Source organism: Oscillibacter acetigenes (assembly GCF_025567605.1).
In the GTDB taxonomy this organism is placed as follows: domain Bacteria; phylum Bacillota; class Clostridia; order Oscillospirales; family Oscillospiraceae; genus Oscillibacter; species Oscillibacter welbionis.
Genome location: NZ_JAOQKG010000004.1, coordinates 245,176 through 302,846, shown reverse-complemented (window position 1 = coordinate 302,846; position 57,671 = coordinate 245,176). Strand labels below are relative to the sequence as shown.

Sequence of the window (57,671 nt, the reverse complement as noted above, 5' to 3'; positions counted from 1 at the left end):
CCGCACGGGCAAGTTTTCTTCGTATGGTTTACGCTTCCAAACCGGATGCTGTTTATCTGCATTATGGAGATCTGGATCCATACGGTCTTTTGATACTGGAAAACCTGAAACAAAAAACCGGAATTCCATTTGCCGCTTCAGGAATGGATCTTGCTACCCTGCAAGCTTGTTTCCAGGCAGGACATTACCGTCCGCTGACCGCAGAAGATCGGAAAGTCATGCAGTCACCTATGCTCTGTGCCTACCGGGAAATATTTGCCTTCATGCAGGCACATAACTGTAAAGCGGAGCAGGAATCTCTCTCTGCAATGAAATTATAACTGCCGCCCTGGTATCCATAGGTCGGAGGCAACTTGCAAGGCAGACCGTTCTCTCTTGTTGTACGGTTTATTCTGATACTATTATTTTTTTCTAATCGCTTTTAATGAGTTCTAGTCCCAAAGAGGTTTCCGGAATTTTTTATAGGCGTTTATATTGCTTTATAGTCATTTCCGCTTCAAATCAGTTACTTTCCATCGCTCTTGTTTCCGCTGTTTCCGTGTATTCCAGCTCTGTCTGTGGTCTTACATGTGGTCAGCGGAAAAGTTTCGGCCAGAATCCATGACCCACGGTGATACTCTAGGCGGTACAGTTTACCTCAAAGTTTGAAAAAATGGTACCTCTGTCTTGAAAAACATACAAGAGATCTGGACGCACATAAAGTTCCACCCGAAGAGACAAATTACAGCGTCATTGCCAAGGGGCCAAGGTGACCCGGCATACGGTATCCAAACCCTATGAGATGATTCAAAAGATGCCGGGAATCCAGGAAACCGCTTTCCCTTACTTTGCTGAATTGCCAGGCAGAACCGCGTATGATATGATGGCAACAGAAAGCGAGGAGGTGCTGTCATGCCCGTATGGATGTCACTCAAATGCCCTTTGCAAAGCTCTATCCTCTGCTGGTGGCAAAAGCGGAGCGGAAAGGCCGCACGCGAGAAGAGGTGGACCAGGTCACAACCTGGCTCACCGGCTACACCGCCGGAGACATCGCCCGTCTGGAACAGTCCACGGTCAGTTACGGTGACTTCTTTCTGAACGCTCCGGTTCTAAAACCCAATCGCACAATTCAACATCCGGTCAATGGTGGAGGTGCTCCTCTCCGTTTTTCCGGTGACCGTCTTGATGCCGTGAGATTCCAGATACTTTTTATCTTCCGGACGCCGTTTCCCTGGATGTAGAGGTCAAAAATCTTTCGGATGATCTCGGCCTCCTCCAGTACGATCTGCAGCACTCCATTCGGCCCCTTAGTATAGCTCAGAAACTGTATGTAATTCAAAATGGTTTTCCCGCTCCGCATGCGATTCTGAATGCCAAACTTAATGTTCTCGCTGCGAGTTTGGCTCTCCACTTGTGCAGAGGCAGCATACAGATCGATCACGCTGTCTGGCGGCTTCATGGTAAAGATACCTCCTAACTCAATGTAAATTCCTACGTTCATTTATTTCAGCTTTCTGATTGTGCTAATAGCTTCCCGGGCATCTCTTCCAAAGCGGCTGAGCGATTTGACAAGGATCAAATGGATCTTCCCTCTCCGGCAGCCTCTCAGGATCTTCCGATAGCCTGAGCGGTTTTTCGTGTGCAATCTCGACGCTTGGTCCGCGCAAACAGCCACGAATCGCCACAAGGGATTACTCTGAATGAAAGCTGTATAATACGCGATCTGGTTTTCCAGGCTTGAATTTTGTTCCTCCTGATTCGTGCTGGTACGGCAATAGGTTGCCCCCCGCAACTGCTGATTCCAAATAGGGTGGTCCTCCTGCGTCTGCGGGATCTCAATCACATGTTGAAACATAAGAACCCCTCCATGATACATACTGTCGATCAGTTTATCATGGAGGGGTAGAAAATGAAAAAGCTACATTTCAGTTCAAGGAACTAAAATATAGCTTTTAACATGTATTGTGCGACTATTATAGATGTCGCTTGAGAGCCTTTATTCATTAGATCTAAAAAAATAGATCTAAAAAGTATAATGGTAGCATTAGTTATTATTTATTTCATAGAGTTCTATCTCTTGTTCCTTTACATATACCCCAATATACTGAAGCCAGTTGGATGAGCTACCTCCGATGACCAACAAAATTGGTTCTGGACATCCTAGGTCTTCGTCTTTAGATAAATTGACCATTGTTTTCAAATCTAGTGCAGATGGCTTAGGAGAAGCATTGGGATGATAATGCCACTCCCCTAAATAATATTGCTGCTTTTGCCACGCTCTTTTTAGCTTCGTAATAATGCCCCGCGTACTCCGTACGAATGAACACAAAGTTTGCTTGGATTCTGCTGGAGCTCCTGTTATAGTGGTTATTTCTGCCCATTTCAAATCATCAGAGTATCTGCCGATGAGGATTCCGCCTGTCTCATAAGGATATGAATTCATACATAAACTATGAATATACTCTAGCTCCTGATCCGGCAACTTAACACCATAGCTTCCATTAAAGCTCTCGTAATATTTAAAGGTCTCAATTTTCTCGATATTCATATTGTTTCTCAATCAATCGCAGGCCATTAAAAAGTCCATCTTCAGTCTGTGTTTCATAGATTAATGAGATCCCTTTTTCTGTTGAATTTTGTACAAAAGCTTCTAATGCCTTGACTGTGGTACAAGCGGCAAACCACATATCATCTGCCCTGGCAGGAAATAATGGATGCCAGCAGCCAATGCCATCCCGAGGAAGCGCATCTAGATTAAAATCATTGGAATCTTTTTGAAAATATGGTTCGACTAAATTAAGAAAATTTTCAAAGTGAGGCAGTTTTGTCCTTTGAATATTAATATACAGTCGTTTTGCACCAAGTCCAACAGAACTTGAGCAGAATACAATTTTTCGCTTCCACTCTGTTGCAGATAATAACGCCAATACTTGATCCTCGCCAGTGGAATCAATGATAATATCAAAACTGCTCAAGTCTGGTACTAATGCCCCAGTTTCATCTATATCTAAATACCTTTCTGCATAAGTAGTGTGAATGTTAGGGTCAATATTCGTTAACCTTTTAGCTACAAGTTTACTTTTGGACTGATAAAGATCTGTCATACATAAAGTATGACGGCAAAGATTTCCCATTTCTAAAGCATTTCCATCGATACAGGTGAGTTGTGTTGCCCCAGCACGAGTCAACAGTTCTGCAATAGAAGCGCCCAAGCTACCGAGCCCAATCATAACTATACGCTGATTCGCAAGCCTATTTGCAAGCTTTCCACGCCCCTTAATCGTGCGTGCGCTCCAGTTTTCGCTGCGAATCCATGATAGTTCCATACTATCCAGGAATATCTTTGCTTTGTCATTCATCCACCAGCCCGCTTCACTCGGGCGGTAGCCTTTTCTTGCTCCGTAAGTCTGAGGAATGCTAAGTCGCTTGCCAGAATGAAAAACTCTATTTGTATATTTTCCGCAGGATAGAGCAGGAAGCTCTATAGCCTGCCAAGTCATCTCGTGGGAATCTTCACCGATATGTGCTGGGATTGGAAAACCAACCAAAAGCAGATGCCGCCTCCCATCTCTGGCTTTGGGGGCAAATGATTTCAAAATGGCCAGCAAATCAATGCCCTGATTAGTGCATATCTGCTTCAACTGACATAGGTTAGTGGGAACTTGCCAGTTATTAATAACTGGTACTTCTTTTAATCTGATCCAAAGTGCATTTTCATAGTTTTTTTCCCTTATTGCCGTTCCCCAAACCGGTTGATAGATTACCTTCTGAGAATCAATGGAGCGAAAGCTCCGAATCATTGCTATGGATTGCTCTGATGAAAGTTGCCTACGAACGATTCTTGCAATTCCACAACGCTCATCCGTACTTTCCCAGATCATCATGGAAACACAATCCTCTTGAAAAGCAAAGACTGTCTGTATATGAGAGACTGGAAAATCTGGTAACTCAAAGGCATCCCCATTTTTTATTAATCTCTCTTCTGCAGCCGCACGGAGCCACAAAACAGCTCTTTGCATATTCCAAAAGAGCCGTTCATCAACTGTGAACGGCTCTTTTTCAGGAACGCGGATGCCAAGAGTCTGATCAATAAGATCAACACAGAGTTTTCCTTTACGCCACAAATGGTTTTCTTCCTCAAAAGCATTGATCGATTGATGTGGAAATGTATTTGTTATACTATTTTTGCAGCTCGGATATATAGCAATAGTTCCAAAGGGATAAACAGTTTCCGCAGTAACAAACCATTCTGTTACTCTGGGAATATCTTTGCCATCATGGTCCAAACAAACCCTAATGTGAAGATAAAAACGTTTTGTAACTACATCCCAAGTCCAATCTTTCAGCAAAATTATTTCTGGTATTTCTTCAATCCGGCGCCGCCCGCGTCGCAAATTCTCAGTTGGATTCTGACTCATCCAAACCTCCCAACAGGAACGCCCTTACTTTCCTGTACTCTCGGAGTAAATCCTCCGTTTTTTCTATAATAGGATGGAAATTCATCGCAATCTTTGAAGAAAGATTTCCAAAGGTTAACACTCTCTTCTATATCAGCGCTATCATAAGCTGCTCTAGCAAGTCTTGCACCGCCGCAAACCGCCTTATAGAAAGTGTCATAATCCTCATCTGAGAGCATCTCAAATACGTCATGCTCAGGAACCCCCCGGTCTGGGAGGAATGGCTTTTTAGGATAACATTCCGCAATGCACTCCAAGGTTCCGACGATGCCCTCTGCAACACTTGTGATTCCATCTGGACAACACTCTCCCACAAAATGTTCCAACGGATAGCTTTTCGGATGCTTGAGGCTAGGTAGTTCCAATCGTCGCCACCATTTGATCGCTTTAACTACATTTACATAATTACCTTTGCAAATTTGATTTTTTCTCTTGGTCCAACGGATCTGCTCTAAAGGATGCGTTCGATACCATTGATTTTCGACATTATCTGGAATCAGTAAAGGCTCCGCCCTCCATTGTTGGCCAGTAGAATCACTTTCGAAAAATCTTTCCAGTGAATCTAAGCGGTAATTTTCCAAAAGTGACTGCTGATAGCCCGAGAGATCATCGACTGTGAATGCGGATGAAAGGCCAGCACATTCAATGGCCCTTTTCACCTCTTCGCTGGGAGCTGCGGTAATTACTAGATCCATATCTACTTCGGGCAAAGAAATACCGATCGAACGCTTTTGCTGTTCGTAGTTCTGATAGTACTTCTTTACAAAGGGTGTAATTATGGCAAATGCTTCTTGGGCAGAAACGGTATCATGATCAATATTAGTAACTACAATTACATCTACATCCACCTTTTTTCCTGGTGCTGGTTTAATACAAGTTGACCTAGCATAGCTACCCTGTAAAAAACTTTCAACGAGTAAATCTTTTGTAAGGTCATCAGATTTGAGTTGTTCTCGAAGCTCGGTGTGTGCGGAGATCAACGCTTTTTTCAAACTGTCAGGTAGCCGAATATTAGTCAAGAAATCCTGAAAATAAGTTTGTATTGCGCTCATTCAAGTCCTCCTTTCCCGTCAAACTGAATGGACGGTATGTAAGAGCAGTTGCCTCGTTGTTCAAAATCATATTCGTACAGAATACACTTTCCAAATGGACGGGATACTTGCCCAAGATGAAACATAAACGCATTAGGCGCGGCAGCAAAAATATGGAGATATGCTCGCCTTTCAACGGTGCTTCGTCCTGCCAATGCGGCATAAACTTCCATTGCCAGTTTTGAGGAGTGGGTGCCATTTTGAATAGAAAAGCCAGTGCTACCTGTGTCCTCTGGTGAGAAATTAATAATCCGTCCAACGTGAACCCCCTGTTCTTTCAGGTATCGCTCCACATCAGAGCAAATATTGTGCCTCACGTTGAGGATAAGCGCGGTGTCAAATGTATCTTCATCTCTTGCTATATGTTCTACCTTCCAATTCTGATATTGGGTTCGATCGCATTTGTCAAATTCCCATATTTCTGGTCCCAAAATTGTTTTTTGAACAGGACAAATATCCACACCGGATTTAGTATCAAAAACACGACCTGCAGCAAAAGCGATGGAACCATGGGCTTCCAGCATAATTTGGTAAGCTTGCTGCACCTCTGTATTTTCTCTCAAAAAATCTTGAACAGGCTTACCGATATCAACCGTCCAGTCAAAATCCGGTTTCAAAAATCTACCTTCAAATTTGTCTTGTAAATCTAACAGAATTGACGTCTCTTGGGTAAGTCTTTCAGAACCTCTTGAAAAACACAAAATTCCAATTGCTTTTCGTACCTTGGTGTACTTCTTGATAATTAATTCGATTCGCTTGTTCAACTCCAGGCTGAAAATTGTTCGATCGGTATAGCCATCTTTTGTTGATTGAAGAAGTTCCTCCTCAACCATTGCGTCCACAAGTAAAGATACTTGGGGATGCTCCAAGGAATGTCCACTATCATATGCATATTTCCAAAGAGCCTCTCGAACAAGGCTCTTCAAACTATCTGGATCGAATGGCAACACTTTAAAATCCACATTAATATCTTTTAGTAATTGAGTTTCAAATTTTTCTAACTGTTTTTTACCTGTTGCATCCAACTTACCCGTTTGAAACTTGGTAATAGCGTTCATAAAATCCACAGCTGATACCGCACAATTTCCGATTAAAACCAAGCAATACCGCTGGCAGGGATAATCAGTGATGATATCTTTTAACCACTTAGAAATATCGCCCTTTGAAAAAGAGTTGACCGTCGATTTAACTTGGATCGCATCTGTAATTGTATCTGCGCTCTTTAAAGCAATATCTACCTTGTCACCTTCTGTTGGAAATTCAATGTAAATCCTATCCCAATCATTTCGCCTTAATGCTTCTAGAACAGCAACAATCCCTTGATATAGATAACCTCTGCCGCCTTCTTTTCCGCCCATAATACGCCTTTCTATTTATTGAAAGAGTACAACCAACTGATTACAATATATTGTACGAAGAGGTGGTAATAAAGTCAACATATCAAGGAATTATTTACCAATTATTAATAGTTTAAATAGAATGTGCTATACAACACATCATTCAATTATCAACTGCATGACTTTTACTTAATGTAAAAAATTACATTAGCCCGGGCGGTTTTGGGTGTGCTGTCCCGATGCCTGGCCGGCGTAAACAGCTGCAAACCGCCACTTGGGATTACTCTGAATGAAAGCTGTATAATACGCAATCTGTTTTTCCAGGCTTGAATTTTGTTTCTCCTGATTCGTGCTGGTACGGCAATAGGCTGCAACCCGCAGCTGCTGGTCTCAAATAGGATGGTCCTTCTGCGTATACGGGATCTTGATCACATGTTGAAACATAAGAAGCCCTCCATGATACATACTGTCGACCAGTTTGTCATGAAGGGCGGGAAAATGAAAAAGCTGCATTTCGGTTCAAAGAACCAAAATGCAGCTTTTAACATAGTCTGAATGTCATTAAAGGATCTGTGGAAATCCAGTAATATCAATGGTTTGTAAGCAGTCGGCAAAAGGCTTCATCTTAAATTGTACGCTCCCACACTTTCACTTGCGTGATTACATCACGCAGACGATCACCACCAACCATATACTCCAGAATTTCGTCGGCGGTATCACACCATTTCTCAGTACGAGTGTTTACTTCCACAGAGCCAGCCTGACAAATCACCATTTTAGGCGCTGCATCTGCCGCAGGAGAAATACAGCCAAAGCAACAGTACAGCACGCCATTCCACTCGAACTGGACTTCGCCGCCGCGCCGCATACACTGTTTGAAATCACTGATTGTTTTAAACCTATTATCTTCAAGGCTGTTTGTGCCGACCCATGTTGCCATGTTCGTGTTCCTCCCGTATAAAAAGCTCTTGGTAGTCTGTTCTTTGCCGAAGTGAAAGCCTGACTGATCCCATATGATGCTATGTTGGTGTGGAACTTCATGATACTTGGGGAAACCATGGTTTGTATGGTGAATTTCCAAATATGCTTTTCCGTCAGGACCAATCAGCGTTTCAATAAGCTCTCCTTTTGCCGTATAGGTATATTTTGTTTCGCCCGGCTCACCCCAGAATCGCTCATCCTCTGGTTTTGACGGTTTGATTTCTCCGCCGTAGGCGCTTCCTCCGCCTTTTCCAATTAGGTACGGCTCTATTGTATCACGATTATTACTGGATGTGCCGCCAATTTTAAAGGCATCCAAATCTTCACGATGGAAACTTCGTTCATAGTTCATATACCGCCAAGAACTGCGTTCGTAATCCACATGGATAATGTTGCCCTGCATTTCGGGAAACGGTGTATTATAACAGATAATTTTTTCCGGATCAATGCGCCGCAGCATCTCGTTGTATCCTGCCATGAACCATTCTTTCTGGTCGCAGCGGTTGTCATGCTCTGAGGCCATATAAGTGGAGACAGCAACAACGCTTCCTTTTTCAATCCCTTCAAAGCAGAAATCAAACGTGGATTCATCTCCCCAGTTGACAGTTGGAATGACCCGGAGCCCTTTGGATGCCCAGTAAGCGCCGCACCAGCGATTACGAAATACATTGTAAAGTTGCATAACAGGCGCCATCTCCAGGTACATACTGAAATCCGGCGACAGCACCGCGCGGTAGCGGGAGAGTTTTTCAATGTCATTGTCCGGGTTCTTCCAGACCCTCTCAAAGCGATAGTCATATAGGAAGAAGTGTACCATGCGGTCTAGGTGATTCTGGTCCTCCAAATGGGTTTTGTCAAAACCGATCAACAAAAGATCATCGAAGTCTCCGGGACTTTCTTGGAACTTAGGAATGATGGGGATTTTTAACTTTCCTTTGCCGGGAAACTGGTTGCGAAGCAGTTTCTGACTGGTTCGGTAGTTGTAATTTTCTTCGGTCATAGATAGCCCTCCTGTATGTAGTAAGGAACAAGTCCTTCTGCATACAGGTTCCCAAACAAAAAAAGTTGCACATTCCTGTGCAACAACATGAGAAAATTTACAAATTGGCAGTAAAAAATCGGAGTACCCCAAAGGATACTCCGATGGTCCGAGTGGCGGGATTTGAACCCACGGCCTCTTGGTCCCGAACCAAGCGCGCTACCAACTGCGCTACACCCGGATAGCTGCCTCTCTTCCAGGGCACCAAGGCCCCGCAAAGCAACGTAGTTTATTATACGGAATTTTTTGGCCGTTGTCAAGTGTGGAAGTTGTTTCGATCCCTATCTCTCAGGACTGCGGCCCCAAGGCCGGGGGCACGGTATGCGTGCCCCCGGTTTGATTGCCTCGTTGGTTCAATGCTTTTTTCAGTCTCTCTTCCTGCCCTTCCGGCCCAGAATCACGATGGCTGCTGCGCCAGCCAGAGAGGCCGCCAGCAGTGCCAGATACAGCGCCAGCTGGGCAGTGTCTCCCGTGGGAACAGAGTCATCCGGTTCATCAGGGTGCCCCGGTTCGTCCGGCGTATCCGGCATATCAGGATCCGGGCTTTCGTCCGGGTCAGGGGTCGGATGCGGATCTGGATCCGGCATGGGATCGGGACCCGGGTCTGGATCCGGCTTGGGGTCTGGATCTGGATCCGGGTCCGGCGGCGGAGTCGTGTCGTCATAATTGATGATTAGCACTTCCGCCGTGTCTCCGAACGGGACCATCCCGGGGTTGTGCCCCTCGACGCGGGTCCCATAGCCGTCCACACGCGCCTCTGCCACTGTGTAGCCGACGCCGGAGGGCAGGCCCTTGGCTGTCTTGCTCTCCCCGTCTTTCAGGGTAAATGCTGCCACGCCGTCCTGGAACGTCATATCCCCGCAGATGCCGTTGATGGACTTGTCGTCAAGCGTGACGGTGAAGGAGAAGTCCCTCTGCCGGTCACCGCTGTACACTTGCTTTTTGACGGTCAGGTTCCCCTTTCCGTTGATGACGTTCCATCCGTCCACCCGGGTGCCGTAGCCATCCACCGGCTCCTCCTGCACAGTGTAGGTGTACGCCCGGCCACTGTCGTCGTAGGCGGGCCAGCTGCCGAAATCATAGGTCCAGCTGCCGTCGGCGTTCGGGGTGACTTCCCGCTCGGCAACTTTGGTGCCGTTCTGCAGGAGGCTCAGCGTGATGGAGTTCGGACGGTCGTCCGCTCCATCACCCACCCAGGTCTTCCGCCCCTGGATGGCAATTTCCGTCTCCTTGCCGCCCAGTGTGTTGGTCAGAGCCAGCGTACCGCTCCCTGTCACAGTGTACGACTCCAGGTGTTCTTCCTCCACCCAGTAGGTATAGGGATTACCGCTGCCGTCCGTATCCGGCAGATGCTCAAAGGTGTATGTCCAGACATCGGCGTTTCCGTCCTGGGCATTTTTCGCGGACAGCGTCACTTCGCCTGCTACTTCGCCCTGGGCTGCCGGATCCGTTCTGCGGTAGAGGGTCAGCTTCAGCGTCTCCGGGCGAAGGCCCTGCGCGTCACTGTCATCCCGCCAGGTTTTGGAGACCGGGATGTCCGTATAGCCCCTGTTGGTGATGGCAGTGGTGAACGCCACCGTAGTTTCCGTCGGTTCTCCATGATCGTAGATCACTTCCATGTCCTCGTCCGGGGTTCCCTGTTCAATGGCGTAATAATAGTATTTCTGGTTCTGGCTGTTTACTTTGTCCAGCTCTCCGAAAATATGGCGCCAGTTATTGGCCGCAGACAGCTCTGCGGTCATGCCGGCGACCTGCTCCACTCCATCCACGCCGGTCTTCCCCATCAGGTTCTTGTCCGTGGTCCGCCAGAGTTCCATTGTGATCGGATGTTTCTTGGTATCCGCGGTGTGCCATTTCTTTTCCACTGTCAGGGATGTCACAGCTTTATTGGTGAATTGGAATTCAGGGTAGGTCCCATCCACATCGGTCTTGTTTTCCTTTTTCGTATCTCCCACCTGGACGTAGCTGCCGCTGACCGCTTCGGTCACGCGGTATTCTGTCTCGGAGTCGGAGTCCGGCAGATAGCTGCCCGGCATTCGGGCTGGGAGGTTCTCCCAGACGGCTTTCCACTCTGCGTACTCGTAATAGGGTTTGTCCAGATCAGGATCCGTAGTTCCATCCAGCGTGACGGATACAGCCGTCAGGGTCTTCCACGTATACGCCGGGCCCTCTGCCGGATTCTCCAGCGGAACCGCATATTGCAGGTGCAGGGTGACCTGGGCGCCCTCCTCGCCGGCAGGCATCCACGTCTTGCCGGCAAAGACCTTGGTGGTCTGCATGTCGTTGGCCGCTGTGGTGAGGAAGCCGTCGTCAGACTGCCCGCCATAGGTGTAGGCCGCCGTGTACGCCTCGTTGTAGGAATCTCTGAGCAGGACATAGCTGCTCAAATCGACTGCTCCGTTCGTCATTTGATATCCTGGCTCAAGCTCCACGGCGCGATAGGTGTACTCCCCTTCCGCATTCTGTTTCGGCAGGCCGGAAATCGTCATCCCTACCGGCGATTCAACCGTGCCCTCTGTATCCGTTCCGGTGAGGGTCACTACCAGATCCTGCTTTTGACCGTTTTCGCCGGTCACCTGGACGGCTTCCCATGCTGCCGCTTCCCAGCCAACAGATAGATCCGTGGTCCGCTGAATCAGGAAACTGGTCTCCCAGGTCTTGCCGGCTTCGTCTGTATCCGGACGGGTGCCATAGACGTTGTTCCGGTCGTTCGTCCAAATCTTCTGCACCTGCAGCGAGGTCGTCGCCAGCTTGTTGGTGATGGTGGTCGAATTTCCGGATTCCGTGTAGGTGTCTTCAATTCCCGTGAAAAGGCCGCCGCTGTCTGCAACAGTGTATGCGAACTCTTCACCGCAGGTATCGACAGTAATCGTCGCGGCTCCGCCTTGATAAGCGATTTCCGTCTCCACCACGCGATAGGACAGCTCCGAAATCCCGCTGTCTTTTTTTACTACACGCGGCAGGTTCTCACAAGCTCCACTCCAGGAATCATAGATATGCCGGTTTTCCAATGTGATCGAAAAACCATTGAGTATTCCGGCATCCTTCAGTTTCTCGTACGCGTCTTCTCCCAGGTTCTCCTGCGTGAAATAGTCCGCTGCCCTCTGCCAACCTCCGCTCTTTCCCTCCTTGACATACAGCTCAAAGGTGACGGACATCTCGCCAAGGTCCATGTAATCGGCAGTGATGGGCTCGCCATCGCTGCCCACCCACCGCTTGGTGAAGGGGGCTCTGGTCTCCAGAGAGTTTTTCAGCTCCTTCATGTGGATGGTGTCGCCGTCTGCGGAGTCCTCACCCGCTGTCCCATTGCCGGTGAAGTAATATTGGTACCGCTCATACAACGCTTCCTTCAGATCGGAGTTCAGCTCTTCCTTCACGGTGTACACCCACCGGGCGCCGTTGGGGGCCCACTTTTCCAGCTCCGTCTGGGGCTGCGCGGCGGGAGGCGTCTCTTCGGAGGGATCCTGGGAATCGGGGTCTCCGATCTGGTCCGGATCTTCCGCAGGTTCTGTCGGTGTGACCGGGACGCTGCCGGCGCCGCCATGTTCCCCATCCGCCGGATCGCTGTGCAGGCTGGCGGCACTGAGGGTCTCCTCCTGCGGGGCGGACTGGCCGTCCCCGTCTCCCGCCTGGGAGTCCGGGTTCTGGTCTTCTTCCCCATCTGCCGGAGGTTCCGGACTCTGTGTATCCCCTTCGTCCGTGGGAGGATCGGCGGGCTGGTTTCCCTCCTCCGGGGGCATTTCTGTGGGCGGCGTTGTCTCCTCTCCCTGGCCGGGGCCCGGTTCGGCGGGCTCTTCCGCGGAGATGCCGGGCTCTTCTGCATCCGGATCGTCCGCACCCCAGATCTGATAAGTCCACTTTCCGGTTTCTGCATCCTGGGTCCACTTGACGGTGTAGTCCTCGCCCTCTGTCAGCTTCTCCTCGATGTGCGGGTCGCCCTGCCCCTCCTGGGCAGCGGCGCGGCGGGTCACAGTGAGCCGGATAACGGGGACCAATGTACCATCTTTCCCCTCTTCATAGGGGGCATCCGGACGCAGACCGAAGGCGTCGTAAAAGTCCTCCCAGGCTTTTTGGCCCGTGAGGGTGACGAACTCTGTCTGCACAGCCTTCCGGCTGTTCAGGAACGTGGCGTCGGCCTCTTCCCGCTCTTCATGGGGCAGCAGACCGCCGACAGTATATCCGTCCCCTGTGACGTCTTGGGCCTCCAGGTCGCCCGGGCCGCACCAGGTATCGTAGCCGCCCAGGAAGCTCTTGTCCTCCTCCACATGATAGAGGTACAGCGAGCCGTTGGGCGCATACTGCTCCAGGCCTGTAAAGGAAAGAACCGTTTCAACAGTTGTGCTGTCTCCTCGCTGCTGGTAAGCCGCCTCGACCTCCTCCGAGGACCAAGTGGCCGTCCGCACCAGCTCCTGCGCGGAGGGCTGGCCGTTGTTCTGGATGTAGACCCGGTACAGATGGAAGCGCACGGCGGGGTAGGCGATGGGCAAGTCATCTCCGCCCAAAGGCAGTTCCAGGATTTTTTTCACCGACAGACTGCCAGTCGGGCTGTGGAACACGTTCTCCACCTGGAAGGTGTTGGAGATCTCCTGTATATCAAACAGATCCAGCGATTCCTGGGGTCCCTCGCCGGTACCGTCCAGGGGCAGCCCGTTGGCGCCGGTGATGCCTTCCTCCCGGAGAACATATTCGTACAGCTTGCCTTCCTCCGTGTATTTGGGCAGCCTTGGCTGGTCTTCAGATTCCGGCCGGACGGTTCCGGCTCCGTCATCGATGATATTTTTCCCCTCATAAAGGAGCCGGAACGTATAGTTCTTCAGGCCGGACCAGTCCTGAACAGTCAGGGTCGCGATGGGGGCTCCGCCAAAGTCAAACGCCTCCCCGCTGCCCTGCACCCGCCGGTACAGTGCGAAGGTGACGTTGGGCAGGTCCACCGCCGGATAGCCAGCGGGCAGGTTGGTCCACAGCTTCCGTCCCTCAATGGCGACCGGCTTATTCAGGCGGTTGACGAAGGTACCATTTGCGTTCAGGGCATATTTGGCGTAAGAACTGCTGGCATCCTGAGACACTGGTGGGTTGACGCCGTCCAGGTTCGTGGTCTGCGCTTCGTAAGCCGCCTCCATCCCCGGGTCAGCTTCGTCACGCGTGCCCAGACAAGTTTCACCCGTCCAGTACTCCGCAATGGCGTAGTCAAAGTCGGAGGCGTTTACACTGGTGCGCTCCACCGCGGAGTAAGTGATCTTGTAACCCCAGTCGTCATACTTGGGCAAGTTCTCCAGCTCGGCCCGCCAGAAATACTGCCGGTCCGCAGATCCGTTATCCCCGGAGGCGGTGCCGGGCTCCTCACCCGCGGGATCGCCTGCTCCCTCGGACGGCACCTCTGTCTCCGGCGGGAGCAGGCCCTCGTTTGTCCAGCGGTAGCTGGGATAGATCAGTTCGGTTTCGATCCCGTCCTCAGCAGCAGAGGTATGCACAGTCCGGTAAATGTCCAGATAGATGTCCGGACGACTGCCGGAGCCATACATATAGATGTCGTACCACTGCTTGTACCAGACAGCATCCGTTACGCCGGTGCGTTTGTTGGTGAGGGTGATCTTCTGCTCGTCATTCTTGTTTTCACCGTCATTTACCGTATAGGATTTTTCCTTTACAGAGCTTGTGTATGTAGTCCACAGGGCATAGACCTCCGGAGAAATGGTCCGCAGCTGATCCAGCGTGATCTCATTGCCGCCGTCCAGCCAGACCTCCTCTACGGTATAGCGCACCACTGTGCCGTTGGTGTCGTACTTGGGAAGGTTCCAGAAGTCAAGGGAGTTGGACTTCGTATCTGCCGTGAGAATCGGCTGAATAGAGGAAACCCGTCTTTCTCTTCTGTCTTGAATCTGTACATCCCCGCCGCCCAGGTTCACATAGCCAAATCCATCTTTCTGATAGATTTTAAATTGTCCTTCCGTATCATCGCTGGCGGCGATCTTCAGCTTCACGGCCAGAGTGAGGCCGGGGGTGTTCTCCAGGGCTGCCTGGAGTTCCCCCACGCCGTCTCCGCCGCCGTCCCGCCAGTCCTTGGTGACGGTCAGGTCCACATTGCCCAGCCGGCGGTTGGTGACGGTGCAGACCGTCTCACCCGCGATCTTCTCGCGGTCGTATGTAGCTTCATAGGCATGGTTTCTGCCGGGGACAGTGTCGCGGGTGATTCCGGGAGCGTTGATCTCTCCCTCGGTCGGGGCGCCTTCGGTTCCAAGAACCGCAATCGCTCCGATTTTGGTCTCCCGGATGTAGACCTGGTCCGGCGTAAGTTCTCCAATGCCGGCCCATGCGTACCAGATGGGATCTCCGTCCTCCTGGGATTCGCCCAGCGTGACGGAGACAATTACCTCGTCTCCATTTCTGCTATACACCGTCACTTCCACTGGCTCCCGGTGGGCGGCGTCGCTGTCGTCCACCCAGTTCTTCTGGACCAGGATCCGATGGCTTCCTCCCGGGCCGTTGGTGACGATGGTCGTATAGTCTCCGGTGCTGCTGTCGATGGAGGTTTCATAGGTGGGGTTCCCGTTCTCCTCCAGGATCAGGTATTCATACCGGCGCCCCTCTTCGTCATACTCCGGGAGGTTCTGGAGCAGGGCTTTCCAGGCCTCAGAAAACTGAATGGAAATTTCACCGTCGATCGCATCTATGAATGCGTTTTCCTTCGTGAAATCAACATTGACGGTCCCACCTGCATCCATTGTAAAGGTAAGAACCTTGCATGTTTCTGTCAGAGACTGTTCGCCGATGGTACGGTACAGGGCGAAGGTCACCGGCCCCTCCTGGGCGCCGCTTTTCCACTTCTTTTCCACCGTATAATCTATCTGGTTGCTGACGGCATTGGTGATCTCGGTGGTGTTGCCGTTCTCCACATCGGTCACACGGTACTTTGCATCTCCCCGGCTGCCGCCGCCGGACAGGGTAAACGAGTTGTTGTCCAGAAGATTTGTTTTATTCTCGCCCTGGTAAACCACCGACTCCACCCAGCGGTACTCCAGCTCCCGGCCCTGGTTGTCGTATTTGGGCGCGCTGGCGCTGACGGACAGGCCGCCCAGGTTCTCCGCCGTAAATTTTCCCGTTTCCTCCGTCCCCAGCGTCTCGGTGATCTCCGTGTCTTCCCAGGGGTCCTCACTGCCCACCGGCCGGGCCTGGAGCGTCAGCTCCACCCGGACATCCTCCAGCGCCGACTGGAAAGCCGCCGCTTTCCAGATCTTGGTCGCATTAACCGTCACCGTGCCGGAGAGCTTGTTGGAAAGGGTTCCCCCGTTGTAGAGGTATGTATTGTTCGTCTCCCGTGCAAAGTCTGCATCCTCGCTGGTCAGTTTTTTCAGCGTACCGGAATCCTCGTCCAGCGCCCAGATGATGTCCGTCACGCCGCCGTCTTCCCCCACCGCGCCGAATACCTGGGTGTAGTCCCCCGCATGCTCACCAGTGAGATACTCTCGGACCACATAGATATACTCGTAGCCCTCCGAGTCGTACTTGGGCAGCTCTGCAAACTGAATGTCCTGTTTCTCCTGCCCGTTGAGCGGGACCGTCAGAATGCTGCCCCCATCATCCCGGACGGGCGCGGCCGTTGTGTAGCTCTGCCCGGCTCGGTAACGCCACAGCTGGAGTTCACCTGCCGGGCGGTGATCCGGATCCGCCGCGTCCTCCCAGACTTTGGATGCCTGATAATCCTTCACGCCCGTGAGCGTCAGGTACAGGCTGCCGCCGTCATAGAGCTTCCCCACCTCTGTGCCCACGTTGGGCGTGCTGGAGTTGTCGTAGGAGATCTGGAAGTAGTCGCCCTCGGGCAGGGCACCCGCCGCGATGCCGTCGGCGGCGTCCAGCCGGCCGTCGCCTTTTCCGTCTCCCTCCCTGGTCTCCTCTACCGAGTAGTTGATCCGGCTGCCGTCCAGGTTGTACTTCCACAGACCGCTGACGGTGACGGTGCCGCTGGTGGGGTTGTCCGGGTCTCCATCAGGGTCCTCTTCTATCTTCATCTGATCCTTCATCTCTGCCAGCAGCCGGCGGAGGGAGCTTGCCGTATAGTTGGTGTCCACCACGAAGTCAAAGCTGTTGTAAATGGCTTCTGCGATGCCTTCCGCGCCGCCCAGATTACCCCAGCGGAGCTGAACGCGGAAGTTGAATTCGTCCTCCAGCACATAGTACCAGCCGTAGTTGTCCCCGGCGGAGGGATATTCCGACACATTGCCGTTGTTGACCTCTACCGGGCTGTAGCCGTCAACCCCTTCGGACGGTCCCATGATCCACTCTACACGGGATTCTGTTGAGGTCTCCCCGCCGTAGCCATCGGATGTTGTGGTTTCGATCGCTTCCGGCAACACGCCGGTCGGGACGGAGACCGTATAGGTGTTGTTCCCGTTGTCGGCCACCGTCATTTTCGGCATAGCGGACAGGCCCACCCCGGAGAGCGTCGAGTCCTCCCCGCCTTTCAGCTCAATCCATTCCCCGTTGTCGATCCGGAACCACAGCGACGGCTGATACGTATTCGCCCCGGGACGCACTCCGTCCTCATTGTTGTTATCCACCCAGTAGAGCGTGTTCTCTTCAAATGCCCCGGCGGCATACCAGCTTGTCACCGTCACCACCGTATCTGCGTAAATCACAGGCACCAGGGTCAGACACAGTACCAGTGCCAGCAGCCCGCTGACCAGCCGCCGGCCTCCCTTCTTCGGAAACTTTCCCTTTGGGAGCCGCCCCCGCTCCCGGACTCTCTTGCCTCGATACAGCATAACCCCTCACCTCATTGAAAAATTGTTCACACACATATCCAGTGCGTCCCTATCGTCCACGCCCCTGCTGCGTCGGCTGGGCAGGACTCAGCTGCCCTGCTCCCAGCCCACAGTCAGCTGCTCCTCTTCCAGCATCCGCTCGTGGGCCTGCTCGGCCAGTATCTGTACACTGTCCCGAATGCGTTCCTGCGTGACCTGATACAGCCTGCGCAGACAGCGGGGGTTGCTCTTGTCCCCATCCACCCGGGCATCCCTGCACAGAGTCCGGATCTCTCCGCTCACCTGGGTCCTCCGCATGGGGCGGCCGCTTCGGGTGACGAATACCGGCCCCGCAGTGATCCCCACCCGCCGGAGATAGACTGCCAACTCCTTCTGCAGACAGGCAGGAATCAGGACGTACTGCGCTCTGCCGTCACAGGCGGTCAGAACACGTCCCTCCTCCACCGCCCGGACCATCACCCGGTTCAGCTCACTTACGCGGATCCCTGTCAGGGCAAAGACCTTCACCATCAGATACGTACGCTCCCGGCCCAGATTCCGGGCTGTGGCCAGCAGGCGCAGATACTCAGTCCGGCTCAACTCCGGCTGGATCTCCTCTTCGGTGTCCAGCTGGCCGATCAGCTGCAGATCCCGCCGCCCCAGATAGGCCAGCAGCCCATTGGCGGCGGACACATGGGTGTTGGCTGTACCGGGCGAGTAGCCTTCCCGCAGCAAGGCGGCGCGCCAGAGCTCCAGTGTGTCTGCAGCCACCCGCTTGTCCTCCGGAAGAAAGTGGTAAAACGCCTCCAGCTTGGGGCGGTAGACCTGGATCGTCTCCCGCCGGCGGCCCCGGGCCGCCAAGCTGTCCAGATACCGGCAGACTTCTTCCCAGGTAACTGTCAGCTCCGCCGGCGCCGCGGTCCTGTCCTGTAGTGCCGTTTCCATCGCCTCACGCATTGGGCATTCTCTCCTCTCCAAAGCCGCTTTCACTGTCTGAATGCTTTCCAAATATCTCCTCCGTATCCATCTCTTTCCGATTTACAACAGAACAATGATTCTGTTGTAAACCTGTCATCAGCTGGAAATACGGTGCCAGAGCACGAAGAGTCGGTTTTGGCCGAAACGGCACCTTTCCCTTTTGGGCCGCAAAATTGGAATCCTCAAAAAATCCAAACCGCAAAAAAAGGACGTTGCTTTTGTAGTTTTTTTGTTTTATACTAACTATATTCCAATGTATGTAGTGGAGAGAGCTTTGTCGATTTACAACAGAATCATTGTTTTGTTGTTAAACGATCAGCCGCATTTTTTCCAGAATCTGTTCATGGGCCCTGGCGCTCACTGCCACATAAATCCGGGTTGTCTCAATGGAGGAATGGCCCAGAAGGTCCGCCAGATGCGCCAGATCCTTCTCCTGTTCATAAAAGCACTTGGCGAACAGGTGCCGCAGATTGTGCGGGAATACCTTTTCCGGCATCACGCCGGCCTCCCGGCAGAGGGTTTTCATTTCATGCCAGATGTTGCTGCGGTCCAGGGGCCGCCCGGTGCGGGTGCGGAACAGGGGCCCCTCCTGGATATCCTGCGCCCTGGCATACCGCCGCAGGCGTTCCGCCAGTTCCTGCGGCAGCAGGACGGTCCGGCACTTTCCCTTCAGCCGGATCTCCGTCCGGCCAGCACGCAGGGCCTCCGCCGTGATGAAGCGCAGTTCGCTCACCCGGATACCGGTGGCGCAGATCGTCAGCATCACGTGGTACAGCCGCTGGTTCTTGCGCCCCTTGGCAATAGAGAGCAGCCGGCGGTACTCCGACTCCGTCAGGTCCCGCTGCTCCTCCCGAAACGCCCGCCGCTGAACCTTCAGCAACTTCACCTCGCAGTGCTCCGCTCCACAGAACCGCAGATACGCGTTCACAGCAGAGAGCTTGTTGTTGACCGTCAGAGCCCTGTACTGCTGCTGCAGGCGCTCCCGGTATGCCAGAACACCCGCCTTGGTCACCGGGGCGCCGCACAGAGCCAGTCGCAGCTGTTCCGCCTCCTGCACGTATTTTTCCACTGTGGCACGGGCTTTCTCGTTTTCCACCAGAAATTCCCGGAACGCGGAGATAGACTGTCCTGTGAGCGTGATTTCTTCCATCTTGACTCCTCCCAAATCCGCCCGCACAGACGCGGGTATTTTTTGTAAGCATACCCAAAATGGCGTCGGATATGTTCCGCCTATGGAGATGCTTTCCAAAAAAGTTCCGAATTGCGCAAAAAGGCAGCCCGCGGAGAATCCCTCCGCGGGCTGCCTTACAGTATGCTGTTGTTTTTTATCGGCCTCCCCAGACCCGGTAGAGCTCGCTTCCCCGTTCCCGCAGGCGCTCGTTCAGCCAGGAGCGCAGGGATGCCATGCCCTCCTCTGTCCAGGGGAAGGTCTCCGTCTCAATGTGCTGGGCCTTTTCAAAGCAGATGTTCTCATAGACCCAGGCCTGGACGGTGCCATCGTTCACCTTTCCCGTCCGCTGGAAGCGGTAGCGGAAGGTGCCGAGGGAGCCGGGAAAAATCTCCGACTTCTTCAGAAAGTTCAGGGTCAAAAATGCGAATGGATCTTCCATCGGGCAGTTTCTCTCCTCCATCAGGCCGCCTCCGTCTCCCGGCGGCAGACCTTGATCCCCGCGATGGTCAGCGCGAACACGAACCAGAAAATGCACATCACCCGGGGATAGTTCCACAGGTAATCCGCCAGACCGCACACCATGGCGCCGCACAGAGCCGCCGCTCCGGCACAGGTGATGGTGCGGGCGGCAGAGGGGGCGCAGTGCCGGACCGTGCGGGCCGCCTTTTTGATGTTCCACAGCATGGAGCCCACAAAGCCCAGAAACCCCAGCAGTCCCGCCTCGATCCATACCTGCAGGTAGAAGTTGTGGGCGTGAACGAAGGGCGCTTCTGCGTGGTAGAGGTTGAAGTCGCTGATGTAGTCCTGCACGGCGGCGGTGCCCAGACCCGCGCCGGAGACGGGAGACGTCCGGATGACCTCCAGTGCCGCCTGATACAAGGGGATGCGGCTGGCAGTGGAGGTATCCGCCGGATTGAAGATCGTCAGGACCCGGTGCCAGATGGTGTCCGGCAGGAAAGGGACCATCACCACGCACAGCACCGCGAAGGCGGGGATCAGCTTGGGCTTCCACAAAAACACCAGCACCACCATGGCACAGGCCATGCCAACCCAGCTGGCCCGGGAGTAGGTCATGCCCAGAGCCAGCACACCCACGGCAAACACGCCGCAGGCCGTCACGCGGGAGATGCCCCGCTTGGAGCAGAGGATCAGCGCCAGTACCAGGGGCAGCAGGAGGATCAGCACCTCTGCAAAGGTGTTGGGGTTGTCGAAATAGGACTCCACCCGGCCGGGCATACCGGCGTTGACCTCCAGGTCCACATAGGACTCGTTGACCTCCACGCCCTGGATCCGTTGGTACACACCGTACAGCGAGGACACCAGCACACAGACCCCACCGCCGGCGGCCAGCCGCTTCAAATCCTCTGTGCCCCGGACAGCGCTGACCGTCACCAGCACGCACAGCGCTGCGGAGATATGGTAGAGCAGGAAGCGGAAGGAGGCGGAGGGCTCATAGGAGAACAGCACCGCCAGGAACATGGCTCCGAACAGCACCACCGGATAGAACCCGATGTGCTTCACGTCCAGCCGGAAGTCCCGCCGGGACATGGCCCCGGCATAGAACAGCACCAGCAGGGCGGCAAAGCCCAGCATACTATATGCGTTGTTCCAATGCGAGAAGGGAATCACCCACAATAGCATGATGAGCCAGGATTGGGCGACGGCGGTCTCATGTCCCATCTCAAAGGCCAGACGGGAGAAAACGCTGTCATCAAACGTAGCCCGCAGGGCAAGGTACAGCTTGTGGAGCAGCCAGGCAGGCAGGTTGATGAGGCCCGTCAGCAGCCGGCAGAGGATGCTCTCCTCCCAGGCCCGGGCCGCAACGCCCTCCCGGCACAAGACCCGGAGAACACGGCTCTCGTCGATCTGGCGGTTGCACCAGGCGCCCATGCGCACCAGGCAGCGGTGGACGGCGCTGTCATAGTAGACGGTGCACAGCACCGCCCATAGGTGATACAGATAGCTTTCGCGGAGAATGCTCATGCAGGGAAACCTCGTTTCTTCAGATGCGGTTTTTGATCCGGTACAGCTGGGAGAGCAGCCAGAAGCGGCCCCCCCGCACCAGCTTTGCTGCCAACTGCTTGTTGCGGCTCATGCCGGCGGGCGACAGCGTCCGGATGGCGTGGGCCATATCCGGCCGCGCACACAGGGCCTGGATGGTCTCCTGCCGCTGCCGGAGGGTCTTGGGATTGCCCGGGGCGTACTCGTTGCCGATGGCGATCAACAGCCCGGCCCAGTTGGAGTTCTCCCGCCACTGGGGGCGGCCGGGCGTCAGGCCGTACCGGGCGGCCAAGTCCTCCTTCCGCTCCATGAAGCGGCCGAAGACCTGCTGGAAGTCCTTCATATACTTGTGGGTGGCGGAGGCCGGATTCTGGAGATAGCGGTACAGGGGCGTCTCCGTCACCGCCAGGCGCCGGGCGTTGCAGAAATACTCCATCAGGAACAGCTCGTCTTCCAGATAGGCGCCCTCATAGCGGAGATGGAGTCTGTCAAAAATCTCTGCGGAGAACAGATAGCGCCAGATGAATCCATTGAACACCGGCTGGGCCAGCCGGTCCCCCAGCAGGGGATTGACGATTTTCTCCCGGATAGCGTCGGCGTCGTAGATCCCGGCGGGCAGCACCGGCTCCGGCGTCTCGCTGCCATCAGGCCACAGGTTCAGGTGCGCACAGGCGGCGGTATCCGCCCCGGCCCGCTCCCGCAGGTTCCACAGCGTCTCCAGGCACTGGGGCTCGTACTGATCGTCGGAGTCCAGAAAGGCGATATAGGTCCCCCGGACATGGTCAAGGCCCACATTCCGGGTCTCGCTGACGCCGCTGTTGCGCTCCTTGTGGAACACCCGGATGCGGTCATCCTCCCGGGCCAGCTCATCGCAGAGAGCCGGGGAGCCGTCGGTGCAGCCGTCATCCACCAGCAGCAGCTCCCAGTCGGAAAAGGTCTGCCGCCGCACGCTCTCCACGCAGTCTCTGAGAAATTTCTCCGCCTGATAGACAGGCACAATGACGGAAATGCTGGGCATAGACAGCCTCCTTGCGCCCTCCGGCGCCTCTCTTCAGTCTGCGGCGCGGAAACTCCGGCGCCCTCCCCCCAGAATCTGGGGCTCTTACACGGAGCTATTGTACCCGATTTCCCTGGGAAGGTCAACGTCTTTTCCCGGAAAAGCCGGGCATACTAGGAGCGAGGTGATCCAATATGAACGATATCGAGCTGCTCCAATACGTCCATGAGACGGCGGAGATGGGCATTGAGGGGCTAAACAGCCTGGACGGGCAGGTCCGGGATGACAGCCTGCGGCGGGTTCTGAGCCAGCAGGGCGCCGAGTACCGCCAGATCGCGGATCAGGCGGAGCGCCTGCTCCGGTCTCTGGGAGAGGAGCCCAGGGACCCAGGCCTTCTGGCCAAGGTGTCCGCAGAGGTCATGTCCACTTTCAAAACGCTGGCAGACCCCTCTGCATCCAACATCGCGGAGATGGTCATTCAGGGAAACACCATGGGGGCCACCAAAAGTACCCGGCATCTGGGGGACTACGCCGGTGGAAACCGTGAGATCCGAAATCTCGCGGAGCGGCTGCTGCACACCGAGGAAGCCAACGCCGCCCAGATGAAGCAGTTCCTGTAACACACCCGGCGCAAAGCAGAGGAGGAGCCTCCTACGGGAGGCTCCTCCTCTGTTCAAAGGACCGGCAGCAGATCTTCCCCATTCAGAAAACGCTCCTCCGCCTCCTGGATAGGGATCTGCCGCTGATTCAGTCTGCGCACCAGCTGCTCTACCTCTGCCTGTTCCCTTCCCGGCAGCAGGACCACCAGATGTCGCTCCGGTTCCCAGGATTCGCCGCTGAATCCGAATCGCCGGGGGTGCCGGGTCTCCAGAACCTGATAGCGCACCTGCGGCCGCACCGCCTTGCGCCGGCGCCAGATCGACAAGGCCAGCACCCGGACCAGATCCTTCGGCGTGGGCTTTTCCCGCAGCACGCGTTGAAAGAGCTTCTGCAGCTCCGCCCGGTCTCCGCAGTCCCAGATGTCCTCCGCCGCCCGGGAGAGGGCCTTTGCCAGGGTGTCCTTTTCCTTTTCACTGTATCTCTGCGCCTCCGGATACAGCGTCTCCATGGAGAAGGTGCCCGGCATACGGGGGATGGCAGCCTTGACCAGGCAGCACAGGTCGTAATAGCAGTCCCGGCTCAGTTTCCCACTGATTTTTTCCACTGTCCGCAGGATATCTTCATCCATCCGAAACCGTCTCCTCTCCTCTTCAATTCATACATAGCATATCAAAAATCGCAGGTTTTTGAAATAGATTCGACACATTCGGACTCTTTTAGACAAATTACGGCACCCCGGACTTGACAATCCGGAGGAAATGTGCTCTTCTACCCGTATCAGAGACAGGGAGGCGCAGGCATGGATATTCGCAGAATCGAGTCGGGCAAGCGGGACTTTCTCCCCCTCCTGCTGCTGGGAGACGAACAGGAGGACATGATCGACCGCTATCTGGACCGCGGAACGCTGTTGGCGCTGTACGATGGCGGACTTCGCGCCGTATGCGTGGTGACCAAGGAGGCGCCGGGCGTGTTCGAGATCAAAAATCTGGCCGTGGAGCCGGCCTTTCAGCGCCAGGGCTACGGCCGGGCCATGGTTCGGCATGTGGCCGGCGCCTGCCGGACCGCCGGAGGGACATGCCTCCTGGTGGGCACCGGGGACAGTGCCCTCACCCTCCCCTTCTACCGGGCCTGCGGGTTCCGGGAAAGCCACCGGGTCCCCAATTTCTTCCTTCAATTTTACGACCACCCCATATACGAAGGGGGGCGGCTTTTGTCGGACATGGTATATTTGTCCATGGAGCTTTGAGCGGAAAAGGCGGCGCTGCTGAAAATCAGCGGCGCCGCCTGTATCATACCGTTTGATTCAGTTTTGGAAAAGGCTTCACGCCTCTGCGGCGGCCTTCAGAGCCTCCGTGCGGTCAGTTTTCTCCCAGGTCACGCCCAGGTCCTCCCGGCCCATGTGGCCGTAGGCCGCCAGCTTGCGGTAGATGGGCTTGCGCAGGTCCAGGTCCCGGATGATGGCCGTGGGCCGCAGGTCAAACACCTTGCGGACGGCAGTCTCCAGCCTGTCGTCTCCCACCGTACCGGTGCCGAAAGTGTCCACCAGCACACTCACCGGCTGGGCCACGCCGATGGCGTAGGCCAACTGCACCTGGCAGCGGCGGGCAAGGCCCGCGGCCACGATGTTCTTGGCCACGTACCGGGCGGCGTAGGCCGCGGAGCGGTCCACCTTGGTGGGATCCTTGCCGGAAAAGCAGCCGCCGCCGTGGGGGGCGCTGCCGCCGTAGGTATCCACGATGATCTTCCGGCCGGTGAGGCCGGAATCCGCCGCCGGGCCGCCCTTGACGAAACGGCCGGTGGGGTTCACGTAATACTTTGTGTTCTCGTCCAGCATGTCCGCGGGGATCACGGCCTTGGCCACCTGCTCGATCATGTCCTTCCGGATCTGCTCCAGGGAGACATCGGGGTCGTGCTGGGTGGAGATGACCACTGTATCCACCCGGACAGGGCGGTTGTGCTCGTCATACTCCACGGTGACCTGACTCTTGCCGTCGGGCCGCATATAGGGCACCTGGCCGCTCTTGCGGACCTCCGCCATGCGCTTGCACAGCTTCTGTGCCAGGGACAGGGGCAGGGGCATCAGTTCCGGCGTCTCGTCGCAGGCGTAGCCGAACATCATGCCCTGGTCACCGGCGCCGTTGCTCAGCTCGCTGTCGGTGCCCTCCTTGTTCTCCAAGGATTTGTCCACGCCCATGGCGATGTCGGCGGACTGCTCGTCGATAGAGGTAACCACGGCACAGGTGTCGCAGTCAAAGCCGTACTTGCCCCGGTCATAGCCAATGTCCCGGACCACCTCCCGGGCGATGTGGGCGATGTCCACATAGCAGCTGGTGGTGATCTCGCCCATCACGTGGATCAATCCGGTGCAGGCCGTGGTCTCGCAGGCCACGCGGCCGTTGGGGTCCTGCTCCAGAATGGCGTCCAGGACGGCGTCGGAGATCTGGTCGCAGACCTTGTCGGGGTGGCCCTCCGTTACGGACTCGGAGGTGAAGAGATAGTGTCTTGCCATAGTACAGGTTCCTTTCTGAGCACTGACCTCATCAAGGGGCGAAAAAAATGTGCGTTTCGACGGCGAAACGCACAAACGGATTTGGTTGCTTGCTCCTCATCTGTCGATCACCGCCGGATTTGGCACCTTGTCATAAGCAGGTTGCCGTGGGTTCATCGGGCCGTTCCCTCCGCCACTCTTGATAAGGGTAATAAAATTGTCCCTATTATCTTATCAGGTTTTTCCCGTTTGTCAATACGGTTTTTCCGGTTTTGCGGAGAAATCCGTCGCCCCGTCGGAAAACTGCGCAGATGTTCCGCCTGTTCAAAAATTATACATGACTTTTTTCCTCTGATCGGGTATAATGGATATCGCTTGTATATTTGAAATGTTCTGGAGGGCTTCACCGTGAGAAAACTCTGCGACAGCGTGGACCGCTTTTGCCTGCAGCATCCCCGCTTCGGCATTCCGAACCTGATGAAGTTTCTGGTGGGGATCATGGCCGTGGTATTTGTGCTGGACCTGTTCTCCAATGGCTATGCCAGCTATATGCTGTACTTCAACGCAGAGCTCGTTCTGCAGGGAGAGCTGTGGCGGCTGGTCACCTGGATGTTCCTGCCCACCAACGGCTCTCTGTTCTGGATCTTCATCAGCCTGTCCTTCTACTACTTCATCGGCACCTCCATTGAGGAGTACTGGGGCACCGCCAAGTTCACCCTGTTCTATCTGGCCTGCGCCGTGCTGATGGTGGTATTCGGCATGATCAGCATACTGTGGTCCCCGCTTCCCGTTGTCAGCAGCGGCAATCTCAACCAGATCCTGTTCCTGGCCTTTGCTACCCTGTACCCTGACGCGCTGATCCGCGTCTATCTGATCCTGCCAGTCAAGGCCAAGTGGCTGGCGGCGTTGTATGTGCTGCTGACCCTGTATGACCTGCTCCGTTCCGGTATGTGGGCGGCGCTGTTCACACTGCCCCAGCTGCTGGCCGTCTGGCTGGTGTATCTGGTGTTCTTCTGGGACAGGATCGGGGACCTTCTGCGGGAGTTCGGCTTTGCCGTCCGCCATCAGAACTCCCACCAGACCATCCAGTTCAAGTCCGCAGTGAAGCAGCAGCGGAAGAAGGCCCAGCAGCAGGGCTACCGCCACAAGTGCGAGGTCTGCGGCCGCACAGATACGGACTTTCCGGACCTGCAGTTCCGCTATTGCTCCAAGTGCGCGGGCTACCACTGCTTCTGTGAGGACCACATCTTCAACCACACACATTTTACGCAGTGAGCGTTTCCGCGGTCTCCGCCCATCGGGGCGGGGACCGCTTTTTTGACACGGCCCCTGAGATTTCTCTTCCTTCCGGCCCACAAATGCGGTATACTGAAAAAAACGACACCAGAGGAAAAGGGAGACGATACCCATGGAACGACAACTGGGAAAGCCCCTGCATATTCAGGCGGCGGAGGCCTTTGAATCGCCCGCGTTTCTTCAGAAGCTGGGAATGGCCCGCGCCGACGCGGAGCGTATCTTCGGCGGCGCCGACTGGCACCAGCTGCTCCGGGATCTAGTGCCCATCCGGGGCCGGATCTCCTGCGCCGACGCCCTGGCGGCCTTCCGCCCCCTGCTGGACCAGGTGGCGCCGGATCCCGCTGAGGGATGGCTGTCCTACGCCTACCAGGTGGCCCGGGCGCTGCTGTATCCGGCGTCGGACCCCGGACATACCTCCGCCCAGTGGGATGGAGCGCTGTGCTTTCTGCAGCTGCTCCAGGTCCTGTTTGACGCGGAGCGGACCTGCCTGCCCTTTGACTTCTGGCTGGACTTTGAATTCTGCACGGAGGAGGAACTCTCCCACAGCGGTGTGGCGGAGGAGTACCGCCGCTTCTGCTACCGGTTCCGGGAGGAATACATCTATGAGATGCTCCGCCTGAGCCGGGAGGTCACATCCTTCCGCACCCTGGAGCACATCGCCGGCGTCCACTATGTGTCCATGCGGGTGGCCCGGGCCTTCTGCGCCTCCGGCGGACTCATCGACCTGGGGCTGATCTCCGGAGCCGCCCTGGGCCACGACCTGGGCAAATTCGGCTGCAAGCCCGGGGAACGGGTGCCCTACCTGCACTATTACTACACCGACCAGTGGTTCACCCGCCGGGGACTAACGGCCCTGGGCCACATCGCGGCCAACCACTCCGTCTGGGATTTGGAGATCGAGAACCTGTCCTCGGAGTCCCTGACGCTGGTGTACGCGGACTTCCGGGTGAAGCAGACCTATGGGGAAGACCGCCGGGAGATCCCCTGCCTCTACTCCCTGCAGGAGGCCTTTGACGTCATCCTCAGCAAGCTGGACAATGTGGACGATGCCAAGCGCCTGCGCTACCGCTATGTCTACGCCAAGCTGCGGGACTTTGAGGACTATCTCATCTCCTTTGGGGTGGACACCACCCTCCGCACCGCCGGCGGCCCCGCCCGCCCGGCCAAAAATGCTGCCCTGCTGAACACGGACGAGGTGGTGACCGCTCTGCGGCGTACCGCCGTGGACCACAATATCCGCCTGATGCACCGGCTGGGCCATGAGCAGCTCTTCGGCAACACTCTGGAGGCCGCCCGGGGCGAAAAGAACCCCGCCCGGCTCCAGGCATACGTCTCCATTTTTGAGGAGTATTTCACCTACTGGAACGCCTCTCAGAAGCAGCAGACCCTGGACTTTCTGTATGAGCTGCTGCTGATCCCGGACGGAGACATCCGCCGCCGGGCCGCCGCCCTCATCGGACGCATCCTGGCCGCCTTCCGCCTGGGCTATCAGAAGGAGCCCCCGGCCGACGCCCCGCCGGACCCGGAGGAAGACCTGCCCTTCCAGCTGTGGGCGGAGTACCTGGAAAAGCTCATCGACCCGGACCGGCGGCTGACGCCCCGGCAGATCAGCATGATCCGCTATCAGGCCAAGACTGCGGCGGACGCGCTGCTGATGAACTGCTCCGACGCCGACGCCCCCCGCTTTGCCGGGGAGCTGTTCCGCCACTACCGCCGCCCGGAACTGGTGGACGCCGATGCGGCCTTTGCCCTGCTGGACACGGTGCTGAGCCTGCCGCTGGACCGGGTATCCGCCGAGGATCTGCACGTGCTGACCGGCTTTTCCGTCTGGTGGCTGGAACGGGGCGGCCTGCCCCAGAAGGCCGCCGCCCTGCGGCTGTTCCACCACCTGCTGACGGCCCTGGACCCCAATGGCCGGGACGCCGCGGCCATCACTGCCGCCGTGGAGGCAGCGGATTGCCAGGGAAGCACGCCGCTGCTGTTTCTCCAGGCCCGCCTGGGAGAGCGGCTGGGCCTGGATGTCTCCATCCAGCGGTCCCTGTTGGACCGGCAGGACGTTGTGAGCAATGTGTTTCTGGACAACCTGAAGACTGCGACCCACTGGGTTCTGAAGGCCGTGGGCGTGGAGTACCTGCTGGGTCAGGTGGAACAGGGAGACCGCGCCAACGTGCTCCACATCGCCACCCACTTCTCCAACCTGATGAAGGTCAGTGAGAATATCGTGGTCCGCCGGCTGGCGGGCGCTTCCCTGCTGGCCATTGCTCCGGCCCTGACGCCGGACCGCCGGAACGAGGTGGCCGTGGAGCTTTCCAAGGTGCTGGAGACCGGGCAGACGGAGATCTCCCAGTACATCCCCCAGTACCTGGGCCAGTTTGCCCTGTGGCTGACGCCCAGGGAACTGGACGAGATCGTGGATCAGATGCAGATCCTCCTCTCCTCCGCCAACACCGTGGTGGTGGCCGCCGCCCTGGCCACTGTGGGCGCCATGCTGGAGCATTATGCCATATACGCCCAGCGGTTCCACGAGTCCCGGGAGGTACTGGAACGCCGCTGGCGGCGGCTGGCAGGCCTGCTGTTGAAGGGCCTGGCCTCTTATCGTCAGAGCGTGCGGCAGGAGGCGCTGCAGATCCTGGGCGAGCGGCTCTTCGCCTCACAGACCCTCTCCTACGAGGGGAAGGCTGCCCTCTTCACCCTGATGGCCAAGAAGATCCTCTTCCTGCTGGGAGAGCAGCCGGAACAGGAGCTGAGCTTCTTCTACACCGCCGCCGCCCTCTCCCACATCTACCGCTTCATCGTCTCCTATCAGATTGAAAGCGGAGACTTCCCATTCTACATGCCGGGAAGGGCCGCCTTCTTTCCCGGCACCTTCGACCCCTTCTCCCTGAGCCATAAGGGCATCGTCCAGGAGATCCGGGACCTGGGGATGGAGGTGTATCTGGCCATCGACGAGTTCTCCTGGTCCAAGAAGGCGCAGCCCTCCCTGGTGCGGAGGCAGATCGTCAGCATGTCCGTGGCGGACGAGTTCGACGTGTACCTCTTCCCCCACGACATCCCAGTGAACCTGGCCACGCCGGAGGACCTGGACCGGCTGCGGGAGGTCTTTTCCGGCCGGGAGCTGTACCTGGCGGTGGGCTCGGACGTGGTAGCCAACGCCTCCTCCTACAAGGCGGCACCGGTGCCGGGGTCCGTCCACTCCATGAACCACATCGTCTTCCGCCGCTCCAGCGACGCGGAGGGACGGGAGATCGACGCAGATCTGGGCTGCATCTCCGGCCGCATCATCCAGCTGCAGCTGCCCACCCATCTGGAAGACATCAGCTCCACCCGCATCCGGGAGAACATCGACCTGGGACGGGACATCTCCACCCTCATTGACCCGGTGGTACAGGACTTCATCTACCGCAACAGCCTCTATCTCCGGGAGCCCCAGTACAAGCGGATCCTCCGGGCGGGGGATCTGGAGTTCTCCCACATCTCCCAGCCGGACCGGCACCTGTGGGAGGAGTTGACGGAGGTACCGCTTCAGGGGCGGGAGCAGCCGCCGGAGATCGACCCCAGGGACGGCCTCTGCATCCTGCGGGACGCGGGATCCCGCCCCCGGGTGCTGGGTTTTCTGACCCTGCGGACCGTGAACTCCGGCGGGCTGTATGAGGCCCTGGGGGACACGGAGCTGGCGGACTATGTCCGCAAGCACACGGCGGGGCGGGTTCAGCTGCTCACCGGACTTTACACCGCCCGCGGCTCCAGCGGCAGCTATGATGTGGGCCAGCTGCTGATGACAGAGGCCCTCTCCCGCTCCCTGGGAGCGGACTGCAGCTATGCCGTGTGGCACGCCACTGCGTCGGAGGAGACGCTGGACCTGCTGGAGAGGCAAGGCTTTGTCCCGGCGGAGCTGCCCAGCGCAAAGCCCCTGCTGCTGGTGGATATGCGCTCTCCCTCCGTACTGCTGCAGAACATCCCCACCACGCTGAAGGAGCCTTTCTCCTCCGACCGTACCGTGCTGGCGGCGGTCCGCGCCGCCCACTGCCGGATGCAGCGGGCTCTCACCGGCCTGTATCCGGGTTCTCTGATCCTGTCCCTGAACGCGGAGGTCATTTACCACCGTCTGGTGCGGAAGATCGTGGACCTGAACGGCGTCCCGGCGGAGCCCACAGTGCCCCGGGTACTGGGTCCCAAGATGTGCGTACCCTTCGGCAAGATCCTGCGGGGCAATGCCATCCCCAACACCGTCACCAAGACCATCCACACCGACAAGGTCTTTGCCAGGGACCTCACCTCCTTCGACATCGAGAATTTCCCCGGCTACGCGCCGCTGGAGAGCCAGATCCGCACCATCCACTCCTTCCGCCGGCCGGTGATCCTGGTGGACGACCTGCTCCACTCCGGCAACCGGATCCGGGCGCTGGATCCCCTCTTCCGGCAGGAGGGTGTGGTCATCGACCGGGTGCTGGTGGGCCTGCTGTCCGGCCGCGGACGGGATCTGATGGCCGCCAAGGGCCGCAGTGTGGACAGCGTCTATTTCATTCCGAATATGCGTTCTTGGTTTGTGGAGTCCACCATGTACCCCTTCATCGGCGGCGACACTGTGGGGCATGAGGAGCCCTCCGTCCCCGGCCTGACCCCAGCGGTGAACCTGATCCTGCCCTACGCCTTCCCCCGCTTCTACCGGGAGTGCGGACGGGAGGCGGTGTTCCGTTTCTCCTGTGCCTGCCTGGAGAACGCCCGGGACATCCTGCTGGCCCTGGAGACCACCTTCCGGGAGCGGTACGCCCGCAACCTCACCCTCTCCCGCCTCAGTGAGGCGGTGATCCTGCCCCTCTCCCCGGACAAGGGCAGCTGTATGCACTATGACCCCAGTCTTCCTGCCTCCGTATTTCTGCAGAACGACCTGGAGATGCTGTTGCGGATGCGGAACGTCCTCCAATCCTGACCGCGGGCCTGGCGCGCCATCCAGGCGAAAGGAGCCCTTATGTATTACTACCGCCACGGGGAGGTCATCTTCGCCTCTCTGCTGCCGGACCTCCCCCTGGAGCCGGCGAAGCGTCCCTCCGCAGGGACGCCCAGCCTCTTCCTCATCGACCGGGACCCGATTCGCAGCCGGTCCTCCTTCTGCGTCTCAGACCCCCGGCAGCTCACTGCGGAGACGGAGGATGTGACCTGGCTAGACCCCTCCCGGATGGGCGTTCCGGTCCCCTCCCTGCCCAAACGCCTCCAGCACACCATCGACGCCCGGCTGCTGCGGGCGGTTAACATCCGCCACCCCCGCTGGGCTGACTTTACCAAGGCGTCCGCCATGCATCTGCCAAGCCGCCTGCGGGTGAATCTGCTGGCGGTAGGAGATGTGGGCAGCACCCTTTTGACGGCGCTGAAGCTCCTGGGAGGCGACTGTATTGAGAGCATCGGTATCTGCGACCTGAATCAGAAGACTGTGGCCCGCTGGGTCACGGAGATGGAGCAGGTATCCTGGCCCTGGGACTACGACGCTCTTCCGGCAGTGGAGCCGGTAGCGGCCGGGGACTTGTTCCGCTGTGATGTGTTCCTCTTCGCCGCCACTCGCGGCGTTCCTCCGGTGGGAGGCGGTGTCCGGGACGTGCGGATGGCCCAGTTCGGCGCCAACCGGCCGCTGGTGGAGGACTACGCCCGGCAGGCCCGGCAGGCGGGATTCCGGGGACTCTTTATTGTACTGTCCGACCCGGTGGATCCCCTGTGCAAGGCGGCGTATCTGGCCTCCAACCAGGGTCCCGACGGCCAGTGGGACGGGCAGGGGCTTCGGGCGGAACAGATCCAGGGCTTCGGACTGGGGGTCATGAACGCCCGTGCGGCCTATTTTGCCAAGCAGGATCCCCGGTTCCGCAGCTTCCTGCTGGATGGCCGCAGCTATGGCCCTCATGGTCAGGGGCTGGTGATCGCCAACTCCCTCTCCCATTATGATGACGGCCTCTCCCGGGAGCTGACGGAGCTGGTGGCCACCGCCAATCTGCGGATCCGGGAGCTGGGCTTCAAGCCCTATGTGGCCCCTGCCATTTCCTCCGGCGCCATGCAGCTGCTGCTGACGCTCCGCCGGAGCTGGCATTGCAGCTCGGTGGCTCTGGGGGGGATCTGGTTCGGCGTCCGCAACCGTTTAACCGCCGCCGGTCTGGAAATCGAGACTGCCTCTTTGCCCACACCGCTGTTCGAGCGGCTGCGGGAAACCCAGACGCTTCTGCGGGAGATCATTTAGCGGGCGGCTGCCGCTGCGTTTCATCATACCGGCCGCTGCACGCCGCTTTGCCCCGCGCACCGGGCGGGTGCTCGGCCGGAATGCAGCCGGATGCAGGAAGGAGATGATCGGCATATCTGAAGAACTGACGGTGATCCGCCCCGGCGGGGCGCTCTCCCCCCGGTGCGCCGGAGTGCTGGAGGCGGCCCTGGTGGGGCGGCAGGCAGAGGTGCTATCCCGCCTGGAGGGTCCGCTGACGGGACGGCGGCTCCTGTTTGTCGTCTCCCTGGATGAGGGCGGCGTGAACCGCGGGTTCTATGACCTGCTGGCCCATCTCCGCACCCATCCAAACTGCCTGGACCGCTGCGTGGGGAGCGTGCTGGTGGACGCCCCCGGCGATCTGTACACCAAGGCAGCGGGCCGGGACCTGGTGCTGGCCGCCAACCTTGCGGGCTGCGCCTTTGTGGGTCGCCCTCTGGTGGAAGGCACTGGCGATCTGCGGAACTTCACGGTCCAGGCCCGAAACGCTGGCTGTTCTTTGGAAGCGGCCTACCATCTGGCGACGGCGGATCTGGTGGAGCGGGTGCTGGCCTTCTCCCGCCCCCGGCTGGAGCGGCCGAAGCTGCTGGCCCTCCACGCCTCCAGCCGGGCCACCTCCAACACCCTGGCCCTGTGGGGGCTGGTGCGGACCCGGCTGGAGGAACGCTGTGACATCACGGAGATCTGCCTGCGGAACGGCACGCTGGAGGACTGTGCCGGCTGCCCCTACACCACCTGCCTCCACTTCGGAGAACAGGGCGGGTGCTTCTACGGCGGCGTCATGGTCCAGGAGGTCTACCCCGCCATCCGGGAGGCGGACGCGCTGGTGCTGCTGTGCCCCAATTACAACGACGCTCTGTCCGCCAACCTGACGGCAGCCATCAACCGGCTGACGGCCCTGTACCGCACCACCTCCTTTGCGGACAAGGCGGTGTTCGCCATCGTGGTGTCCGGCTACTCCGGCGGTGACATCGTGGCCTGTCAGGCGGCGGGAGCCATGAACATGAACAAGGGCTTCTGGCTGCCGGCGAACTTCTGCCTGCTGGAGACCGCCAACGACAAGGGCGAGGCCCTGGCCCTGCCGGGGATTCAGGACCGGGCGGATCGGTTCGCGGAGAATATGTTATGTCAGCTTGCATACTAGAAGAAGGCACGCCTTTCGGCGTGCCTTCTTCTCAGCCGTAGCCGCTGTATGTACAACATTCGATGTCGAACTCCGCCGCAATTCTTCCTTCCGCGTCATAGGCAATCATGACCGGATAGCAAACCGCTTCCGGCGACTGTTCCAATGGCAGGGGCTCCATAATCCAGAAAAATGTCCGGTCCCGTCCGGTGACAAAGTCCTCCTGCTCCACGGTCAAGCGGCGAAGCTCACTGCGTACCGCTTTTCCCTGGTCGTACTCCTCCTGCTGAATGCTGATCACCACTGTCTCGATTGCGGGGTCATTGATCTGTCCAAAATAGCAGCCCAGTACCTTGTCATCATGGCTGATCTGATGATAGCCCGCATATATGGGTTCCTCGCCGGTGCAGTCCACCGTAGCTCCGAACATCGTCTCCCAGCCCAGCGGACTGAGATGGGTATCTCCCAGCATCACAGCGCGCTCGTTTTCCATCAGGTAGAAAAGATGTGTTTTATAGAGCGACGGCTCCCACTTCCGCTCAACGACCCAGGCCCTGCCGATCCCCTCATGTTCCGCCTCCCGCCGGACAGCCTGAATCGGGAGCAGGGCGATACCAAAAATATGATCCACAAGCAGCAAACTCACCAGTGCCAGCAGCACCCGCCACAGGGCCTGCCGTTTCCGGGAGGGCAGCTTTTTCCGTCTCATAATCCCTCCTGTTCCGGCAGGGGCAGTTCCAGACGGATCTGCTCGTCAAATGCCTCAAAGCGCAGTACGACGTATGTATCCTCCGGGGAGAGGCGCACATAGCAGGAGCCATATTCTACCCTCCAGTTTCCCCGTCCGCTTCCCTTCGGAGGGTCTCTCCTTCCTCCCGGCGTTTCCAGCCAGGTTTGCTCCATCAGCCGTCTGGACACAATGCCGCCGGGAATTCGATCATACGCACACAGCTGAACTTCCGCCTCCCACACACCTGGGGTATCATCCGCCTGCCCTATGCTGATCCGGTAAACCCGCAGGATGTCGTTTCCAACTGGAATGCGGATATCCAACCGCTCCGTTGCTGCCACAGCGGTATATGCAGACGGTTCATTCGGATAAATACGGGCGGAGATGCTATCAATAACCATCCCCAATATTCCCAGGGCCAGCAGAGCCTGAGCGCACAGCACCACTGTCAGCACCACCGCCGCCCGGCTCACCAGCACCCAGCCCCAGCCGGTGTATTGCCTGTTCAGCTCCCGTCCCACCTCATCTGGCTCTCCCATGGCGGCGATGGCCCGCTCTTCTGCCAGCTCCTCGTCATACCCCAGCTCCCGCAGGGCCTCCATGTGGTCCTCGATGTGGCCGTCCAGCTCCGACCGAATGGCCTCCCGCTCCTTCTCCGTCACACGGCGCAGGGACGAAAGCACCCGGTCCGTATAATCCCGCCTGTCCATATCATGCCGGGTCCAGCCCCGGACAGGCCTGGAGCACCGCATTCACCGCGCCGGAGTAGGTCTGCCAGGCGGCAGCCTCCTCCCGCAGCACCGCCGCCCCCCGGCGGGTAAGGCGGTAGTATTTCCGCATCCGGCCGGTGGGGGCCTCCTGCTGATACGCCTCCACCGCCCCGTCCCGCTCCAGGCCGTGGAGCACCGGGTACAGCGTCCCCTCCTTCATCTCAAAGGTGTGGTCGGATCTGCGGGCCAGCTCCACGATCATCTGGTAACCGTACATATCCTCCCCCGCCAGCAGGGACAGCACCAGCAGCTGGGCGTGGTCCATGGTCTGCTTTTTTGCCATCGGGCACCTCCTGTCCAGGCAACATACCTAGAATTACTATGCCTTTAGTATACATAGTAATTCTAGGTATGTCAATTACAAAAAACGCGCGCCTGCCCGGCGCGCGCTTTTTTCCTCAATTCTTCCCGATCCCCAGCAGATCCCGGCCATGGCTGTTCAAATGCGGCGCCAGCTGCTCGTAGGACAGCCGGAACTCCTGCGGCCCCATGGCGTAACAGGCAATCTCATAGGGGGAGAAGGCCACTGTCATCCCCTCCTCATTGAAGGAGACCGCGTAGCTGCTCCAGTTTGCGGCAATGTCCTGATAGTCCTCCCAGTAGCCGGCCTCCACGGCGGCTTCCGGCGTCATGTCGATCTGGCGGATGATCTCGTCCCGGACCGCGTCCAGAAATATCTGCCCGTCCGCTGCCAGAATCTCAGGCGCGAAGAACTGGCCCGTCATCAGGTCGAAGTTCCAGGCCAGCAGTACCGTGTTGGGGTGGGCCCCGCCGGTATAGCTGTAATACTCCGCCTGGATGCACACCATCTGCTCCGTCTGATAGACAGAACAGTCCAGCTCCAGCGTGTAGGGTGTCCAATTCCCACCGGACTCCGTCCGAAAGGCCAGCTCCTCCTCTGCCCAAGCCGTCACCTCGTCAAAGCCATCCGCCCCGGCCCAGTCGCGGAACCGGCTGTTGAAGGCCTCCGCCCTCTCCAGGGCCGCCGTCTCCGCCGGGGAGGCCGCCTCCGTCAGCACAGTGCCGTCCGGCAGGGTCACGGTCATCTCCGGAAGCTCATAGGAGCGCACAGCCAAAGTCGTGCCGTCCGCCGCCGCGGCGCTGTCCTCCAGCGTCTTCAGAACCACCGTGTAGGTCAAGGGCTCGGATGCAGCCTGAGTGAAGGTGGCCGCGCCCGTCATCGTGCCGCTGTCCGGCTGCTTCTGTTCCGGGACGGCAATCTCCTGCGATGCAGCCGTGGGCTCCTCCGTCTCCGGAACGGGGGCTGCGCAGGCTGTCAGCATACACAGCAGCAAAAGCAGGGCGATCATCCGTTTCATAGGGGTTGCTCCTTTCCTCAGCAGGGCGCAGGCCCTCCTAAGATCACGGGACCTTCCCTCCACTCCGTGCCGCCGGCGGCGGAGAGGCGGGGATACGCCAGGGTATACAGGTCCGTGGCGCGGACCTCCAGTTCAAACAGGCGCCGGGCCTCCGGGCCCAACCGCCGGACCTGCGCCGGCCTGGTCAACACCGGCACGGCTGCCGCCTCCCGCATCCGGGAGAGCAGTCGGCAACCGGTCCCATTGGCCGCCAGCACCCGCAGATAGGGCACCCGCTCCGGCATATCGCCGGGCGTCAGTCCCAGGTAGGCCCACAGCACCATCCGCCGCAGGCGGGCCATGGCGTAACGCTTCGTCTTGGCTGCGGCCAGCAGTTCGGGCAGCGAGGCGGCAGCGCGGGAGGCGTCGTACAGTCGATTCCAAATGCCCTCCCGCCCCTGGTCCAGGGCGGCAAAGTCCGCCGCCGTCATGGACCGCAGCCGGGCCAGAATGGCCCGGTGACTGTTCTCCCAGAACACCGGGGCCCGGCCGGCGGCCTCTTCCAGCTCATAAGCGCGGGCCATGGCCGGAGGCAGCAGGGACAGGGCCTCCTCCCGTTTCCCCTGCCGCAGCAGCGCCCGGAGGCCGGAGGCCGAGGGGTGGGTGTCCGGCGCCAGGGCGCCGTCGTGGGCGCTGCCCTCCCTCCGGATGGTCACCGGCCGGAGGGGGGCGTTCTGCCCCAGCAGGGCCTTGCAGTACTCGATGCCCAAAATGTTGTTGGGAGACTCCAGCAGGGCGGCGTCCTCCTCCGGCAGCAGGCCGGTCAGCGCCCGCTGCCGGGCAGCGGCAAAGCTCACCGCTCCAGGCAGCACCTCTCGGAGCCGGTCTCGGAAGGACGGCGCCAGCAGCGCGGCGGCCACCCGCTCCAGGGCGGAGACATCGCCGCACTCACTGCCGAACAGCAGGTGCTCCACAACCCCGGTGGCCGCCAGCGCCTGGACGCCTCCGGCGGCAAATCCTTCCGCCGAGGACACCGCCCAGGGCAGGGGCAGCTCCAGCACCAGGTCCGCGCCGCTCTCCACGGCAGCCCTGGCCCGGGCGTGTTTGCGCAGCAGGGCGAAGTCCCCCCGCTGCACGAAGTTCCCGCTCATCACGCAGACCATGGCCGTGTCCGGTCCCAGCGCCGCCCGGCCTGCCTCCAGAAGCCGCAGGTGCCCGCTGTGGAGCGGATTGTATTCTACGATTATACCTGCGGCCCCCATGGATTTCTCCCCTTCCAAATGACAAAAAAGTTACAGTCCGGTGTCAGTCTCGTCAATTTTTTATCAATACCGCCCGCATGGGGCTTTTTTTCGATCATACCATACTTTCCGGAAAACGTCCAGCCGGACCGATTCCGGGCTGCTCTGCGGCGAGCAGACGCCGCTGCGCCGGAACTTCCCCGGCAAAAAAGCGCCGGTTCGTTCAAAATTCCGGTTGTAACCGGGGAAATCTCTGGTATAATGAGAAGTGCGCCGGGACCCGCCCCGCCGGGGTACGGGTTCCCTTTCAGCCAGGCATCTGCCTGCAATTCATACGATGTGGGGATGTCCACGGGCATTTCCAAAAAAGAGGAGACGGTAAACATGAACATTCTGGTTATCAACGCTGGCAGCTCTTCCTTGAAGTATCAGCTGCTGAATCCCGAGACCGGCGCCCTGCTGGCCAAGGGCCTGTGCGAACGGATCGGCATCGACGGCAAGTTCACCTACAAGCCCCAGGTGGAGGGCAAGCAGGTGCTGGACGCCGTCGATGTGGCCATGCCCACCCACTCCGAGGCCATCCAGGCCGTGCTGAACGCTCTGGTGGACAAGGACAACGGCGTCATCGGCTCCATGCAGGAGATCGATGCGGTGGGCCACCGGGTGGTCCATGGCGGCGAGGCCTTTGCCGGCTCTGTGCTCATCACCGATGAGGTCATGAAGGCCCTGGAGGAGTGCATCCCCCTGGCCCCCCTCCACAACCCCGCCAACATCACCGGCATCAACGCCTGCACCGCCGTCATGGGCAAGGACGTGCCCCAGGTGGCCGTGTTCGACACCGCCTTCCACCAGACGATGCCCGCCAAGGCCTATATGTACGCCCTGCCCTATGAATACTATGAGAAGGACAAGGTTCGCCGCTACGGCTTCCACGGCACCTCCCACAAGTATGTCTCCGGCCGGGCTGCCGCCATGCTGGGCAAGAAGCCCGAGGAGCTGAAGCTGATCTCCTGCCACCTGGGCAACGGCTCCTCCATCGCCGCTGTGGACGGCGGCAAGAGCGTGGACACCTCCATGGGCTTCACTCCCCTGGCCGGCCTGCCCATGGGCACCCGCTCCGGCGACCTGGACGCCGGCATCCTGCAGTACCTGATGAACAAGTACGGCATGAACATCGACGAGATGCTGAACATCCTCAACAAGAAGTCCGGCGTAGAGGGTCTGTCCGGCGTCAGCTCCGACTTCCGTGACCTGGAGAAGGCAGCTGAAGAGGGCAACGCACGGGCCCAGCTGGCGGAGGAGAAGTTCGCCTACGAGGTGAAGAAGTACGTGGGCGCTTACGCCGCCGCCATGGGCGGGGTGGACGCCATTATCTTCACCGCCGGCGTGGGCGAGAACGACAAGGGCATCCGCGCCATGGTGTGCGACGGCCTGGAGTATATGGGCGTGAAGCTGGATCCCGCCGCCAACGACGTCCGCGGCAAGGAGACCGTCATCTCCGCCGCCGACTCCAAGGTGAAGGTCCTGCTGATCCCCACCAATGAAGAGCTGATGATCGCCACCGACACGGCCGCCATCGTCAAGGGCAACTAAATTCCGCATCTCCGCATATTCAGAGAGGGCAGGCCGCAGGCCTGCCCTCTGTTCTTTTGCAAACATCCCGTTTCGGAAGCAGGGATCCTGGGAAAGCGCGAGGGGAGCAGCGTCCGCCCCGAATGGGCGCAAATGCCCCGCAAAGCCTTGCCCCCGGCACAGCGGTATGCTATACTCAAAACACACCCAGCGGAAATCTTCGAAACGAGGTGATCATGTATGCGGGATCTGCGGGAGTCCTGCCGGATCGCGGTGGTCCAGGCCGCCCCAGTGATGTTTGACAAAGCCGCCTGCACCGTGAAGGCGGTGGAGCTGATCCGGGCCGCGGCTGCGGAGCGGGCGGAGCTGATCGTGTTCCCGGAGCTGTTCATCCCCGGCTATCCCTACGGCATGACTTTCGGCTTCACCGTGGGCAGCCGGACCGCCCCGGGCCGGAAGGACTGGGGGCTGTACTACGACAACTCCATCCTGGTGCCTGGGCCGGAGACAGAGATCCTGGGCCGGGCCGCCCGGGAGGCTCGGGCCTACGTGAGTATCGGCGTGTCCGAGCGGGACGCCGTCAACGCCACGCTGTACAATACCAACCTGATCTTTTCCCCGGCGGGCGAACTGCTCACCGTCCACCGGAAGCTGAAGCCCACCGGCGCGGAGCGGGTGGTGTGGGGTGACGCGGACCGGCATTACTTCCCGGTGGCGCAGACGCCCTGGGGTCCCATGGCCAGCCTGATCTGCTGGGAGAGCTATATGCCCCTGGCCCGGGTCGCCCTGTACGAGAAGGGGATCACCCTGTACCTCTCTCCCAACACCAACGACAACGAGGAGTGGCAGGCCACCATCCGTCACATTGCCATCGAGGGGCACTGCTTTTTCGTCAACTGCGACATGGTCTTCACTCGGGACATGTACCCCGCCGGGCTCCACTGCCCGGAGGAGATCGGCCGCCTGCCGGATATCGTCTGCCGGGGCGGCAGCTGCGTGGTGGATCCCTACGGCCACTATGTGACCCAGCCCGTCTGGGACCGGGAGGCCATCATCTGTGCGGATCTGGACCTGACCCAGGTGCCCCGGAGCCGGATGGAATTCGACGGCTGCGGCCACTACGCCCGGCCGGACGTGCTGAAGCTGACCGTGGACGACCGGTGACAGAAATGCCGAAGGAGGAAGCCCCGCTGTGAAACACATCAAGCCCGGCCGGGGGCCGTCAGCCATGGGAGCCCTCGGCTCCGTCATCGCTGTGGTCTTCGGCATCTTCTGGACCGTATCCGCCGCCTCCATGGGGGCGCCCATCTCCTTCTCCATCTTCGGCGTGCTGTTCGTTATCGTGGGCATCGTCCAGGCCGTCTACAATTTCAAGAACGCCGCGGGCAAAAAACGGTACTCCGCCTTCGACATCGTGGACGGCGAGGAGGAGCCGGACCCGCTGAATCAGCGCTTCGGCGGCCAGCCCCCGGAGGCCGTGGACACGTCCGGACCGGAGGGGCCCCTGCGCTACTGCCCCTACTGCGGCGCCAAGCTGGGGGATTCCTATACATTCTGCGGCCACTGCGGCAAGCGGCTGCCTGACGTCCAAGAGGAGGATCATCCATGAAAATCGCCCTGCAATTCGCCATGCCGTCGGAGCTCCATGCCCTGCCGGGCGCCCGGGAGCTGGCGCCGCTGGAGACCGTCTCCGGCGTTCCCATATTTGAGATTGCCCCGGACATTCTGGCCTGTGCCGGCGGCGTCAGCAAGGTGAACGCTGCCATGGCCGCGGAGCTGCTGTGCCTGCGGTACGGCGTGGATCTGATTCTCAACGCCGGCGTGGCCGGGTGCTTCACGGATCTGCCCACCGGCACGCTGGTGGTAGCGTCGGAATTCGTCCAGCACGATGTGGACACCACCGCTGTGGGGGACCCCATCGGCCTGGTCTCCACGGTGAATCAGGTGGCCTTCCCCACCTGGCAGCCGGAGCGCTGTGCGGAGCTGCTTGCTTCCCTGGGCTATCCCGCCGTCACCGGCCGGGTATCCACCGGGGATTGGTTTGCTGTGAAGGGGCAGCGGGCGGAGTGGATCCGGGGTACCTTCTCCCCCTTGCTGACGGAGATGGAGGGCGGTGCCATCGCCCAGGTATGCCTGCGGAACGGTGTCCGGTTCGTATCGGTGAAGTCCGTCTCAGACCACCTGTTCTCCGACAGCCAGGCGGAGGAGTACTTCGACTTCGGCCAGGCCCTGGAGGCCCTGGGCCGGGCGGTGCTGCCCCTGGCCAAGGCACTTCAAAAAGCTGGCAGATAGAAAATGGAGCGCCCGGCGGGGATGATCCCCGCCGGGCGCTCGTATCCCGTCAGCTATGTTCCGCTGGGCCGTCCGGCTCTACGGTAAATACTTCTTCAATGGGCACCCCGAACACCTTGGCGATGTTCCAGGCCAGCACCAGAGAGGGGTTGTACCGCCCCTTTTCCAGGTTTCCGATGGTCTCCCGCCGGACCCCCACCAGCTTTGCCAGCTCCTCCTGCTTCAGGCCCAGACGGGCCCGGTGCTCCTTCATCCGGTTGCGGATCACGGCTCCAGCCCCCAGCTCTCCCGGAAGCCGTACCAGGCGGCGGTCAGGGCGTAGACCACCACAGAGGCAGCCCAGCCAACCGTGCAGCCGGTAAGGAGTGCCCGCTGGGGGGTAAAACCGCCCAGCGTCAGGGTCCCCAGCACAGCGGCCGCCATCATCAGCATCCCGACCACAAACGCCCGGGAGGCGGACCGGGCCAGCTGCGCTTCCAGCATCTCGTCAGACTTCAAAAAGAAGTACTGGAAGTCCACCGCAAAGGCGAAGAAGCCCAGGAATCCCCGCGCTTCCGTAAACACGCCTGCGAACCCCAGCAGGGAGAGAAAACCCAGCATTCCATACAATATCTGCTTTTTCATAAGTGGCCTCCCTAATCAGCGTTCCAAAAAGCGGTATATTTCGCTCTTTATGAGGTGAATATATCATATACCACTTACGCTGTCAAGTATGAGGCTAGCATGAGCAGTCTCCGCGCGTCAAGCGTCAAATCCCCCTGAGCTTGCTTTCCCGCAAGGGCACGCAAAACTCACAGATATGCGCTGAGACCTTCGGATGCGCATATCGTTCTAGGATGGGTCTCGTGCCGTCCACAGGCAGCCGTGCTGCGCGTTGGGGAAGGTCTCCCCAGAAATCTGACACGCCCTCTTCTGTATGGGGGACTTCAAATACTGCCCAGCGGCCGCCGGCAACGGTGCGGACCGGCAGGCCGCAGGGGTCTTCTCGGCCGGTGAGGATCATGCCCACGTCATACCTCTGCCGGTCCTCCGGGATCTGCGCCGGATCGTCCAGAGCGATGCCCAGGATCGTTGTATCCTCCTGAAGCAGCGCATGTTCTCTCAGGTATCGTTTGAACTGCTCCATCAGCTGCCGGTTGCCTTCGCCATACCCGCCGGTCCGGCGCATATAGGCGATCTGCATGTCTCCCAGTTTCTCAATGGTCAAGCGACCACCTCCTATATGTTGATTCGTGTCCGGCCGGACAGCGAAATACTACATAGAATTCAAATATTTTGCAAGAACTTTTTTAAAATGATTGACTTTTCAGATTTTGGCTGATATACTAATTGAGCCGCTTTGAATGGGTTAAAAAGTGTCCCACCGGGACCGCCCCCGACAGCGAGCCCGTAATGAAGGAGTTGAAACAACGACATGAACGCAATTATCGTGACCGGCGGCAAGCAGTACAAGGTAGCCGAGGGCGACGTGGTCTACATCGAGAAGCTGAACCAGGAAGCCGGCGACACCGTGAAGTTTGACCAGGTCCTGGCCATCCTGGACGGCGACAAAGCCACCTTCGGCACTCCCGTGGTGGAGGGCGCTTCTGTGGAGGGCAAGATCGTCAAGAACGGCAAGGGCAAGAAGATCCGCATCTTCAAGTACAACGCCAAGAAGGGTTACCGCAAGCGTCAGGGCCATCGTCAGCCTTACACCAAGGTCGAGATCGGCAAGATCTCCGTCTGAGTATGACCACTGTCGTATTCCGTATGGAGGGCGACCGGATCACCGGCTTTGAGGCCCGTGGCCACAGCGGCTACGCCGAGGCGGGCGCCGACATCGTCTGCGCCGCCGTCACCAGCGCCATCCGTCTGGTGGAAGCCACCGTCAATGACGTGCTGGGCCTAGCCGCATCGGTTAAGGTTCGGGAGCAGGACGCGTCCATTTCGCTCCATCTGCCCGGAGGGCTGTCCCCCACGGCGGAGAGCACCTGTCAGTCTCTGCTGGCAGGCTTGATGGTTTACTTCTCCGCGCTCCACGACGAGTATCCCGACAACATCGAAGTTCTGGAGGATGATTGATCCTCCCCATCTAAAAATCTTCAGAAAGGATGGTCCGTATCATGATTCGTATTGGTCTTCAGTTCTTCGCCCACAAGAAGGGCGGCGGCTCCACCAAGAACGGCCGTGATTCCAAGGCCAAGCGCCTTGGCGCCAAGCGTGCCGACGGTCAGTTCGTCCAGGCCGGCAACATCCTGGTGCGTCAGCGCGGCACCCACATCCACCCCGGTGTGAACGTGGGCAAGGGCACTGACGACACCCTGTTCGCCACTGTCAGCGGTACAGTCCGCTTCGAGCGGCTGGGCAAGGATCGTAAGCAGGTCTCTGTCTACGAGGCTGAATAAGGAAGCCAAACCGCCCCGGTCAAATGACCGGGGCGGTTTTTTGCCGTTATGCGTTTTCTTGAAATGGTCCGTTTCAGAAACAGAGCGACCTTCTGGCCGGCATCAGTCAAAGCCAGTTGAGGGGATTCAGGATCTCCAGGAAAAACATCCAGAATGTGTCTTTAAAACAGGATTTTCGGCTCCTTTTCCCAGGAAACAGTGCCCGTATAAAGGCAATCAGCAGACATAGCAGGAGATACAGGACAGACACCAGTATGACCAGCAGGATCACGTCCTCCATCGTACAGCCCCCTTCTCGCAGAACATTTTATAGCGAAACCAGTATAACACAGCCTGCCCCACGGCGCCACAGACTCTTCCGCCTTTTGATTCTTGTACACAGGAAGCTTCAGCAGAACGCCTCCGCTCTTGACGTGTGGCAGGTTTTCGGATAAAATAGGCAGGATTAGGAATTCTTTGAATAGATCACAATATGAGGTGCAACCATGGCAACTTCTTTCATCGATAAGGCCCGAATCTCTGTCCGGGCAGGGAACGGCGGCAACGGTTCCGTGTCCTTTCACCGAGAAAAATATGTGGCTGCCGGCGGGCCGGACGGCGGCGACGGCGGCCGGGGCGGCTCCATCATTTTGCAGGTGGATGATAATATGTCCACCCTGATGGACTTCCGCTACAAGCGCAAGTACGAGGCCGGCAACGGCGCCGACGGCCAGGGGGCCCGGAAGACCGGCAAGGACGGCACAGATCTGGTCATCAAGGTTCCACGGGGCACGCTGGTGCGGGACGCAGAGACCGGCGAGATCATGCAGGACATGTCTGGCAGCGAGCCCTATGTTCTCTGCAAAGGCGGTCGGGGCGGCTGGGGCAACAGCCACTTCGCCACTCCCACCCGGCAGGTGCCCCGCTTTGCCAAGGCGGGACTCCCCGGCGAGGCCCATGATGTCATCCTGGAACTGAAACTGCTGGCGGACGTGGGGCTGGTGGGCTTCCCCAACGTGGGCAAGTCCACGCTGCTCTCCGTGGTATCCAAGGCCCAGCCCAAGATCGCCAACTACCACTTCACCACCCTGTTCCCCAATCTGGGCGTGGTGTGGGTAGAGGACGGCGTCAGCTTCGTCATGGCGGACATTCCCGGCATCATTGAGGGCGCCAGCGAGGGCGCCGGCCTGGGCCACGACTTCCTGCGGCACGTGGACCGCTGCCGCCTGTTGGTCCATGTGGTTGACGTGTCCGGCAGCGAGGGCCGGGACCCGGTGGAGGACTTTGACGCCATCAACGCGGAGCTGAAGCAGTACAGCCCGGACCTGGCGGAGCGGCCCCAGATCGTGGCCGCCAACAAGGTGGACATCCTCCCCCCGGACTCCGACAACCTGGAGCGGCTCCGGTCTCATGTGGAGGCTCTGGGCTACACGCTCCTGGAGATTTCCGCAGCCGCTCACCAGGGCACCCGGGAACTGGTGAAGAAGACGGCGGAGATGCTCTCCGTCCTGCCCCCTGTCACTGTGTATGAGCCGGAGTATGTGCCGAAGGCCCCGGTGATCGATGCCTCCGCCCCGCTGGACATCCACCGGGAGGACGACGGCACCTGGATCGTGGAGGGTCCCTGGCTGCGGCAGGTGATGGGCAACGTGAACTTCGCCGACTATGAGAGCCGGATGTGGTTCGACAAGGTGCTGCGGGATAATGGCTTCTTCCAGAAGCTGGAAGAGATGGGCATTCAGGACGGTGACATTGTTTCCCTATACGATTTTGAATTTGAATACCAGCGGTAAAATCCAGGGGCGGGCCAAATGGCCCGCCCCTGTTTTTCCAAAATTCAAAACGAAAATTAGAGAAATTTTTTACGCTTTTTTGTAATGAACTCACAAAGTTTTTTTCAAAGCTTGACAGGCGGGCCCAGCGTGTTGTACACTCAGCCCAAGTTCAAAAGCACAAACCAATGACGCGGACGAGTACACGGACGTCGCTTCTCCAAGAGAGCTGCCGGTGGTGGGATGGCAGCAGAAGGGGCCCCGCCGAATGGACCGCAGAGGGCGGGCTGAACGGGATCTCTCCCCAGTAAGCGCCGACGGGCTTTTCCCCCGTTACCAGGGAAAGACGTGTGTTGGCACGTCGCCGAGTGGGCGAGCAATCGCCAAGTTGGGTGGCACCGCAGAAGTCGCAGACTTTTGTCCCAAGGGAACCATAGGAATGGGTCCTTGTGGGATGAAGGTCTTTTTCTTTTTCTCCAAAGGGCCGCAGATCAGAAAGGAGCACAACCATGACATTCGAGAAAATCCCCTACAAAATCTACCTGACCGAAGACGAGATGCCCATGAATTGGTACAATGTCCGGGCAGATATGAAGACCAAGCCCGCCCCTCTGCTGAACCCCGCCACCGGCACGCCCATGGGCTTCGATGACCTGCGTCCGGTGTTCTGCGACGAACTGATCCGGCAGGAACTGGACAATGACACCCGGGAGATCCCCATCCCCCAGGAGATCCGGGACTTCTATAAAATGTACCGGCCCTCTCCCCTGGTGCGGGCCTACTGCCTGGAGGAAAAGCTCCAGACCCCCGCCAAGATCTACTACAAGTTCGAGGGCAACAACACCTCCGGCTCCCACAAGCTGAACAGCGCCATCGCCCAGGCTTACTACGCCAAGAACCAGGGCCTCAAAGGCGTCACCACTGAGACCGGCGCCGGCCAGTGGGGTACTGCCCTCTCCATGGCCTGTTCCTACCTGGGGCTGGACTGCCAGGTCTACATGGTGAAGGTCAGCTACGAGCAGAAGCCTTTCCGGCGGGAGGTCATGCGGACCTACGGCGCCGCCGTCACCCCCTCCCCCTCCGATACCACCAGCGTAGGCCGGGCCATTTTGAAGGAGCACCCGGGTACCACCGGCTCCCTGGGCTGTGCCATTTCCGAGGCAGTGGAAGCCGCCGCCAGCCAGCCCGGCTACCGCTATGTGCTGGGCAGCGTCCTTAACCAGGTGCTGCTGCACCAGTCCATCATCGGTCTGGAGGCCAAGGCGGCTCTAGACAAGTACAACATCGTGCCCGATATCATCATCGGCTGCGCCGGCGGCGGCAGCAACCTGGGCGGTCTGATCTCCCCCTTCATGGGTGAAAAGCTGCGGGGCGAGCGGGATTACCAGTTCATCGCCGTGGAGCCCGCCTCCTGCCCCAGCTTCACCCGCGGCAAATTCGCATACGACTTCTGTGACACCGGCAAGGTCTGCCCCCTGGCCAAAATGTACACTCTGGGCAGCAACTTCATTCCCTCCGCCAACCACGCCGGAGGTCTGCGGTACCACGGCATGAGCCCCGTGCTCTCCGAGCTGTACCATGAGGGGCTGATGGAGGCCCGTGCGGTAGAGCAGACAAAGGTCTTTGAGGCGGCGGAGCAGTTCGCCCGGGTGGAGGGCATCCTTCCGGCGCCGGAGTCCAGTCACGCCATCCGGGTAGCCATCGACGAGGCTATGAAGTGCAAGGAGACCGGCGAAGAGAAGACCATTGTCTTTGGCCTCACCGGCACCGGCTACTTCGATATGGTGGCCTATGAGAAGTTCCACAACGGCCAGATGACCGACTATATCCCCACTGACGCAGAACTGGAGGCCAGCTTCGCCCAGCTGCCCAAGGTGCCGGGACAAGATTGACCCTAGTCACGAAGACAGCGGAGGACATGTTGTCCTCCGCTATTTTCTCTGTTCCGGTGGTTTTTCTGCATAAATGTCGCCGGTCTGCGCAAACTGGATCCGAATCCATTTGCCCAGACTGGAGGAATGTCTTGTGTCCAATCCCAACCGCCGCGGCGCCATGGCGCTGGTGTCCGCCTCCCTGTGCCTGACGCTCGCCGCGCTGTTTTATTTCACTGCCCCGGCACCGGCCCTCACCGCCTCCGCCCCCATCGCGGTCCCTGCGGCTGCGGACTGGGGGCTATCCTTCCCCACAGAGGGGGAATCCCCAGTGGGCAATGCCTCTGCGGAGGACCTGGCCCAATACGGCGCCTACTACCTGGGGGATACCAGCCAAAAGGTCCTCTACCTCACCTTTGACTGCGGATATGAGAACGGCTGCACAGAGGCCATACTGGACGCCCTGAAAAAGCACAATGCCCCCGCCGCCTTCTTTGTGGTGGGGCATATGATCGAATCTGCTCCCGACATCGTCCGCCGCATGGCGGCAGAGGGCCACATTGTGGGCAACCACACGTACCACCACCCGGATATGTCCAGCATCTCGGACATGGCCGCATTCCAGAAGGAGCTGACGGACCTGGAGACCCTGTACCAGGAGACCACAGGACAGCCTCTCTCCAAGTTCTACCGCCCGCCTCAGGGAAAATACAGTGTGGAGAATCTGAAGCAGGCCCAACAGCTGGGATACACCACCGTGTTCTGGAGTCTGGCCTATGTGGACTGGAACACGGACGATCAACCTTCTGCGGAGGAGGCCTATGCCAAACTGCTGCCCCGCATCCACGACGGAGCCATCGTGCTGCTCCACTCTACCTCCGCCACCAACGCCGCGATCCTGGATGACCTGCTGACCAAGTGGGAGGAGATGGGCTACACCTTCGCCTCCCTGGACCAGCTGCCCGGGCTGGCCTGACCACGCACCGGACCGGACGCAGCGCCCGGCTTCATTCTCCCCTTGCTTCCTGCCGCCTGACATGATAGGATGGTGGAGACGAAAGGGGGCGGCGTCCCATGCGTTCTCTCTCCAAATCCAAGTGGATGGAAGCTGTTCAGTCCTACGTGCTCTATTTCTTTTTCTACTCCATGCTGGGGTGGCTGTATGAGGTGTTTCTGGAAGTGGTGGTCTACCGCTGGGGATTCACCAACCGGGGTGTGCTGCTGGGGCCCTACTGCCCGGTGTACGGCGTTGGCGCCCTGGTGTTCCTGCTGGCCTTCTCCCGCCTGATGGCTAAGCGGGAGCCAGCGTGGTTCCGCTGGGTGAAGCCAGTGCTGGTGTTCCTGGGCTGCATGATCGCCGCCACCGCCATCGAGCTGGCCACCAGCTATCTGCTGGAGGCCCTGACCGGCGCCTGGCCCTGGCAGACCTACCGAGACTACGCTATCAACTTTGAGGGCCGTATCGCTCTCTCCCCCTCCATCCGCTTCGGACTAGGCGGACTGCTGTTCCTGTACGTGCTCCAGCCCCTGTTCCACCGGCTGGTCCACAGCCTGTCGCCCCGGGTGCGCCGCGGGGCTTGCATCGCCGTTCTGGTGCTGCTGGCTGTGGACTGCGCCGTGCTGCTGTTCCGGTGATGCCGCCTGCCGCATTAATCAAAAGAGGACTGACTTGGTCAGTCCTCTTTCTGTTCTTCCATCATCTTTTCCAGATACTGCTGGATGCAGCGGAACGTCTCCTCGCTGAGGTCGTGTTCCACCTTGCAGGCATCCTCCGAGGCCACCTCCGGCGTTACTCCCAGAAGGACAAAGAGCTTGGAGAGGGTCTTGTGCCGACCGTAGACACGGCTGGCCACTTCCAACCCGCTTTCATTCAGAGTGATGAATCCGTCCGCATCCATCGAGATATAACCGTTTTCCCGCAGCTTCTTCATGGCGATGCTGACGCTGGGCTTGGAGTATCCCAGCTCGTTGACGATGTCAATGGACCGCACCTGCCCCCGCCGCTGCTGCAAAACCAGGATGGACTCCAGATAGTCCTCTGCGGACTCGTGGATTACCATGGCGCTCAACCTTTCTCTTTGGAGAATAAATCACTTGCCGGAAAACGTGAGCCGCCTATCGGCCGTGATCTATTTCGAGCGGGAAAGGTCATGCGGATAGTGGAAAAAAGAGAGACATGCTTTAACATGTCTCTCTTTTTTGGTGGAGATAAGCGGGATCGAACCGCTGACCTCTTGACTGCCAGTCAAGCGCTCTCCCAGCTGAGCTATACCCCCGAACCGCTTGTCCTATGCGGCTTTCGCGCTCGGAACATTGATAAGTATAACAAGATCATCGCCAAATGTCAACACTTATTTTTCGATTTTTCAAATTTTTTCAATAGGGGGTTTTCACTCCTCTTCAGGCCGCAGGACACCGTGGAGGACGAAGCGTGCATTCTCAAATTCATAGCTGCAGGTGGAGAGCGTCACCACCCGGTCCTCTGCCCTGGGTGACACCTTGCTGGAAAAGGCGGACTTCTCCCCCACCTCCTCCAGCCAGGCCAGGTACGCCTGCTCATCGGAGAAATCCAGCATCCAGGCACTCTCCGCCGTGTCCGCCACGTAGCCGGAAAACAGCTCCACCACATACCGCCCCTCCGGTGTCACCAGCAGAAAAACCGGGTGGGCGTCATAGTAGACCTGCTCCTGATAATTCCCCAGGGCGGCAAACATAGTGCCGTTTTTCATCCGATGGCCGTAGATCACCGTGTTGCGGCCAGAAAAATCCGGCCGGCATGATGTGTCCACAAAAAGGCACCCGGCGCTGTTGGCCGTGCCGTCCAAGAGATGGTCCAGGTAATAGTCATTGTCCGTCCCCTGGACCACCGGGTAGGAGATGCCGGTGTCCGGGCCGTAGAGCCAGGCAGTCACATCCGGATTCACCGCCGCCAGGGCCGTGAAGTCCACCTCCGGCCAGGCCAGCTCTGCCGGCGTCTCCTCCGTCTCCTCCGACGCAGGGGGCAGGGACGCAAACTGCTCCAGTTTGAAATAGGCGTCTGCTCCCACCCGGTACTCGTGCAGGATCCGCAGGACCTGATATCCGCTGAAGCAGGCAATGCCCAGAAACAGGCAGAGAAAGAGCCCGCAGCTCCGGCCCTTCATACCCCCTCCTCCTTTGCGCAGTCCTTCCAGCGCAGGCTGCGAAGCTCGTCCTTCTGCTCCGGCGTGATCCGATAGCTCTCCACAGCCTTCTGAATGGTCTTGTTGTGGGTCCAGCGGTCCAGGCGACGCTGCCGCAGATAGGGCAGCGCCGCGTCGTACTGCTTGGCCAGGGCGGTGGCAAAATACCAAGCCGCCATCATCTTCACGTAATACTCCTCCCGCCGGACACCGGCAGCCAGATCCAAGTCCTCCATCTGAAACCCCTCATCCAGATAAAAGCTCATCAGCATCCCCAGGCCGAAGCGGACAGTATAGGTGTGCGCATCCTCCACCCAGCGGCGGATCTGTTTCCGCAGCTCCGGCGGATGCTTCCGGAATGCCTTCGGGCTCAACAGGTCGCAGGTGGCCCAGTTGTCCACATAGGGCAGGAATGTCTCCAGCGCCGCCACGGCACCGTCATAGTCCGGGATCGCCGAGATCAGCAAGCCGTGGAGGTTATTCTCCTCATAATAGCGGTGGGGCAGCTCCTGGAGGAAGCCCCCTGCCACCGGCGTTCCGGCGATTTCCCGGGCCAGCTTCCGCAAAGCCGGCATCCGGACGCCGATCACCGTCTGCGGGTCTATGGTGGGTATCAGCTTGCTCTGAAAAGCCTGATAGGCCGGGTCCCGCAGGGCAAAGAGCGCAGTTTGGATGTCCGTCATATCCCCGCCTCCCATCAGCGCAGCTCGTCCTTCAAATTGCCGTCCAGATCCAGCCACTGGACGGCGTCCTCCGTCATCCGCATACAGCCGTGCCAGCTGTTCTCCTTGGGGATAGAAACAGAGCCGGGGTTCCAATACCACACCCCGTCCTCCAGACGCCTCATGGGCACGTGGAAGTGGCCGTAGACCACATACCCCGCCCCGTCCAGCAGGGTCTGGGAGGGCCGCTGATCCACATTGAAATGGTGGCCGTGGGTCAGGAACAGCCGCCTGCCGCACAGCTCCTCCACCTGGAAGTCCGCCTCGATGGGAAAGTGCAGCACCATCTGGTCCACCTCCGCATCACAGTTGCCGTGGACACAGAGGATCCGGTCCTTCACGCTGTTCAGCATGGCAAAGACCGCCTTGGGATCGTATCCCTCCGGCAGGTCGTTCCGGGGGCCATGGTACAGCAGGTCCCCCAGCAGCACCAGGCGGTCCGCCCCCCGCTTCTCCATCAGGTCCAGCAGCTTCCGGCAGTACAGGGCACTGCCGTGAATGTCCGACGCGATCCATACGTTCATCGTTCTTCTCTCCTGTCGTTTCGTGTCTCTTCCGGGTATGCGGGCCCAATCTCCAACTCCTCATAACCGGTCTCGCTGTCCGGCCGGCGGGTGAACACGCAGCTCCGGATTTCTGCCAGTACGATCTCGGCCGTGGTGTTCACCGTGCACCCCGGCAGCAGGTGGCCGCCGAAGGCGGAGAGGTCCTCCCGGCTGAAGCTGGCGTGAAGGTGGCAGCCGTACTCCGATACGGTGCCCATCAGGGAGACGATCTCCACATCCTCCTCTCCGCTGCGCACCCGGACACCGGTCGCGTCCCGCAGCCGCCAGCGGGAGACGCAGCCCACACCGGAAACCACTGCCCCGGCGGCGATATGATGCGCCTTCACATAGGCCTCGATCTCCTCGTACAAATCCTGCCCCCGGCGGAGGCGGAAACAATGATACATGATGTTCCCTCCCTGATTGCCCCCGTCTCCGGCGGCTTTGCGGCTATTGTACCACGGAACGGCGCCGCGTACAACGGATTTCCGGCGACAATGTGCAGGGGCGCGGCTTCCGCCGCGCCCCTGCGCCTCATTTGGACCGCTTCAGCACTTCCAGCACGAACCGCCACACCCGCTGGACGGAGGCGATCTCCATCCGCTCCCGCGGGGTGTGGATGTCCAGCAGATTCGGGCCAATGGACACACAGTCCAGCCCCGGCAGCTTGCCGCTCAGAATACCGCACTCCACGCCCGCGTGGATGGCCTCGATCTTTGGCTTCCGGCCGTACTGCTCCTGAAAGACCTCCGTCATCAGGTCCCGCAGGGAGGAGTCCTGCCGGTACTCCCAAGCGGGATAATCCCCGGAGATGGAGACAGTGCCCCCCAGCTGCGCCATCAGGGTCCGGAGGCGACGGTGGAGCATCTCCTTCTGGCTGCCCAGGGAGCTGCGGACGCAGAAGGTGGCCGTCAGGGCCGTCTGCTCCGCAGCCAGGATGCCCAGGTTCAGCGAGGTCTGCACCAGACCGTGGATCTCCATGCTCATGGCCTGGACGCCGTTGGGCAGGCAGGTGAGCATGCAGACTGCCCGCTCTGTGGACGCCCAGTCCATAGGCGTCTCCCGCACGGTGCAGGGCGCCGCCTCCACGCGGAGGCCCGGGTCCGCTGCGGCATATTCCCGGGAGAGATCCGCGGCCAATGCCTCCGCCGCCTGCCGGGCGACGGCATCGTCAGATACCACCACCTGGGCGGACGCCTCCACGGCGATGGCGTTGTCCTTTCCGCCGCCCGCCGCCGTCACCAGGCGCAGCTCCGTCCGTTCCGCCATGGCCTGGAGCAATCGGCCCAGCAGCACACAGGCATTGGCCCGGCCCTTGTGGATCTCTGTGCCGGAGTGCCCCCCGGCAAGCCCCCGGACCGTCACCTCCAGCGCCGCGCCGCCATAGGGCGCCCGGGTCACGGGCAGAGTGCACTGGGCCATGCTTCCGCCTGCGCAGCTGACGGTGAAGATCCCCTCCTCTTCGGAGTCCACGTTGATGAGCTTCCGCCCCCGGAGAGGCGCGGCGTCCAGGGCCTCCGCTCCCAGCATTCCGATCTCCTCGTCCGTGGTGAGGACCACCTCCAGCCGGGGGTGGGGGATCGCCTGATCGTCCAGGATCGCCAGGGCCATGGCCACCGCAATGCCGTCATCGCCGCCCAGGGTGGTGCCCTTCGCCCGGACGCAGCCGTCCTCCACCAGCAGGTCCAGGCCCTCTCCGGCCATGTCCTTGGTGCAGCCGGGCTCTTTTTCACACACCATATCCAGGTGGCCTTGAAGAATGACGGGTGCCGCCGCCTCATACCCGGGCGTGGCCTCCTGGATGATAATGACGTTCCCCGCCTGGTCCTGATGGCACTCCAGCCCCCGCTCCCTGGCAAAGGCTGCGCACCAGTCGCTGACCGCCTGGCAGTTCCGGGAGCCGTGGGGGATGGCACACAGCTCCTCAAAGAAGCGGAACACCCCCTGGGGCTCCAACTGTTCCAACACGCGCATAAACACTCCTTTCCCGGCGGGCCATTCTCCCGGCGCCGCCGTCTGTTTCCGCCTTGTAGTATATCCCATTCCCAGGGGCGGCGCAAGCCGATTGGGAAAAACAGAAGAGGCGCCGGCCATTTTGCCGGTGCCTCTTCCCCGTGCGCTGTCTCTCACGAAAGCTCAGAGAACCGCAGGACCACCTTGAACAAGTCTCCGTCCACAGTCAGCTCCAGGGTGCCCTTCTGGAGCTCTGTCAGGCTCCGGGCGATGGAAAGGCCCAGGCCGTTTCCCTCGCCGCCTCGGGCGGCGTCTCCCCGGACGAACCGTTCCAGCAGTTCCTCCGCCGGGATATCTAACGGCGCCCGGGAGGTGTTTTTGAAGGAGATCACCGCCTGGCCGTCTCGCTCCTCCAGCGTCAGGTACACCCGGGTGCCCCGCTGGGCGTACTTACAGATGTTGTTCATCAGGTTGTCGAACACCCGCCACAGCCGTCGGCCGTCCGCCAGGATGGTCACCGCTGTCTCCGGTTGCCGGGTTACCAGGTCCAGGCCCGCGTCCTTCAGCTTCTGTTCGTACTCCCCTGCCGCCTGGGTCAGCAGCACGCCAGGCTGGCAGGGGGCCAGATTCACCTCCAGATTCCCTGTGGAGGCCTTGGACGCCTCCACCAGATCCTCGATCAGCCGCTTCAGCCGCTCGGACTGGCGGGTGAGGACAGCCGCGTACTCCGGGATCTTCTCACTGTTCGGGGGCTCCTTTCCGATGAGGTCCGCGTAATTGATGATGGAGGTCAGGGGCGTCTTGATGTCGTGGGACACGTTGGTGATGAGCTCCGTTTTCATCCGCTCGCTGCGCATCCGCTGGTCCACCGCCGCCGCCATGCCCTGGGCGATGTGGTTCAGGTCCTCGCCGTGGGATTTGAAGTCCAGCACCATCCGGCTGGTGTCCACCTGATAGCTCAGGTCCCCGGCGGCCAGAGCCCGGCCGCCCAGCAGCAGCTTCCGGCACATGAGGGCCAAAGCCAGCACCGCCAGGAGCAGCAGGAGCTTCTCAAAGATCCACAGGAGCGCCAGCAGGCCCCAGCTCCAGGCGAACATGCTGAACAGGATCCCAAGGCCCTCCAGGACACAGAGGCCCAGGAACACCAGCACGGTCTTGCCCACCAGGGGGACGTTGTGAAGCAGTCCCGCCAGCCCATGCGCTGCGCCCCGGAGGCCGCTGCCCAGGGCCCGAAGGACCGCCCCGCCGCCACGGCGGAGCAAGCGGAGGGCCACATAGACCACTGTATTCCTCCACCAGCCACCCAGTTTGAGCCGCAGGGCCAGGGACATGCACCAGCCGGTAAAGACGCCCGCCAGGGCGGCAGGACCCAGTACCACAGCCAGCACCACGCCAATGCCTCCAAAGTTGGCCTCCACCACCAGTTGGATGCCCAAGAACAGCCCCAGTGCCACCGCCGCCGTCAGAAGGTCCAGTGGGATCCGTGTCCCCCAGCCGGGACGGACGCCGTCCACGTAAGGATGGTGCCCGGCGGCACACAGCAGGAAGATGAAGCAGACTGTCACCAGCAGCGCCGCAGCAGCGATGATGGCGTAGATCCAGTAGCGGAGGGCGTAGGCCAGTTCCGCCAGCCGGTTGGCCAGGGCGTAGTCGTCGTCATAAACAAACACAGAGGACAGCGGCACTGTAATCCGCACGGTATAAGCGTTCTCAACAACGCCGGCGCTGGGCCGTTCCGGATTTGCCCAGTCATAGGAAAATCTGAACTGCCACGGACTATCATATTCTGCAAGCCCCGTGTACCAGAGCTCCCTGCCGGTCTTATCCTGTACCATGACGTAAGAGATGTTCCGCTCCGCACAGTAGCTGTCTGCTGCTTCCGTATTCATCTGGTATACCTGCTCTTCACTGTTCCAGATCAGGAAATTGAGAAGCGTCTGCCCGTCTCCCCAGGCGATATTGGAAAACAGCTCCTGCTTGAAAGCCGTCTCGCTGGTGACATAGACGTCGGTGCTGTACAAAAACACCGCGCCCAGCACACCGCCGGCGGTAACGGCGGTCATCACCAGCATCAGCAGAAAGGCTATGACCTTGGCCGCCGTACTCTCCGTGAGCCTCTTTTTCCGTTTCGGTGCCGGAGGCTGCATGGGCTGCTCCTCCATCACCGCCTGGGCGATCTCCTTTTCGATGTTCTGTTCGATGGCCTTCATGCCCGCATCCCCTTTTCCAGTTTGTACCCCTGGCCCCAGACCACCTTTAAGTATCTGGGCTCCGCCGGGTCGATCTCGATCTTCTCCCGCAGGTGGCGGATGTGAACCGCCACTGTGTTCTCACTGCCGAAGGGAGCGTCCTTCCATACCTTCCGGTAGATCTCCCTGGGGGAGAACACCTGCCCCGGGTGCTCCAGCAGCAGCTTCAGAATATCGTACTCCGTGGGCGTCAGAGCTACCGGATCCCCATCCACGGCGACGGTCTTCTCCCGGTCGTCCATCTGGATAGTGCCCAGGGTCAGCACCTCCGGCCGGAGTGCACCGCTCCCCAGCTGGAAGTACCGCCGCAGCTGGCTGCGGACCCGGGCAGCCACCTCCACCGGGTTGAAGGGCTTGGTGATGTAGTCGTCTGCCCCCACGTTGAGGCCCAGGATCTTATCCGTGTCCTCGCTCTTGGCAGTCAGCAGGATCACCGGCACGTTACTCACCTGCCGGAGCTTTGCCAAAGCGGTAATCCCGTCCATCTCCGGCATCATAATGTCCAGCAGCACCAGATGGATGTCCTTCCGCTCCAGGGCATCCAGAGCCTCCTGACCCGTGTGGGCCTCCAGCAAATGGTAGTCCGGATTGGCCAGGTAGATTTTCAGCGCGTTGACG

At 59.1% G+C, this 57,671-nt stretch carries 50 protein-coding genes, 2 tRNA genes and 1 riboswitch (1 of these 53 running past the window's edge); of the genes, 19 read left to right on the top strand and 33 right to left on the bottom strand.

Annotated elements, in window-relative coordinates; all coding sequences use genetic code 11:
• Together OCV80_RS10255 and OCV80_RS10250 are read left to right on the top strand one after the other, a co-directional pair.
• Nucleotides 1–320, top strand: partial view of a Wadjet anti-phage system protein JetD domain-containing protein gene (locus tag OCV80_RS10255; RefSeq protein WP_119311106.1) — the end only. Its footprint begins 877 nt before the window's first position; only the last 320 of its 1,197 coding nucleotides appear in the window; the start codon falls outside the window, past its left edge; it ends in the stop codon at nt 318–320.
• A 594-nt stretch (nt 321–914) separates the two neighbouring features.
• Nucleotides 915–1,220, top strand: coding sequence for a DUF2200 domain-containing protein (locus OCV80_RS10250; RefSeq protein ID WP_267288390.1), 306 nt, complete (start codon nt 915–917; stop codon nt 1,218–1,220).
• A 260-nt stretch (nt 1,221–1,480) separates the two neighbouring features.
• On the opposite strand, the gene OCV80_RS16595 is transcribed toward OCV80_RS10250, so the two are convergent.
• The 14 genes from OCV80_RS16595 to OCV80_RS10185 form a co-directional block, all read right to left on the bottom strand.
• Nucleotides 1,481–1,834, bottom strand: coding sequence for a recombinase family protein (locus OCV80_RS16595; RefSeq protein ID WP_158629670.1), 354 nt, complete (start codon nt 1,832–1,834; stop codon nt 1,481–1,483).
• 189 nt (nt 1,835–2,023) lie between these two features.
• A complete protein-coding gene (locus OCV80_RS10245; RefSeq protein WP_119311109.1) occupies nt 2,024–2,527 on the bottom strand; it encodes a Mov34/MPN/PAD-1 family protein in 504 nt (167 codons plus the stop codon).
• Entirely contained in the window at nt 2,508–4,397 is a 1,890-nt protein-coding gene (locus tag OCV80_RS10240) for a ThiF family adenylyltransferase (protein ID WP_136890723.1), read from the bottom strand. Before OCV80_RS10240 ends, OCV80_RS10245 begins: the two co-directional genes overlap by 20 nt.
• Entirely contained in the window at nt 4,394–5,488 is a 1,095-nt protein-coding gene (locus OCV80_RS10235; RefSeq protein ID WP_119311111.1) for an SMODS domain-containing nucleotidyltransferase, read from the bottom strand. The genes OCV80_RS10240 and OCV80_RS10235 overlap by 4 nt, the downstream gene beginning before the upstream one ends.
• Complete coding sequence (locus tag OCV80_RS10230; protein ID WP_119311112.1) at nt 5,485–6,885, bottom strand: SAVED domain-containing protein; 1,401 nt, start codon at nt 6,883–6,885, stop codon at nt 5,485–5,487. The genes OCV80_RS10235 and OCV80_RS10230 overlap by 4 nt, the downstream gene beginning before the upstream one ends.
• A gap of 186 nt (nt 6,886–7,071) precedes the next feature.
• Nucleotides 7,072–7,245: a recombinase family protein gene (locus tag OCV80_RS10225; RefSeq protein WP_119311909.1), complete on the bottom strand. Its 174-nt coding sequence runs from the start codon at nt 7,243–7,245 to the stop codon at nt 7,072–7,074.
• A 244-nt stretch (nt 7,246–7,489) separates the two neighbouring features.
• Nucleotides 7,490–8,845, bottom strand: coding sequence for a DUF4417 domain-containing protein (locus tag OCV80_RS10220; RefSeq protein ID WP_119311113.1), 1,356 nt, complete (start codon nt 8,843–8,845; stop codon nt 7,490–7,492).
• A gap of 144 nt (nt 8,846–8,989) precedes the next feature.
• Nucleotides 8,990–9,065 (bottom strand) — tRNA-Pro (locus tag OCV80_RS10215).
• Nucleotides 9,066–9,249: 184 nt separating this feature from the next.
• The gene (locus tag OCV80_RS10210) at nt 9,250–17,643 is read right to left on the bottom strand and encodes a Cna B-type domain-containing protein (protein ID WP_267288389.1); all 8,394 of its coding nucleotides are present in this window, start codon (nt 17,641–17,643) and stop codon (nt 9,250–9,252) included.
• An 87-nt stretch (nt 17,644–17,730) separates the two neighbouring features.
• Nucleotides 17,731–18,579 (bottom strand): tyrosine-type recombinase/integrase, encoded by an 849-nt coding sequence (locus OCV80_RS10205; RefSeq protein WP_136890727.1) that lies wholly within the window; start codon nt 18,577–18,579, stop codon nt 17,731–17,733.
• 328 nt (nt 18,580–18,907) lie between these two features.
• On the bottom strand, nt 18,908–19,750 hold the full coding sequence (locus OCV80_RS10200; RefSeq protein WP_119311133.1) for a tyrosine-type recombinase/integrase: 843 nt from the start codon (nt 19,748–19,750) through the stop codon (nt 18,908–18,910).
• Nucleotides 19,751–19,925: 175 nt separating this feature from the next.
• Nucleotides 19,926–20,210, bottom strand: coding sequence for a hypothetical protein (locus OCV80_RS10195; RefSeq protein ID WP_267288388.1), 285 nt, complete (start codon nt 20,208–20,210; stop codon nt 19,926–19,928).
• A gap of 20 nt (nt 20,211–20,230) precedes the next feature.
• Nucleotides 20,231–21,754 carry an O-antigen ligase family protein gene (locus OCV80_RS10190; RefSeq protein WP_021750109.1) on the bottom strand — a complete coding sequence of 508 codons (1,524 nt, stop codon included), beginning with the start codon at nt 21,752–21,754 and terminating at the stop codon, nt 20,231–20,233.
• Nucleotides 21,755–21,773: 19 nt separating this feature from the next.
• Nucleotides 21,774–22,790 carry a glycosyltransferase family 2 protein gene (locus tag OCV80_RS10185; protein WP_021750108.1) on the bottom strand — a complete coding sequence of 339 codons (1,017 nt, stop codon included), beginning with the start codon at nt 22,788–22,790 and terminating at the stop codon, nt 21,774–21,776.
• Nucleotides 22,791–22,963: 173 nt separating this feature from the next.
• Here OCV80_RS10185 and OCV80_RS10180 point away from each other — a divergent pair, with 173 nt between their 5' ends.
• On the top strand, nt 22,964–23,389 hold the full coding sequence (locus OCV80_RS10180) for a DUF2383 domain-containing protein (RefSeq protein WP_021750107.1): 426 nt from the start codon (nt 22,964–22,966) through the stop codon (nt 23,387–23,389).
• A 53-nt stretch (nt 23,390–23,442) separates the two neighbouring features.
• Here OCV80_RS10180 and OCV80_RS10175 read toward each other — a convergent pair whose 3' ends face one another.
• Nucleotides 23,443–23,997, bottom strand: a complete 555-nt coding sequence (locus OCV80_RS10175) for a hypothetical protein (protein WP_119311134.1) — start codon at nt 23,995–23,997, stop codon at nt 23,443–23,445.
• Between the two features lie 171 nt (nt 23,998–24,168).
• Here OCV80_RS10175 and OCV80_RS10170 point away from each other — a divergent pair, with 171 nt between their 5' ends.
• On the top strand, nt 24,169–24,615 hold the full coding sequence (locus tag OCV80_RS10170) for a GNAT family N-acetyltransferase (protein WP_119311135.1): 447 nt from the start codon (nt 24,169–24,171) through the stop codon (nt 24,613–24,615).
• Between the two features lie 75 nt (nt 24,616–24,690).
• On the opposite strand, the gene metK is transcribed toward OCV80_RS10170, so the two are convergent.
• Nucleotides 24,691–25,878 carry a methionine adenosyltransferase gene (gene metK / locus OCV80_RS10165; RefSeq protein WP_021750104.1) on the bottom strand — a complete coding sequence of 396 codons (1,188 nt, stop codon included), beginning with the start codon at nt 25,876–25,878 and terminating at the stop codon, nt 24,691–24,693.
• Between the two features lie 93 nt (nt 25,879–25,971).
• Nucleotides 25,972–26,066, bottom strand: a riboswitch (SAM riboswitch).
• Nucleotides 26,067–26,265: 199 nt separating this feature from the next.
• Between metK and OCV80_RS10160 the strand changes: the two genes are divergently transcribed.
• The 4 genes from OCV80_RS10160 to OCV80_RS10145 all read left to right on the top strand — a co-directional run bounded on the left by OCV80_RS10160 (nt 26,266) and on the right by OCV80_RS10145 (nt 34,535).
• Nucleotides 26,266–27,132, top strand: a complete 867-nt coding sequence (locus OCV80_RS10160; protein ID WP_025544114.1) for a rhomboid family intramembrane serine protease — start codon at nt 26,266–26,268, stop codon at nt 27,130–27,132.
• 133 nt (nt 27,133–27,265) lie between these two features.
• Nucleotides 27,266–32,083: a nicotinate-nicotinamide nucleotide adenylyltransferase gene (locus tag OCV80_RS10155; RefSeq protein ID WP_119311136.1), complete on the top strand. Its 4,818-nt coding sequence runs from the start codon at nt 27,266–27,268 to the stop codon at nt 32,081–32,083.
• 39 nt (nt 32,084–32,122) lie between these two features.
• Nucleotides 32,123–33,373 (top strand): Rossmann-fold NAD(P)-binding domain-containing protein, encoded by a 1,251-nt coding sequence (locus OCV80_RS10150; RefSeq protein WP_119311137.1) that lies wholly within the window; start codon nt 32,123–32,125, stop codon nt 33,371–33,373.
• A 103-nt stretch (nt 33,374–33,476) separates the two neighbouring features.
• The gene (locus OCV80_RS10145; protein ID WP_136890728.1) at nt 33,477–34,535 is read left to right on the top strand and encodes an NAD(P)H-dependent oxidoreductase; all 1,059 of its coding nucleotides are present in this window, start codon (nt 33,477–33,479) and stop codon (nt 34,533–34,535) included.
• A gap of 31 nt (nt 34,536–34,566) precedes the next feature.
• On the opposite strand, the gene OCV80_RS10140 is transcribed toward OCV80_RS10145, so the two are convergent.
• The 5 genes from OCV80_RS10140 to OCV80_RS10120 all read right to left on the bottom strand — a co-directional run bounded on the left by OCV80_RS10140 (nt 34,567) and on the right by OCV80_RS10120 (nt 38,574).
• Nucleotides 34,567–35,223, bottom strand: a complete 657-nt coding sequence (locus OCV80_RS10140) for a hypothetical protein (RefSeq protein ID WP_021750098.1) — start codon at nt 35,221–35,223, stop codon at nt 34,567–34,569.
• Nucleotides 35,220–35,954 (bottom strand): permease prefix domain 1-containing protein, encoded by a 735-nt coding sequence (locus tag OCV80_RS10135; protein ID WP_021750097.1) that lies wholly within the window; start codon nt 35,952–35,954, stop codon nt 35,220–35,222. The genes OCV80_RS10140 and OCV80_RS10135 overlap by 4 nt, the downstream gene beginning before the upstream one ends.
• Before the next feature lies 1 nt (nt 35,955).
• On the bottom strand, nt 35,956–36,297 hold the full coding sequence (locus tag OCV80_RS10130) for a PadR family transcriptional regulator (protein WP_136890729.1): 342 nt from the start codon (nt 36,295–36,297) through the stop codon (nt 35,956–35,958).
• A 115-nt stretch (nt 36,298–36,412) separates the two neighbouring features.
• The gene (locus tag OCV80_RS10125; protein ID WP_119311140.1) at nt 36,413–37,333 is read right to left on the bottom strand and encodes a DUF3298 and DUF4163 domain-containing protein; all 921 of its coding nucleotides are present in this window, start codon (nt 37,331–37,333) and stop codon (nt 36,413–36,415) included.
• 17 nt (nt 37,334–37,350) lie between these two features.
• Nucleotides 37,351–38,574, bottom strand: coding sequence for a tRNA(Met) cytidine acetate ligase (locus tag OCV80_RS10120; RefSeq protein WP_136890730.1), 1,224 nt, complete (start codon nt 38,572–38,574; stop codon nt 37,351–37,353).
• Nucleotides 38,575–38,937: 363 nt separating this feature from the next.
• Here OCV80_RS10120 and OCV80_RS10115 point away from each other — a divergent pair, with 363 nt between their 5' ends.
• From OCV80_RS10115 to mtnN, 4 genes are all read left to right on the top strand, one after another.
• A complete protein-coding gene (locus OCV80_RS10115; RefSeq protein ID WP_025543760.1) occupies nt 38,938–40,146 on the top strand; it encodes an acetate/propionate family kinase in 1,209 nt (402 codons plus the stop codon).
• 219 nt (nt 40,147–40,365) lie between these two features.
• Entirely contained in the window at nt 40,366–41,289 is a 924-nt protein-coding gene (locus tag OCV80_RS10110) for a carbon-nitrogen hydrolase family protein (RefSeq protein WP_119311143.1), read from the top strand.
• Between the two features lie 28 nt (nt 41,290–41,317).
• Nucleotides 41,318–41,734 (top strand): zinc ribbon domain-containing protein, encoded by a 417-nt coding sequence (locus OCV80_RS10105; RefSeq protein ID WP_025543761.1) that lies wholly within the window; start codon nt 41,318–41,320, stop codon nt 41,732–41,734.
• Nucleotides 41,731–42,417 (top strand): 5'-methylthioadenosine/S-adenosylhomocysteine nucleosidase, encoded by a 687-nt coding sequence (gene mtnN, locus OCV80_RS10100; protein WP_119311144.1) that lies wholly within the window; start codon nt 41,731–41,733, stop codon nt 42,415–42,417. Before OCV80_RS10105 ends, mtnN begins: the two co-directional genes overlap by 4 nt.
• A 49-nt stretch (nt 42,418–42,466) precedes the next feature.
• On the opposite strand, the gene OCV80_RS10095 is transcribed toward mtnN, so the two are convergent.
• The 3 genes from OCV80_RS10095 to OCV80_RS10085 all read right to left on the bottom strand — a co-directional run bounded on the left by OCV80_RS10095 (nt 42,467) and on the right by OCV80_RS10085 (nt 43,624).
• On the bottom strand, nt 42,467–42,685 hold the full coding sequence (locus tag OCV80_RS10095; protein ID WP_025543763.1) for a helix-turn-helix transcriptional regulator: 219 nt from the start codon (nt 42,683–42,685) through the stop codon (nt 42,467–42,469).
• Complete coding sequence (locus tag OCV80_RS10090; protein WP_021750088.1) at nt 42,682–43,041, bottom strand: DUF3796 domain-containing protein; 360 nt, start codon at nt 43,039–43,041, stop codon at nt 42,682–42,684. Before OCV80_RS10090 ends, OCV80_RS10095 begins: the two co-directional genes overlap by 4 nt.
• Nucleotides 43,042–43,165: 124 nt before the next feature.
• Entirely contained in the window at nt 43,166–43,624 is a 459-nt protein-coding gene (locus OCV80_RS10085) for an AraC family transcriptional regulator (protein WP_119311145.1), read from the bottom strand.
• 207 nt (nt 43,625–43,831) lie between these two features.
• Here OCV80_RS10085 and rplU point away from each other — a divergent pair, with 207 nt between their 5' ends.
• The 7 genes from rplU to OCV80_RS10050 all read left to right on the top strand — a co-directional run bounded on the left by rplU (nt 43,832) and on the right by OCV80_RS10050 (nt 50,058).
• Nucleotides 43,832–44,143, top strand: a complete 312-nt coding sequence (gene rplU, locus OCV80_RS10080) for a 50S ribosomal protein L21 (protein WP_119311146.1) — start codon at nt 43,832–43,834, stop codon at nt 44,141–44,143.
• Between the two features lie 2 nt (nt 44,144–44,145).
• The gene (locus OCV80_RS10075) at nt 44,146–44,478 is read left to right on the top strand and encodes a ribosomal-processing cysteine protease Prp (RefSeq protein ID WP_021750085.1); all 333 of its coding nucleotides are present in this window, start codon (nt 44,146–44,148) and stop codon (nt 44,476–44,478) included.
• Nucleotides 44,479–44,519: 41 nt separating this feature from the next.
• Entirely contained in the window at nt 44,520–44,801 is a 282-nt protein-coding gene (gene rpmA, locus OCV80_RS10070) for a 50S ribosomal protein L27 (RefSeq protein WP_025543765.1), read from the top strand.
• A gap of 485 nt (nt 44,802–45,286) precedes the next feature.
• A complete protein-coding gene (gene obgE / locus OCV80_RS10065; protein ID WP_119311147.1) occupies nt 45,287–46,573 on the top strand; it encodes a GTPase ObgE in 1,287 nt (428 codons plus the stop codon).
• A 488-nt stretch (nt 46,574–47,061) separates the two neighbouring features.
• A complete protein-coding gene (locus OCV80_RS10060; protein ID WP_119311148.1) occupies nt 47,062–48,444 on the top strand; it encodes a TrpB-like pyridoxal phosphate-dependent enzyme in 1,383 nt (460 codons plus the stop codon).
• A gap of 160 nt (nt 48,445–48,604) precedes the next feature.
• Nucleotides 48,605–49,399: a polysaccharide deacetylase family protein gene (locus OCV80_RS10055; protein WP_021750080.1), complete on the top strand. Its 795-nt coding sequence runs from the start codon at nt 48,605–48,607 to the stop codon at nt 49,397–49,399.
• Nucleotides 49,400–49,497: 98 nt separating this feature from the next.
• Nucleotides 49,498–50,058, top strand: coding sequence for a putative ABC transporter permease (locus tag OCV80_RS10050; RefSeq protein ID WP_256264246.1), 561 nt, complete (start codon nt 49,498–49,500; stop codon nt 50,056–50,058).
• Nucleotides 50,059–50,096: 38 nt separating this feature from the next.
• On the opposite strand, the gene OCV80_RS10045 is transcribed toward OCV80_RS10050, so the two are convergent.
• The 9 genes from OCV80_RS10045 to OCV80_RS10005 form a co-directional block, all read right to left on the bottom strand.
• Nucleotides 50,097–50,483, bottom strand: coding sequence for a metal-dependent transcriptional regulator (locus OCV80_RS10045; protein ID WP_021750078.1), 387 nt, complete (start codon nt 50,481–50,483; stop codon nt 50,097–50,099).
• A 140-nt stretch (nt 50,484–50,623) separates the two neighbouring features.
• Nucleotides 50,624–50,699 (bottom strand) — tRNA-Ala (locus OCV80_RS10040).
• Between the two features lie 114 nt (nt 50,700–50,813).
• Nucleotides 50,814–51,566 (bottom strand): class B sortase, encoded by a 753-nt coding sequence (srtB, locus tag OCV80_RS10035; protein WP_021750077.1) that lies wholly within the window; start codon nt 51,564–51,566, stop codon nt 50,814–50,816.
• Nucleotides 51,563–52,267: a DNA alkylation repair protein gene (locus OCV80_RS10030; RefSeq protein ID WP_119311149.1), complete on the bottom strand. Its 705-nt coding sequence runs from the start codon at nt 52,265–52,267 to the stop codon at nt 51,563–51,565. Before OCV80_RS10030 ends, srtB begins: the two co-directional genes overlap by 4 nt.
• Before the next feature lie 14 nt (nt 52,268–52,281).
• Nucleotides 52,282–52,830 carry a phosphodiesterase gene (gene yfcE, locus OCV80_RS10025; RefSeq protein ID WP_119311150.1) on the bottom strand — a complete coding sequence of 183 codons (549 nt, stop codon included), beginning with the start codon at nt 52,828–52,830 and terminating at the stop codon, nt 52,282–52,284.
• Nucleotides 52,827–53,258, bottom strand: coding sequence for a PPC domain-containing DNA-binding protein (locus OCV80_RS10020; protein WP_119311151.1), 432 nt, complete (start codon nt 53,256–53,258; stop codon nt 52,827–52,829). The genes yfcE and OCV80_RS10020 overlap by 4 nt, the downstream gene beginning before the upstream one ends.
• Nucleotides 53,259–53,385: 127 nt before the next feature.
• A complete protein-coding gene (locus tag OCV80_RS10015; protein WP_119311152.1) occupies nt 53,386–54,825 on the bottom strand; it encodes an aminoacyl-histidine dipeptidase in 1,440 nt (479 codons plus the stop codon).
• Nucleotides 54,826–54,977: 152 nt separating this feature from the next.
• Complete coding sequence (locus OCV80_RS10010) at nt 54,978–57,014, bottom strand: sensor histidine kinase (RefSeq protein WP_119311153.1); 2,037 nt, start codon at nt 57,012–57,014, stop codon at nt 54,978–54,980.
• Nucleotides 57,011–57,671: response regulator transcription factor (locus OCV80_RS10005; RefSeq protein WP_267288387.1), on the bottom strand; the 661-nt coding region annotated here is incomplete at its 5' end. The genes OCV80_RS10010 and OCV80_RS10005, both read right to left, overlap by 4 nt.

Bases quoted from the DNA above. Each gene is read 5' to 3' on its own strand.
- yfcE (WP_119311150.1), bottom strand. From the start codon at position 52,830: ATGAACGTATGGATCGCGTCGGACATTCACGGCAGTGCCCTGTACTGC.
- OCV80_RS10190 (WP_021750109.1), bottom strand. From the start codon at position 21,754: ATGAGCATTCTCCGCGAAAGCTATCTGTATCACCTATGGGCGGTGCTG.
- rpmA (WP_025543765.1), top strand. From the start codon at position 44,520: ATGATTCGTATTGGTCTTCAGTTCTTCGCCCACAAGAAGGGCGGCGGC.
- OCV80_RS10240 (WP_136890723.1), bottom strand. From the start codon at position 4,397: ATGAGTCAGAATCCAACTGAGAATTTGCGACGCGGGCGGCGCCGGATT.
- OCV80_RS10235 (WP_119311111.1), bottom strand. From the start codon at position 5,488: ATGAGCGCAATACAAACTTATTTTCAGGATTTCTTGACTAATATTCGG.
- OCV80_RS10130 (WP_136890729.1), bottom strand. From the start codon at position 36,297: ATGGCAAAAAAGCAGACCATGGACCACGCCCAGCTGCTGGTGCTGTCC.
- OCV80_RS10205 (WP_136890727.1), bottom strand. From the start codon at position 18,579: ATGCGTGAGGCGATGGAAACGGCACTACAGGACAGGACCGCGGCGCCG.
- OCV80_RS10010 (WP_119311153.1), bottom strand. From the start codon at position 57,014: ATGAAGGCCATCGAACAGAACATCGAAAAGGAGATCGCCCAGGCGGTG.
- OCV80_RS10110 (WP_119311143.1), top strand. From the start codon at position 40,366: ATGCGGGATCTGCGGGAGTCCTGCCGGATCGCGGTGGTCCAGGCCGCC.
- srtB (WP_021750077.1), bottom strand. From the start codon at position 51,566: ATGAAGGGCCGGAGCTGCGGGCTCTTTCTCTGCCTGTTTCTGGGCATT.
- OCV80_RS10090 (WP_021750088.1), bottom strand. From the start codon at position 43,041: ATGAAAAAGCAGATATTGTATGGAATGCTGGGTTTTCTCTCCCTGCTG.
- OCV80_RS16595 (WP_158629670.1), bottom strand. From the start codon at position 1,834: ATGTTTCAACATGTGATTGAGATCCCGCAGACGCAGGAGGACCACCCT.
- OCV80_RS10150 (WP_119311137.1), top strand. From the start codon at position 32,123: ATGTATTACTACCGCCACGGGGAGGTCATCTTCGCCTCTCTGCTGCCG.
- metK (WP_021750104.1), bottom strand. From the start codon at position 25,878: ATGGCAAGACACTATCTCTTCACCTCCGAGTCCGTAACGGAGGGCCAC.
- OCV80_RS10245 (WP_119311109.1), bottom strand. From the start codon at position 2,527: ATGAATATCGAGAAAATTGAGACCTTTAAATATTACGAGAGCTTTAAT.
- rplU (WP_119311146.1), top strand. From the start codon at position 43,832: ATGAACGCAATTATCGTGACCGGCGGCAAGCAGTACAAGGTAGCCGAG.
- OCV80_RS10145 (WP_136890728.1), top strand. From the start codon at position 33,477: ATGATCGGCATATCTGAAGAACTGACGGTGATCCGCCCCGGCGGGGCG.
- OCV80_RS10200 (WP_119311133.1), bottom strand. From the start codon at position 19,750: ATGGAAGAAATCACGCTCACAGGACAGTCTATCTCCGCGTTCCGGGAA.
- OCV80_RS10120 (WP_136890730.1), bottom strand. From the start codon at position 38,574: ATGGGGGCCGCAGGTATAATCGTAGAATACAATCCGCTCCACAGCGGG.
- OCV80_RS10210 (WP_267288389.1), bottom strand. From the start codon at position 17,643: ATGCTGTATCGAGGCAAGAGAGTCCGGGAGCGGGGGCGGCTCCCAAAG.
- OCV80_RS10135 (WP_021750097.1), bottom strand. From the start codon at position 35,954: ATGGACAGGCGGGATTATACGGACCGGGTGCTTTCGTCCCTGCGCCGT.
- OCV80_RS10155 (WP_119311136.1), top strand. From the start codon at position 27,266: ATGGAACGACAACTGGGAAAGCCCCTGCATATTCAGGCGGCGGAGGCC.
- OCV80_RS10180 (WP_021750107.1), top strand. From the start codon at position 22,964: ATGAACGATATCGAGCTGCTCCAATACGTCCATGAGACGGCGGAGATG.
- OCV80_RS10030 (WP_119311149.1), bottom strand. From the start codon at position 52,267: ATGACGGACATCCAAACTGCGCTCTTTGCCCTGCGGGACCCGGCCTAT.
- OCV80_RS10015 (WP_119311152.1), bottom strand. From the start codon at position 54,825: ATGCGCGTGTTGGAACAGTTGGAGCCCCAGGGGGTGTTCCGCTTCTTT.
- OCV80_RS10140 (WP_021750098.1), bottom strand. From the start codon at position 35,223: ATGAGACGGAAAAAGCTGCCCTCCCGGAAACGGCAGGCCCTGTGGCGG.
- OCV80_RS10060 (WP_119311148.1), top strand. From the start codon at position 47,062: ATGACATTCGAGAAAATCCCCTACAAAATCTACCTGACCGAAGACGAG.
- OCV80_RS10125 (WP_119311140.1), bottom strand. From the start codon at position 37,333: ATGAAACGGATGATCGCCCTGCTTTTGCTGCTGTGTATGCTGACAGCC.
- OCV80_RS10020 (WP_119311151.1), bottom strand. From the start codon at position 53,258: ATGTATCATTGTTTCCGCCTCCGCCGGGGGCAGGATTTGTACGAGGAG.
- OCV80_RS10075 (WP_021750085.1), top strand. From the start codon at position 44,146: ATGACCACTGTCGTATTCCGTATGGAGGGCGACCGGATCACCGGCTTT.
- OCV80_RS10045 (WP_021750078.1), bottom strand. From the start codon at position 50,483: ATGGTAATCCACGAGTCCGCAGAGGACTATCTGGAGTCCATCCTGGTT.
- OCV80_RS10185 (WP_021750108.1), bottom strand. From the start codon at position 22,790: ATGCCCAGCATTTCCGTCATTGTGCCTGTCTATCAGGCGGAGAAATTT.
- OCV80_RS10250 (WP_267288390.1), top strand. From the start codon at position 915: ATGCCCTTTGCAAAGCTCTATCCTCTGCTGGTGGCAAAAGCGGAGCGG.
- mtnN (WP_119311144.1), top strand. From the start codon at position 41,731: ATGAAAATCGCCCTGCAATTCGCCATGCCGTCGGAGCTCCATGCCCTG.
- OCV80_RS10050 (WP_256264246.1), top strand. From the start codon at position 49,498: ATGCGTTCTCTCTCCAAATCCAAGTGGATGGAAGCTGTTCAGTCCTAC.
- OCV80_RS10170 (WP_119311135.1), top strand. From the start codon at position 24,169: ATGGATATTCGCAGAATCGAGTCGGGCAAGCGGGACTTTCTCCCCCTC.
- OCV80_RS10055 (WP_021750080.1), top strand. From the start codon at position 48,605: ATGGCGCTGGTGTCCGCCTCCCTGTGCCTGACGCTCGCCGCGCTGTTT.
- obgE (WP_119311147.1), top strand. From the start codon at position 45,287: ATGGCAACTTCTTTCATCGATAAGGCCCGAATCTCTGTCCGGGCAGGG.
- OCV80_RS10220 (WP_119311113.1), bottom strand. From the start codon at position 8,845: ATGACCGAAGAAAATTACAACTACCGAACCAGTCAGAAACTGCTTCGC.
- OCV80_RS10115 (WP_025543760.1), top strand. From the start codon at position 38,938: ATGAACATTCTGGTTATCAACGCTGGCAGCTCTTCCTTGAAGTATCAG.
- OCV80_RS10230 (WP_119311112.1), bottom strand. From the start codon at position 6,885: ATGGGCGGAAAAGAAGGCGGCAGAGGTTATCTATATCAAGGGATTGTT.
- OCV80_RS10195 (WP_267288388.1), bottom strand. From the start codon at position 20,210: ATGGAAGATCCATTCGCATTTTTGACCCTGAACTTTCTGAAGAAGTCG.
- OCV80_RS10175 (WP_119311134.1), bottom strand. From the start codon at position 23,997: ATGGATGAAGATATCCTGCGGACAGTGGAAAAAATCAGTGGGAAACTG.